Origin of the sequence: Aliivibrio sp. S2TY2 (genome assembly GCF_028765525.1) — a bacterium.
In the GTDB taxonomy this organism is placed as follows: domain Bacteria; phylum Pseudomonadota; class Gammaproteobacteria; order Enterobacterales; family Vibrionaceae; genus Aliivibrio; species Aliivibrio finisterrensis_A.
The window spans coordinates 230,687-288,357 of sequence record NZ_JARACS010000002.1; the positions used below are offsets into that span (position 1 = coordinate 230,687).

The 57,671-nt window shown below is 38.0% G+C and carries 45 protein-coding genes (2 of these 45 running past the window's edge); 19 read left to right on the top strand and 26 right to left on the bottom strand.

Going from position 1 to position 57,671, the window contains the following annotated elements:
- From PVK63_RS04875 to nirB, 4 genes are all read right to left on the bottom strand, one after another.
- Window positions 1-410, bottom strand: the start of a protein-coding gene (locus tag PVK63_RS04875) for a bifunctional protein-serine/threonine kinase/phosphatase (protein ID WP_130086277.1). The gene continues 1,354 nt to the left of window position 1, outside the view; the window shows 410 of its 1,764 coding nt (coding positions 1-410); its start codon is at window positions 408-410; its stop codon lies off the left edge, out of view.
- Between the two features lie 66 nt (window positions 411-476).
- Complete coding sequence (locus PVK63_RS04880) at window positions 477-1,946, bottom strand: NarK family nitrate/nitrite MFS transporter (protein ID WP_130086400.1); 1,470 nt, start codon at window positions 1,944-1,946, stop codon at window positions 477-479.
- Window positions 1,947-1,954: 8 nt separating this feature from the next.
- Window positions 1,955-2,287: a nitrite reductase small subunit NirD gene (nirD, locus tag PVK63_RS04885; protein WP_130086276.1), complete on the bottom strand. Its 333-nt coding sequence runs from the start codon at window positions 2,285-2,287 to the stop codon at window positions 1,955-1,957.
- Between the two features lie 11 nt (window positions 2,288-2,298).
- A complete protein-coding gene (gene nirB, locus PVK63_RS04890; RefSeq protein ID WP_130086275.1) occupies window positions 2,299-4,833 on the bottom strand; it encodes a nitrite reductase large subunit NirB in 2,535 nt (844 codons plus the stop codon).
- 384 nt (window positions 4,834-5,217) lie between these two features.
- Between nirB and PVK63_RS04895 the strand changes: the two genes are divergently transcribed.
- On the top strand, window positions 5,218-7,707 hold the full coding sequence (locus tag PVK63_RS04895; protein WP_130086274.1) for a molybdopterin oxidoreductase family protein: 2,490 nt from the start codon (window positions 5,218-5,220) through the stop codon (window positions 7,705-7,707).
- 103 nt (window positions 7,708-7,810) lie between these two features.
- On the opposite strand, the gene astB is transcribed toward PVK63_RS04895, so the two are convergent.
- A complete protein-coding gene (gene astB / locus PVK63_RS04900; RefSeq protein WP_130086273.1) occupies window positions 7,811-9,145 on the bottom strand; it encodes an N-succinylarginine dihydrolase in 1,335 nt (444 codons plus the stop codon).
- Window positions 9,146-9,479: 334 nt separating this feature from the next.
- On the opposite strand from astB, the gene PVK63_RS04905 reads away from it, so the two are divergent.
- Window positions 9,480-10,682 carry a putative manganese transporter gene (locus tag PVK63_RS04905; RefSeq protein WP_130086272.1) on the top strand — a complete coding sequence of 401 codons (1,203 nt, stop codon included), beginning with the start codon at window positions 9,480-9,482 and terminating at the stop codon, window positions 10,680-10,682.
- Between the two features lie 120 nt (window positions 10,683-10,802).
- On the opposite strand, the gene yghU is transcribed toward PVK63_RS04905, so the two are convergent.
- Window positions 10,803-11,663, bottom strand: a complete 861-nt coding sequence (gene yghU, locus PVK63_RS04910; protein WP_130086271.1) for a glutathione-dependent disulfide-bond oxidoreductase — start codon at window positions 11,661-11,663, stop codon at window positions 10,803-10,805.
- A gap of 44 nt (window positions 11,664-11,707) precedes the next feature.
- Window positions 11,708-12,328, bottom strand: a complete 621-nt coding sequence (locus PVK63_RS04915) for a DsbA family protein (protein ID WP_130086270.1) — start codon at window positions 12,326-12,328, stop codon at window positions 11,708-11,710.
- 140 nt (window positions 12,329-12,468) lie between these two features.
- Here PVK63_RS04915 and PVK63_RS04920 point away from each other — a divergent pair, with 140 nt between their 5' ends.
- Entirely contained in the window at window positions 12,469-13,320 is an 852-nt protein-coding gene (locus PVK63_RS04920; RefSeq protein ID WP_130086269.1) for an EamA family transporter, read from the top strand.
- On the opposite strand, the gene PVK63_RS04925 is transcribed toward PVK63_RS04920, so the two are convergent.
- Window positions 13,307-14,176, bottom strand: coding sequence for an AraC family transcriptional regulator (locus PVK63_RS04925; protein ID WP_130086268.1), 870 nt, complete (start codon window positions 14,174-14,176; stop codon window positions 13,307-13,309). The genes PVK63_RS04920 and PVK63_RS04925 overlap by 14 nt on opposite strands.
- Window positions 14,177-14,289: 113 nt before the next feature.
- Here PVK63_RS04925 and PVK63_RS04930 point away from each other — a divergent pair, with 113 nt between their 5' ends.
- Complete coding sequence (locus PVK63_RS04930; protein WP_274439923.1) at window positions 14,290-15,444, top strand: aminotransferase-like domain-containing protein; 1,155 nt, start codon at window positions 14,290-14,292, stop codon at window positions 15,442-15,444.
- A 56-nt stretch (window positions 15,445-15,500) separates the two neighbouring features.
- Window positions 15,501-16,625, top strand: coding sequence for a M14 family metallopeptidase (locus PVK63_RS04935; RefSeq protein ID WP_130086267.1), 1,125 nt, complete (start codon window positions 15,501-15,503; stop codon window positions 16,623-16,625).
- Window positions 16,626-16,691: 66 nt separating this feature from the next.
- Here the strand turns inward: PVK63_RS04935 and PVK63_RS04940 are convergent, their stop codons facing one another.
- Window positions 16,692-17,354, bottom strand: coding sequence for a hypothetical protein (locus PVK63_RS04940; RefSeq protein ID WP_207215648.1), 663 nt, complete (start codon window positions 17,352-17,354; stop codon window positions 16,692-16,694).
- A 74-nt stretch (window positions 17,355-17,428) separates the two neighbouring features.
- Entirely contained in the window at window positions 17,429-17,734 is a 306-nt protein-coding gene (locus PVK63_RS04945; protein WP_242504726.1) for a hypothetical protein, read from the bottom strand.
- Window positions 17,735-18,040: 306 nt separating this feature from the next.
- On the opposite strand from PVK63_RS04945, the gene PVK63_RS04950 reads away from it, so the two are divergent.
- Both PVK63_RS04950 and arsB read left to right on the top strand, forming a co-directional pair.
- Window positions 18,041-18,382: an ArsR/SmtB family transcription factor gene (locus PVK63_RS04950; RefSeq protein ID WP_130043774.1), complete on the top strand. Its 342-nt coding sequence runs from the start codon at window positions 18,041-18,043 to the stop codon at window positions 18,380-18,382.
- A gap of 174 nt (window positions 18,383-18,556) precedes the next feature.
- Window positions 18,557-19,600 (top strand): ACR3 family arsenite efflux transporter, encoded by a 1,044-nt coding sequence (gene arsB, locus PVK63_RS04955; RefSeq protein ID WP_130086266.1) that lies wholly within the window; start codon window positions 18,557-18,559, stop codon window positions 19,598-19,600.
- Between the two features lie 81 nt (window positions 19,601-19,681).
- On the opposite strand, the gene PVK63_RS04960 is transcribed toward arsB, so the two are convergent.
- Window positions 19,682-22,174 (bottom strand): bifunctional diguanylate cyclase/phosphodiesterase, encoded by a 2,493-nt coding sequence (locus PVK63_RS04960; RefSeq protein WP_130086265.1) that lies wholly within the window; start codon window positions 22,172-22,174, stop codon window positions 19,682-19,684.
- A 246-nt stretch (window positions 22,175-22,420) separates the two neighbouring features.
- On the opposite strand from PVK63_RS04960, the gene norR reads away from it, so the two are divergent.
- From norR to PVK63_RS04975, 3 genes are all read left to right on the top strand, one after another.
- A complete protein-coding gene (norR, locus tag PVK63_RS04965) occupies window positions 22,421-23,959 on the top strand; it encodes a nitric oxide reductase transcriptional regulator NorR (protein ID WP_274439924.1) in 1,539 nt (512 codons plus the stop codon).
- Window positions 23,960-24,199: 240 nt separating this feature from the next.
- Window positions 24,200-25,861 (top strand): hydroxylamine reductase, encoded by a 1,662-nt coding sequence (hcp, locus tag PVK63_RS04970; protein WP_274439925.1) that lies wholly within the window; start codon window positions 24,200-24,202, stop codon window positions 25,859-25,861.
- A 105-nt stretch (window positions 25,862-25,966) separates the two neighbouring features.
- Window positions 25,967-26,998: a hybrid-cluster NAD(P)-dependent oxidoreductase gene (locus tag PVK63_RS04975; RefSeq protein ID WP_274439926.1), complete on the top strand. Its 1,032-nt coding sequence runs from the start codon at window positions 25,967-25,969 to the stop codon at window positions 26,996-26,998.
- A gap of 91 nt (window positions 26,999-27,089) precedes the next feature.
- Here PVK63_RS04975 and PVK63_RS04980 read toward each other — a convergent pair whose 3' ends face one another.
- Genes PVK63_RS04980 through PVK63_RS05005 form a run of 6 tightly spaced genes read right to left on the bottom strand, consistent with a single transcriptional unit; the run spans window position 27,090 to window position 37,925 of the window.
- Window positions 27,090-30,854 carry a cellulose synthase subunit BcsC-related outer membrane protein gene (locus tag PVK63_RS04980; protein ID WP_274439927.1) on the bottom strand — a complete coding sequence of 1,255 codons (3,765 nt, stop codon included), beginning with the start codon at window positions 30,852-30,854 and terminating at the stop codon, window positions 27,090-27,092.
- Window positions 30,845-32,023 carry a cellulose synthase complex periplasmic endoglucanase BcsZ gene (gene bcsZ, locus PVK63_RS04985; RefSeq protein WP_274439928.1) on the bottom strand — a complete coding sequence of 393 codons (1,179 nt, stop codon included), beginning with the start codon at window positions 32,021-32,023 and terminating at the stop codon, window positions 30,845-30,847. Before bcsZ ends, PVK63_RS04980 begins: the two co-directional genes overlap by 10 nt.
- Window positions 32,020-34,320: a cellulose biosynthesis cyclic di-GMP-binding regulatory protein BcsB gene (gene bcsB, locus PVK63_RS04990; protein ID WP_443111679.1), complete on the bottom strand. Its 2,301-nt coding sequence runs from the start codon at window positions 34,318-34,320 to the stop codon at window positions 32,020-32,022. The genes bcsZ and bcsB overlap by 4 nt, the downstream gene beginning before the upstream one ends.
- Window positions 34,317-36,938 carry a UDP-forming cellulose synthase catalytic subunit gene (gene bcsA / locus PVK63_RS04995; RefSeq protein WP_274439930.1) on the bottom strand — a complete coding sequence of 874 codons (2,622 nt, stop codon included), beginning with the start codon at window positions 36,936-36,938 and terminating at the stop codon, window positions 34,317-34,319. The genes bcsB and bcsA overlap by 4 nt, the downstream gene beginning before the upstream one ends.
- Before the next feature lie 4 nt (window positions 36,939-36,942).
- Window positions 36,943-37,713, bottom strand: coding sequence for a cellulose biosynthesis protein BcsQ (gene bcsQ / locus PVK63_RS05000; RefSeq protein ID WP_274439932.1), 771 nt, complete (start codon window positions 37,711-37,713; stop codon window positions 36,943-36,945).
- On the bottom strand, window positions 37,710-37,925 hold the full coding sequence (locus PVK63_RS05005; RefSeq protein ID WP_274439933.1) for a hypothetical protein: 216 nt from the start codon (window positions 37,923-37,925) through the stop codon (window positions 37,710-37,712). The genes bcsQ and PVK63_RS05005 overlap by 4 nt, the downstream gene beginning before the upstream one ends.
- 274 nt (window positions 37,926-38,199) lie before the next feature.
- On the opposite strand from PVK63_RS05005, the gene bcsE reads away from it, so the two are divergent.
- Window positions 38,200-39,747 (top strand): cellulose biosynthesis protein BcsE, encoded by a 1,548-nt coding sequence (gene bcsE / locus PVK63_RS05010; protein WP_274439934.1) that lies wholly within the window; start codon window positions 38,200-38,202, stop codon window positions 39,745-39,747.
- A gap of 177 nt (window positions 39,748-39,924) precedes the next feature.
- Entirely contained in the window at window positions 39,925-41,550 is a 1,626-nt protein-coding gene (bcsG, locus tag PVK63_RS05015; protein ID WP_274439935.1) for a cellulose biosynthesis protein BcsG, read from the top strand.
- 73 nt (window positions 41,551-41,623) lie between these two features.
- Here bcsG and PVK63_RS05020 read toward each other — a convergent pair whose 3' ends face one another.
- Window positions 41,624-42,094 (bottom strand): YhcH/YjgK/YiaL family protein, encoded by a 471-nt coding sequence (locus tag PVK63_RS05020; RefSeq protein WP_274439936.1) that lies wholly within the window; start codon window positions 42,092-42,094, stop codon window positions 41,624-41,626.
- A gap of 104 nt (window positions 42,095-42,198) precedes the next feature.
- Between PVK63_RS05020 and PVK63_RS05025 the strand changes: the two genes are divergently transcribed.
- From PVK63_RS05025 to PVK63_RS05035, 3 genes are all read left to right on the top strand, one after another.
- On the top strand, window positions 42,199-43,209 hold the full coding sequence (locus PVK63_RS05025) for an AraC family transcriptional regulator (RefSeq protein ID WP_274439937.1): 1,011 nt from the start codon (window positions 42,199-42,201) through the stop codon (window positions 43,207-43,209).
- Between the two features lie 128 nt (window positions 43,210-43,337).
- Window positions 43,338-43,715 carry an MFS transporter gene (locus PVK63_RS05030; protein WP_274439938.1) on the top strand — a complete coding sequence of 126 codons (378 nt, stop codon included), beginning with the start codon at window positions 43,338-43,340 and terminating at the stop codon, window positions 43,713-43,715.
- Window positions 43,708-44,931, top strand: a complete 1,224-nt coding sequence (locus tag PVK63_RS05035; protein ID WP_274439939.1) for an HlyD family secretion protein — start codon at window positions 43,708-43,710, stop codon at window positions 44,929-44,931. The genes PVK63_RS05030 and PVK63_RS05035 overlap by 8 nt, the downstream gene beginning before the upstream one ends.
- Before the next feature lie 101 nt (window positions 44,932-45,032).
- Here PVK63_RS05035 and PVK63_RS05040 read toward each other — a convergent pair whose 3' ends face one another.
- Window positions 45,033-45,827 carry a RecX family transcriptional regulator gene (locus PVK63_RS05040; protein WP_274439940.1) on the bottom strand — a complete coding sequence of 265 codons (795 nt, stop codon included), beginning with the start codon at window positions 45,825-45,827 and terminating at the stop codon, window positions 45,033-45,035.
- Window positions 45,828-46,044: 217 nt separating this feature from the next.
- Between PVK63_RS05040 and PVK63_RS05045 the strand changes: the two genes are divergently transcribed.
- Both PVK63_RS05045 and PVK63_RS05050 read left to right on the top strand, forming a co-directional pair.
- Window positions 46,045-46,761, top strand: a complete 717-nt coding sequence (locus PVK63_RS05045; protein WP_274439941.1) for an ABC transporter ATP-binding protein — start codon at window positions 46,045-46,047, stop codon at window positions 46,759-46,761.
- Window positions 46,761-47,633, top strand: a complete 873-nt coding sequence (locus PVK63_RS05050) for a hypothetical protein (protein WP_274439942.1) — start codon at window positions 46,761-46,763, stop codon at window positions 47,631-47,633. Before PVK63_RS05045 ends, PVK63_RS05050 begins: the two co-directional genes overlap by 1 nt.
- 52 nt (window positions 47,634-47,685) lie before the next feature.
- Here PVK63_RS05050 and PVK63_RS05055 read toward each other — a convergent pair whose 3' ends face one another.
- From PVK63_RS05055 to PVK63_RS05080, 6 genes are all read right to left on the bottom strand, one after another.
- Window positions 47,686-49,119, bottom strand: coding sequence for an EAL domain-containing protein (locus tag PVK63_RS05055; RefSeq protein WP_274439943.1), 1,434 nt, complete (start codon window positions 49,117-49,119; stop codon window positions 47,686-47,688).
- Window positions 49,120-50,442 (bottom strand): GGDEF domain-containing protein, encoded by a 1,323-nt coding sequence (locus tag PVK63_RS05060; protein ID WP_274439944.1) that lies wholly within the window; start codon window positions 50,440-50,442, stop codon window positions 49,120-49,122.
- The gene (locus tag PVK63_RS05065) at window positions 50,435-51,766 is read right to left on the bottom strand and encodes a GGDEF domain-containing protein (RefSeq protein ID WP_274439945.1); all 1,332 of its coding nucleotides are present in this window, start codon (window positions 51,764-51,766) and stop codon (window positions 50,435-50,437) included. The genes PVK63_RS05060 and PVK63_RS05065 overlap by 8 nt, the downstream gene beginning before the upstream one ends.
- A gap of 213 nt (window positions 51,767-51,979) precedes the next feature.
- Window positions 51,980-53,260: a hemolysin family protein gene (locus PVK63_RS05070; RefSeq protein ID WP_274439946.1), complete on the bottom strand. Its 1,281-nt coding sequence runs from the start codon at window positions 53,258-53,260 to the stop codon at window positions 51,980-51,982.
- Window positions 53,261-53,452: 192 nt separating this feature from the next.
- Entirely contained in the window at window positions 53,453-54,004 is a 552-nt protein-coding gene (locus PVK63_RS05075) for a sugar O-acetyltransferase (protein WP_274439947.1), read from the bottom strand.
- Between the two features lie 108 nt (window positions 54,005-54,112).
- Window positions 54,113-55,483 (bottom strand): MATE family efflux transporter, encoded by a 1,371-nt coding sequence (locus PVK63_RS05080; protein ID WP_274439948.1) that lies wholly within the window; start codon window positions 55,481-55,483, stop codon window positions 54,113-54,115.
- A 204-nt stretch (window positions 55,484-55,687) separates the two neighbouring features.
- On the opposite strand from PVK63_RS05080, the gene PVK63_RS05085 reads away from it, so the two are divergent.
- A complete protein-coding gene (locus PVK63_RS05085) occupies window positions 55,688-56,131 on the top strand; it encodes a dCMP deaminase family protein (protein WP_130043573.1) in 444 nt (147 codons plus the stop codon).
- Window positions 56,132-56,195: 64 nt separating this feature from the next.
- On the opposite strand, the gene PVK63_RS05090 is transcribed toward PVK63_RS05085, so the two are convergent.
- On the bottom strand, window positions 56,196-56,777 hold the full coding sequence (locus tag PVK63_RS05090) for an acyl-homoserine-lactone synthase (protein ID WP_274439950.1): 582 nt from the start codon (window positions 56,775-56,777) through the stop codon (window positions 56,196-56,198).
- A 235-nt stretch (window positions 56,778-57,012) separates the two neighbouring features.
- Between PVK63_RS05090 and PVK63_RS05095 the strand changes: the two genes are divergently transcribed.
- Window positions 57,013-57,671 carry the 5' portion of a helix-turn-helix transcriptional regulator gene (locus tag PVK63_RS05095; RefSeq protein ID WP_151653776.1) on the top strand. It continues 85 nt past the right edge of the window, so 659 of the gene's 744 nt are visible here — the first part of the coding sequence; the start codon lies at window positions 57,013-57,015; the stop codon falls past the right edge of the window.

Consider the following 57,671-nt stretch of genomic DNA (forward strand, 5'->3'; position numbering starts at 1 on the left):
ATACGGCTGTCTCCAACATGAAAAACATGCGCCGTATTAGATTTAATCACCACCGCTGAAAATGTGGTTAGCCAACCATTATGATGAAGTTCATTGTCTTTTTGTTGCTGATACAACCATGAATTTATCGAGAGTAATACCTTGGTTGCCGATTGCTTTACACTCCAACTATCAGGCGTTGAAAAGTAATCATCTACAAACTGAGTCACGCAAGTATGACTCGCTTGTTGGCCTTTATCACTGCAACTGACGCCATCTGCAATACAAACCACATCACCTTTAAATGGTTGCTCAGAAACAGAGGCGTGTTTAACGATAAATGCATCTTGATTAACCTCCCTCTTTCCCTGAGTCGAGTAGCCACCAATACGTAAATGTAACTCATGCTGAGAGAGTATTTGATGCGACATGAAGCACGCCTCCTTGCTGTTATCCATCAAGAAATCACCTTCAAAGATGGTTACCTAAAGCTTCGTTTAATGAGAGACATCGATGAGCGTAATGCTGCCGTCATCATTCACTTCGGTGATCTTTCCTTTTGGCTCTTCCATCAAGAGTAACGTTGCAAAGCCAAGCACTGCCGTTGCGGCTATCACCAAGAAAAAGGTTTGATACTCAACAAAGGAAAGTATGGTTAGATAAACCACCGCACCTACATTGCCATACGCCCCTGTCATCCCCGCGATTTGCCCTGTCATACGACGTTTAATTAATGGAACCGTAGCAAAGACGGCACCTTCACCCGCTTGAACAAAGAAAGAACACGCCATAGCAGCCACCACAGCAAGCCATAGTGGCCACTCACTATCAACTTGCCCCATGACAAAATAACCGACGGCCAACCCTGCCGTTAAGATCATTAATGTCGGCTTTCGACCACATCGATCTGATATCCATCCGCCTCCGGGACGCGACATTAAGTTCATGAACGCATACGCCGAGGCCACCATTCCTGCCATAACAGGGCTCAGCTCAAACGTATCTAAAAAGAACAATGGCAGCATAGAGACAACAGCCAACTCTGATCCAAAGGTTGCAAAATACAACACGTTTAATACCGCGACTTGCTTAAATTTGTATTGGTGATGTGGCGCAACATCATTGGTAAAGATGTCTTTATTCACTTTCCAAACTTGTGATACTTCATAAAAATAAATCACAATTAACGCAATATAAATTGTATTAACCATCACGCTTGAAAGCATATCAATGCCCGATGGTGACAATTTCCAAGTCAACAACGCTAATGCGGCATACATTGGAATTTTCATAATCAAAAGCAGATAGAAGTCACTGATAGACGTCACTTCCATTGCCGTTAAATGGGCAGGTTTAAAATACGTCGCGCCTTTTGGTGTGTCAGTAACATTCGCATAAAATACAAAAGCAAACAGTAAGCTCATGACTCCGGTGATCGCAACCGCATAACGCCAACCTTCATCACCACCAAACCATAGGGCAACCGTTGGCAATGTAAATGCGGCGGCGGCAGAGCCAAAGTTACCCCAGCCCCCATAAATCCCTTCGGCAGTACCTAGCTCATGGTGAGGAAACCATTCTGAAACTAAACGAATACCGACGACAAAGCCAGCCCCGATGAACCCGAGTAAAAAGCGGGCAATGGCTGCTTGCATAAACGAATCAGAAAAAGCGAACATAAAGCAAGGAAAAGAACAGACCGCAAGTAAGGCAGAATAGACCACTCTCGGTCCATATTTATCCGTTAGCATTCCGACAATAACTCGTGCAGGGATCGTCAAAGCGACGTTCAGAATTAATAAGGTTTTTATCTGCTCAGAGCTTAATCCAAGCGTTTCTTTAACGACATTAAGTAACGGAGCAAAGTTAAACCACACCATGAATGTAATAAAAAAAGCCATCCAACTTAAATGCAGTACTTTCATCTTTCCTGAAAATGAAAACAGTGAAAATTTATCGGTCATCATTGAGTCCTTTAATGAGTTAGACATATTTGTACATGGTGATCTATCACACGCACAGGGTAAGTCGTTAACGATATATCCGGCTGCTCTATGCACGCCCCAGTTTCTAAATGAAAATGATGCTTATAAAGCGGTGAAGATAGGTAAGGTTCACCTTCTAATGACCCCATCATTCCTCGTGAGATCACGTTCGCTTGGCCTATCGGGTCGTAATTTGATAATGCATACAGACGCTCACTTCGCTTACAGTAAAATAGCGCAATTTGCTTATCCTCGACTTTGGCACACGCCCCTAATTGTGGCGTTAACTCTTTAATTTTACAGATGGTAATCCAATTACTCATGATGTTATTCCTTATTCAACTAATGTAATTTCAATAGCAGAGCTGTCGCTTTTATCTTTGGGGGATTTTTGCTCGCGAACTTTTACAAACTTAACCCCTTCATCTACATCATTACTATTGATGTAGTGTTGGAATCGTTTCAGTTTCTCAGGATTTTCAATCGTGGTTTTCCATTCACATTGATAATTTCCAATGTTATGTGCCATTTCTTCCTCTAGCGTTTCAGCTAAATGGAGTGAATCGTCGATAATGACGGTTCTCAAATATTCCAATCCACCCTCAAGGTTTTCGAGCCAGACAGAGGTGCGTTGCAGACGATCGGCGGTACGAATATAAAACATTAAGATCCGGTCGATATAAGCAATTAACGTATCTTCATCTAAATCAGTAACGAACAAGTCCCCATGACGTGGGCGCATTCCACCATTTCCACACACATATAAGTTCCAGCCTTTATCTGTCGCGATAACGCCAATGTCTTTTGACTGCGCTTCTGCACACTCGCGAGTACAACCAGAAACCGCAAATTTTATCTTATGAGGAGAGCGCAACCCTTTGTATCGGTTCTCTAATTTAATCGCTAAACCAACGCTGTCATTAACACCATAACGACACCATGTACTACCAACACACGACTTAACGGTTCGCACTGATTTACCATAGGCATGACCCGTCTCAAATCCGGCATCAATCAGTTTTTTCCAAATAACAGGCAGTTCACTAAGATGCGCACCAAACAGATCCACGCGTTGCCCACCCGTGATCTTGGTATATAAATCAAACTCTTTTGCTACCTCTCCCAATACAATCAATTTATCAGGAGTGATCTCTCCACCAGCAATACGTGGGACAACTGAATAAGTACCATCTTTTTGCATATTGCCAAGATAAATATCATTAGTGTCTTGCAACTCTGCGTGATGGTTTTCAAGAACGTATTCATTCCAATAAGAAGCCAAAATTGACCCAATCGCAGGTTTACACGTAATGCAGCCTAAACCAGAACCGTGGCTGTTTAACAGCTCATCAAAGGTGTTAATGTTATTGATACGAATAATGTCCGCTAGTTCTTGTCGAGAGTAAGAAAAGTGTTCACATAAATGGTTATTAACCTCGACACCTAATTGACTTAACTCACTGTCTAATACTTGCTTTGCTAGGGCAGAACAACCACCACACCCAGTCGAGGCATTTGTGGTTTCTTTTAGCATCGACATACTGGTGCAGCCAACACTTACCGCTTGCTTTATATCTCCTTTGGTTACATCAAAACACGAACAAATTACCGCGGTATCAGGCAGGGCTTCAACGCCCATTGCTGATGAATTATCTTCTTTTACATTGGGTAAAATTAAGACGGAAGGTTGCTCTGGCAATGGCATGTTATTTTGCTTTAATTGCAGTAGCGTACCATAGGCATCAGCATCGCCAACAAGTACTGCCCCCACAATTTTCTTACCATCTTTTGAAATAATAAGTCGTTTATACACTTGCTCTATTTCATCATGATAAGTATAAGATTGCGCGCCCTCTGTTTTACCATGAACCTCTCCAATACTAGCGACATCTACGCCTAATAGCTTTAACTTGGTACTCATATCCGCACCAGAAAACTCGGCACTTTCGCCTAAAATATGGCTGACTGCTACTTTAGCCATTTGATAACCAGGGGCTACTAGGCCAAAGATCTGCTGTTGCCATAACGCACATTCACCAATAGCGTATACGTTATCAATCGAGGTTTGGCACTGATCATTAACCGCAATCCCACCTCGCTCTCCCAGTTGAATTTCAGTCCCTTTTGCTAATGTATCTTGTGGTCGAATGCCCGCCGAAAAAACGATCATATCGGTTTCTAAATGAGAGCCATCCGCAAAGTTCATTCGATAACGAGACGTCTCCCCTGCAATAATTTCGGTGGTCGCTTTTTCGGTATGAACTGACACCCCTAAGTCTTCAATTTTACGACGTAATAAAGCACCCCCACCTTCATCGAGTTGCACTGCCATTAATCGAGGCGCAAACTCAACAACATGAGTATTCAAACCAAGGTTTTGAACCGCATTAGCCGCCTCTAACCCTAGTAAGCCTCCCCCAATAACCACCCCTGTTTTACTCTCTTTACTTGAGGCTTCAATGGCATCTAAATCTTCCAATGTTCGATACACATGGCAATGCTCTTGATCATTTCCGGGGATCGGCGGAACAAAAGGATAAGACCCAGTTGCAAGTATCAATTTATCGTAGCTTTCAATTCGACCTTTATTGGTCAATATTTGATTTTTAGCACAATCAAGACGGATCACCTTTTCATTAATAACGAATTTAACCCCATTTCGTTGATAATAATCATCCGTTGTCAGTGCTAAATCATCGGCTGTTTTACCTGTTAAATAAGACGTTAATTGCACGCGGTCATACGCCAATCTCGGCTCTTCTGAAAAGGTGATAATTTCCATTTCTTTTTGTGATGAGGCCAAGAGGGTTTCGATAAATTTATGCCCTACCATGCCATTACCAACCACAACAATCCTTTGCTTACTCATATGGCTATCCTTTTTAAAAAATGTATAAACACATTGAGCAAAGAGAGTGCCACCCTCAATAAAATAAGGTAAACAAATTTAAATTATCAATTATTTTCAATAAGTTAAAAAATAAACCCTCTAGTAACATCAGGAAAAACAAAACATAAAGACATTTAAAATAACTAAAAATGCTCACTTGTAGTGCATTTTTATCTAAAACAGTGCAATTATTAAATTCAAGTTATCACTCTAGGATAAGAAGTAATCTAAAACGTCATCACGAAAACAATAACCAACTGAATAATAACAATAATATGTTAATATCCACTCATTTTAAAATAGAAAAATAATGGCTCAAACTTTGCTCTATCTTTATTAATAGCATTTTAATAAGGAATAAAGATGAGTGATGATAAATGGATAAAAACCACCTGTGCCTATTGTGGTGTTGGCTGTGGCGTCGAAGCTATTCCTAATTCTGACGGGTCATTAACCATCAGAGGAGATAAAGAGCATCCTTCCAATTATGGCCGTTTATGCACAAAAGGAGCCGCATTAGGTGAGACAGTAAAGAGTGATAATCGCCTACTTCATCCTATGTTAAGAGCTAAAAAAGATCATAGTCTATCGGCGAGTCATTGGCCTGAAGTGACTCAACACATTGCAGAGCAATTTCAGCAAACCATACAAGAATACGGTCCTGATTCTGTCGCCTTTTATGTTTCAGGACAGCTGTTAACTGAGGATTATTATGTCGCAAATAAGCTAATGAAGGGATTTATCGGCAGTGCTAATATCGACAGTAACTCACGGCTTTGTATGGCTTCTAGCGTGGTTGGACATAAACGTGCATTTGGCAGTGATACGGTTCCCATCTGTTATGACGATCTTGAGCACACCGAGTTAGTTGTTATTACCGGCTCAAACTTGGCTTGGTGTCATCCTGTTTTATTTCAACGCTTACGAACAGCAAAACAGGATAATCCAAATCTAAAAATTGTCGTTATTGACCCTCGTAAAACAGAGACCTGTGACATTGCTGACCTCCACCTTCCTATTCAATCAGGCTCAGATGTGGCTTTATTCAATGGCTTACTTAACTACCTGGCTAAGCATAATAAACTTGATCATGATTACATAAAAAAGCACACTAACGGCTTCGATAATGCGATTAACAGCATCGAAAGTGATGACATCACAGAAGAAATAACCAATGTTGACTATTGTAGAACTGAGCAATTTTATCAATGGTTTTCCCAATATAACAAAGTAATGACCATTTACTCTCAAGGTGTAAACCAATCATCACAGGGATCAGATAAAGTAAATAGTATTCTTAATTGTCATTTAGCTACGGGGAAAATCGGTTATCAAGGCTGTGGTCCTTTCTCTATTACCGGTCAGCCAAATGCAATGGGAGGCCGTGAAGTCGGCGGCTTAGCCAACACCCTTGCTGCCCATATGGAATTTGAGAACCCAACACACCATCAATTGATCTCTGACTTTTGGCAAACTGACTCTCTTGCAACAAAAGAAGGGATAAAAGCGATTGATCTGTTTGATGCAATGGATAACGGAAAGATAAAAGCACTTTGGATCATGGCCACTAACCCTGTGGTGAGCTTACCTGATACTCAAAAAGTCATCTCCGCTTTAAGCAAATGTCCTTTTGTTGTGGTTTCTGATTGCATCAATAATACCGATACCATGGAATTTGCCGATGTTGTGCTTCCTGCTCAAGGCTGGAGTGAAAAATCAGGTACAGTGACGAATTCAGAACGAAGGATCTCACGTCAACGCCGTATCTTACCCAGCCCTGAACAAGCCAAACCTGATTGGTGGATAATCTCTCAAGTTGCACAACAAATGGGCTTTAAAAAGCAATTTAATTATCGACATGAGGGTGATGTATTTAAAGAATACGCACAGATGACCACATTAGGGCAGAAAGATAACCCAAGAGATCTTAATTTAATTGGCTTAACAACGTTAGATGATCAAGGCTACAGTGAATTATCGCCTCAGCAATGGCCCGTATTAGAATTACAAACTAAAATTGAGCATCAGCGTTTATTTTCTGATGGGCAATTTTACACTGCAGATAAAAAAGCACGTTTCATTGCAGTCAGCTATCAGCCTCCTCAACAAGACACAACCGCTACTTTTCCTTTGCTACTAAATACGGGAAGAACACGAGATCACTGGCACACCATGAGCCGAACGGGATTATCAGAAACATTAGCCTCTCACTCTCCTGAGCCTTTTGTGCAAATTCATCCTAATACGGCAAAGGCATATCAACTCGAAAACGACCATATAGCGACGATTTACAATGTAAACAGTGAAATTCAAGCACGAGTAAAAATCACCGACGACATTGCGGAGTCCTCCCTATTTATGCCAATTCATTGGAACAGTTCAACGGCTAAAAACAGCAAGCCTTGCCTATTAATTCACTCATACGCAGATGAGATATCAGGCCAACCGGAATTCAAACACACACCTGTTAATATCAAAGCATGGCAACACAAGAGCGAAGCCTTATTTATCACTAGAACTAAAATAAACACCGGAAACTTTGATTATTGGGTGGTAGAGAAAATACCAAATGGCTATTTATATCGCATTGCTAGCACACTGAACACAATAGAATTAATAATCCTATTAAGTAATTTGTTAGATAATAAAAACAATAAGATTAATAAGAAACTAATACTAGAGCCAAAAGGAGAATATCGTCAAATCGTGCTGACTAATGCTCACTTACAGGCTGCATTTATTGTGAGTCATAAAATAGAAAGCAACCAGAAGGAGTGGTTATTGGCACTCAACCAACACCAAGATTATAAAGCGTTAGAATCTCATTTTTTTTATACCAGTCACAGTAAGTAAGTGATCAGAAACAGCGCAGGAAAAAATGGCTCTATAATCAAATTTAAACTTAGCATACGACTTAATTCGCTTAAGCATTATCTGATATAAAGCCATTTATCAGTTATCTTTGGAAAGGATACACAGAACCAAGCTGCATGATTTGTGTTAACTCATCCAACGCTGCTCGTGATTCTAATAATAACTGTGGATCCGCAAGATCTTTGTCTTCAATACGATCACGATAGTGCTTATCAGCCCACAGATTTAACGTTGTAAACAGATGATCGTTCATCAAGGTATGTTGATTGACGGCTTTTTGCTCTGCTTCATTTAATACAACACGTAGACGTAAACACGCTGGCCCACCGCCATTTTGCATACTCTGTTTTAAATCAAAGGTATGCAACTCATCAATACCGCGTTTTTGTTCTACTAGCTCATTTAGATACGCCCATACTCTTGGATTCTCACGACAATGTTGTGGAAGAATGATCAAGGTAGTCCCATCCGACTTAGTGATTAGCTGACTGTTAAACAGGTAAGTTTCGACTGCATCTTGCACCGACACTTTATCTGTTGTAACCTCAATAACATTAAAGCCAGAACCATAAGAAGCACTTAGATCTGATTTCACTTGTTCTTGATTCAAAAATGCTTGTTGATGGCAAAATAAGGTGTTCTTATTACCGACAGCAATAACATCATTATGGAATACCCCTTGGTCAATAACATCAGGGTTCTGTTGTGCAAACACCGTAAATTGCTCGCGTAAACCATGCGTTCGTGCAATCGCTTCACTGGCTTCTAACGTCTGGCGTGCTGGGTATTTTTTCGGAGCAAGGTAGCTCTCATCAAACGCACTTTTACCAAAAACAAAGAATTCAACGCCTTGTTCGCCATATTCATTACAAAAACGAGTGTGGTTTGCTGCACCTTCATCACCAAAGTAATCACTGTGTGGCAACGCTTCATGGTGAGCAAAGTGTTTTTCATCTGCAAACGTGGCTTTTAAAATATTGCCAGTGACTTCATCTTCAATTGAGCGGTGAAACTTATTAATTAAGTTAGCAGGAGTAAAATGGACTTTGCCATCAGAGGTATCGGCACTTGGAGAAACCGTACCTGCGTTTGCTGTCCACATACTTGACGCTGAGCTACATGCAGCAAGCAATTGAGGTGAATATTGATGAGATTTCTGTAGCACCTCAGCATCTGAACCGGAAAAACCTAAACGGCGTAGAGTATGAATATCTGGACGCTCTTGTGGTGCTAATACCCCTTGAACAAAGCCCATATCATGCAGAGCTTTCATCTTTTCTAAGCCTTGCTTTACGGCTTGTTTTGGGTTCGATGCACCAGATTTATTATTTTTAGAGGCAATATTCCCTACCGATAAACCACTGTAGTTATGCGTTGGCCCAACAAGACCATCAAAATTCGCTTCAACTGCTTTCATATATTCCCTCATGACTGTATCACTTTTAACTGTATAAAAGTTATTGCTTAGTAAGCTCTCTGGCCCACTCTAGTAGCCGATACTATCAAATTTCTTGATTTCGTCAGCATTTGATCTCACCAAACAAGCGCACAATCACAACTTTTATTTAACATTTTACAGCTTTTAATTAACTATTCTCTGTTATCAAATAACTATGCAGACTTTTATGCTAATCAATCTATATCCATAAAATTAATTTATCCATCGGTAAAAACTATTGAAATGATAGTTGATAATAATTCTCATCTGCATATACTGATAATCATTCGCATTTACTGATGGCTTTATTATTATGATAACTACTCATAAATTTTCACAATCACTCTCGCTTTCGCAGTTTTCACTGCAACACAAGCGCCTATTATTGCCTATCACTTTATTGGCCTTAGTCGGGGCAGAAACGACAAGAGAAATTACCGTCACAACGTTATCTGATGCCTTTTGGGCGGTATCTACCTACGTAGCTTTCACATTGGTTATTTATCATTACCTATCGAATATAATGGGTAAAACCAACCGTATTACTGCGCTTTATAATAAATCTCGTACCAACCAAGTCGTCTTCTCTTCATTACTTGGTGCCTTACCGGGTTGTGGCGGTGCAATAGTGGTGACCACTCAATACATCAGCGGTAAAGTCGGTTTTGGCTCAGTCGTCGCAGTATTAACCGCGACCATGGGGGATGCGGCGTTCTTATTAATTGCAGCACAACCTAAAGTAGGATTTGGCGTAATGGCACTCGGTGTTGTGGTTGGTGCAATCTCAGGCATGGTTGTCAATGCATTACATAAAGACGATTTTTTACGTCCTGAAACTCAAGATAAACAACAAGATCAGACAGTTGAAAATTCAGAGAAAAACACGTCATGCTTACAAGTAAAGGCGATCAACTTACAGGGTGTATTTTGGAAATGGGTATTAATTCCTGCAACAGTGATTGCCCTACTCGGTTCGTTCCAAGTAGATATCAATCAACTGTTTCATTTACCACAACACACGATTGAATGGATTGGCGCAATATTAGCGATTGGCAGCATGATGTTATGGTCGTTAACCAAAGAGATCAGTGATTATCAATCAACGGTTTCAGAAGATAATAAGTGTGTAAGTTCTCATCCAATGCAAAAGGCGGCGCAAGACACCAATTTTGTCTCTGCTTGGGTAATTGTCGCTTTCTTAATTTTTGAGCTATCAACCTACTTCTCTGGCATCGATTTACACACGGTATTTTTAGGTTATGGAATGTGGATGCCACTGATTGGCTTAGCAATTGGTTTACTTCCGGGTTGTGGTCCTCAGATTTTAGTGACTAGCCTGTATTTATCCGGGGCGATGCCAATGTCAGCACAGCTTTCAAATGCAATTTCAAATGATGGTGACGCACTATTTCCAGCAATTGCATTAGCACCAAAAGCGGCAATGCTAGCGACCTTCTACTCAGCCGTTCCTGCCTTTGTAGTTGGCTATGGTTATTACTTCTTGTTTGAGATGTAACTTGTTGCTAGATCGTAACAATAACCAAACCAAAATAAGTTAATGATCAGATAAATGCGAATAAAAAAGGCGACAGTATTATGCTGTCGCCTTTGTTTGATCTGCATTACGTAACAGTGATTATTTTGGTTTCTTGCTTAATACCATATCAATATCCGCGGCACTATGGCGCTCTGGTACTTGCTCCCACTCTTCGCCCCACCCACGATTGACAATTTTACCGCGCTGCACTGCTTCTCTGGCTTCAAGCATTTTTGCCCAGCGCACTACGTTGGTGTAAGAGTCTACTTGCAAAAACTCCGCAGCATCATACAAATTACCTAACACCAAGTTGCCATACCACGGCCAAATCGCCATATCAGCAATACTGTATTCTTCACCGGCAACATAAGTATTTTTAGCAAGTTGCTTATCAAGTACGTCTAATTGGCGTTTTGCTTCCATAGAAAAGCGGTTAATTGGGTATTCTTGTTTTTCATCAGCATACGCATAAAAGTGACCAAAACCACCACCTAAAAATGGGGCTGAGCCTTGCGCCCAAAATAGCCAATTAAAGGTTTGGGTTCTCGCACTGCCTTCTTTTGGTAAAAACTGACCAAATTTCTCAGCCAAATGAACCAAAATAGAAGCCGACTCAAAAACATGAACTTCAGGATCGACAGAGTGATCAACCAAAGCAGGGATTTTTGAATTTGGATTAACATCCACAAAGCCTGATGAGAATTGATCGCTCTCACCAATATTGATTAAGTAGGCATCGTATTCAGCCTCTTTAATGCCTAGCGCCAATAACTCTTCCAATAGAATCGTCACTTTTTGGCCATTAGGCGTCGCAAGTGAATACAGTTGCAAAGCGTGCTCGCCAATCGGAAGCTCTCTCTCATACCTTGCACCAGATTCAGGACTGTTAATGTTCGCCCATTTATTACCGCCATCAGTGTCATTAACCCAAATTTTTGGTGGTGTGTATTCAACTGTCATTGATAGATCCTTATCCATTCGGAGTAAAATGCATTAATTACTTATTAATATAGACGACTTTTTAACAGTGCAACGGTCCCTTCTGATTTTTCGTAATCAATAGGGAACTCAATCAACTCATCCTCTGTTTTAAAAAATAAAGAGGGGAAACCGCTTCGACCAATTGAGCGAGAAAATGCAATTTCATCTAACAATGCTTGGTGCGTCTCTGGAGATAATAAATCCAACTCAAATTTCACCATATCTAAACCAATGTCTCTCGCACAGCCGAGCAATACGTCATTGTCACTCGGGTTCATCGCTTTTAAATAATAAGCGGTTTGAATTGCCTCAAGCATTGCTAATTCAGCACCTTGAGCTCGTGCAGCAAGAATGGCACGGCAAGAAGGATATGTTGAGCGACGAGGGGTATTCTTCTCCCAAAAGTCGTGATTAAAAGAAGTACCTAAGTAGTTTTCTATTTTTTGCCAATATGATGCGATTTGGGTCTGCATCTCTTGCGACATAGGCTCTTCGGAGTCAGGAGCTAACCCACCAAGAACATAGACAATATCGACGTCGCTAGAAACGGCTTGTTTAACCTTATTCCATACTGGTTTATAGCCCCAACACCATGAGCACATTGGGTCGTAAACGTAATAAAGTATCGCTTTTTCCTCTGACATAATTTAATTCCTTTTAAATAATTACTTTCATCATATGGGATGCATTACTTAATAGCAAAACATCAAAGAAGGGCATAGAATCGACACCATTCAGATAGCGCACTACTGTCGTGTTGATGTAGATTATTAAAAGGTTCGTTATGTATACATTTTTTGGGGCTTTGGCTTTTATTATATGGGGATTAGTTCCTGTTTACTTCCATCAACTGGAAGGCTTCAGCCCTGCATTAATTTTATCTAATCGTATCTTTTGGTCGGCGGTGATTCTAATTGCTGTTTTTTGCTTTAAGCCCAACTTAATAAACAAAAAACAATGTACGGCTAGAAATATCTCTATTGCGTTTATGGCAGGGATCATGATGAATTTATCGTGGTTAGGATTTGTATACGCAACCATCACCAATAACATCATGGCGGCATCATTAGCGTTTTATATTACGCCTGTTTTTGTGTTTTTTATGGGCTTTGTCTTTTTTAAAGAAGAGCTAAAATCACCACAAAAAATTGCCCTATTTCTGATGGTATTAGCCATTGTGAGTTATGTGTATTTAGACCAACAATTGCCTGTGTTAAGTTTGGCTATTTCACTCTCATTTGCGAGCTATATTGCCATTAAAAAACTGATTAAATTAAATACCTTTGGTGCTGTTTTCTTTGAGCACATTCTTTTTGCACCTATCGCTTTGTGGTACATCATGACTCACTCTGATGGCCTTTCTGCACTTAACTGGGCGACCTTAATGGGAGCTGCACCATTGCAACTTATCCCTATTTTATTATTGAGTATTTCCATTCTCAAAACACCATTAAGCAAGATAAGCTTACTCCAATATATTGAGCCAACGTTGCATCTTGCTTTAGCTATATGGGTTTATCATGAGCCTATTTCTAGCGGTCAAAAGTACGCATTGATATTGGTCATTATCTCTATCATGGTTGCTAACATAAAAATGAAAAAGACAAATAAACCGAACCTTGCTAATAAAAGCTAATTGGCAAATAAAAATCCAATTCAAATTCTTCAGATTCATTTAAAAAATGATTTTTGTGGTAACGCACATACGCCGGTGTCGATCTTAATTTAAAGCCTGACGCCGGCAACCATTTCTCTAATACCGTACTGATTTGTGGCAGTAATTGCCCATAAACACCATGCAACCGAAACACCGCATGTAATCCACCAGGGATCACCATTTGATTTACCACACCACGGTATTTCAATGGTTTATCAATCGCAATACACGCTACATAACGACACTTATTAAGCTCAACCCATGCAGGATTTGAATGGTGTAAGCCAAATTGAGTAGAGAAATCTCGATTCTCGGTATTTGCCCACGCTTTTAATACCAACCACGCATTTCGAATCGAGCGGTTATAGCCATCATGCCTCACATAAGCCGCCAACAGCTCTGGTACCTCTGTAATTTTTGGTTGAGGCAACACTCTATCAGCCACACTTAAATACCCTGCCGCAACTTCAGGGTCTTTCAAATACGGTTTATCAGATATCTGTAAATCGTGCTTTCGCCATTCACCCGGAGACATATCAAAAGTCGCCTTAAATGCACGACTAAAAGAAGAGAGCGAACTAAAGCCGCAGGTATTGGCAATATCTAAAACGGTCGACTTAGTATCAAACATAAGCTGATTCGCAGCATACTCCATACGAGTTCGACGAATATACTGATGAATCGACTCTCCCACCACTTGTTTAAAAATACGATGAAAATGCTGCTCTGAATACGCCGCCACCTCAGAAAGCTCTTTTGCCGTAAGTTCTTTGCTGATGTCTTTATGTATATAAAACAGAACATCATTGATTCTTGATATGTGTTGTTGGCTCATAAACTCAAAATAGCATAAATGGACATATTTATAAGCATAAACGGACAAACATAGTTGTGCAACGCCTTGTACTATCAAAGGATAAAATAAATAAGATAATGATGGGAACACATATGGAAATAGCTCACTCACTGCAACAGATCCAATCTTCTTATATCAGAGAGATCTTAGCGGCAGCAACGGACAAGAATGTTATCTCTCTCGCAGGTGGATTACCTGATGAGAAAACGTTCCCAATTGATTTAATGAAGCCAACATTAGAAAGCCTGTCTGATATGCCAGAAGTCTTTCAATACGGTGCAACCGCAGGTTACGGCCCTCTGTTAGAGCTACTGACAGAAATGTACCAATTACCAGAAACCCACATGCCAATGATCTGTACCGGCTCTCAACAAGGGTTAGATCTGATTGCACGAGCTTACATTAACCCAAATGATACCGTGGTTATGGAAGCACCGAGCTACCTTGGTGCTATGCAAGTTTTTGGTTTAGTTCAAGCCAATATCGCAACCGTATCTCAAACAGATTTTGGTCCTAATCTTGAAGAGTTAGAGCAATGCTTTATTCAAGATTCACCAAAAATGTTCTATGCCGTGCCTGATTTCCATAACCCAACGGGCGTATGCTGGTCATTAGAAACACGAAAAAAAGTGGCTGAGTTGTGCATTAAATACAAAGTCGCTTTCATTGAAGATGCGCCATATCGTGAACTACGCTTTACCGGCGAAGCGCTGCCAATGGTTTCCACTTTTTGTCCTGACGATTCTATTGTACTGCGTTCATTCTCAAAAATTGCCTCTCCGGGTTTACGTATCGGTGCAGTAACGGGCAAGAAAAGCTATTTAGAGCCTCTGATTAAAGTAAAACAAGGTGCTGATTTACACTCAAGTGTACCAATGCAAGCTCTATTGGTTGGCTTATTAAAGCACGCTGACTTTTGTCTGCACATGGAACAAATTCAAGCGTTATACAAAACGCGTTATGATGTGTTATTCGCAGAACTGAAAAAACAATTACCTGAAACTTGCGTGCTAAACCCTGTTGATGGCGGCATGTTCATTTGGTTATCTCTACCTGATTGCGACACTTTCGCTCTGGCTAAAACGTTAATTGCTAACGGTGTTGCTGTAGTACCAAGCCCTGTATTTTATCCAAAACCAGAAGGCGCCCCCTCTGCACTGCGTTTAAACTTTACTAATGCAAACCCAGAAGAGTTAGTTGAAGCCGTTGGTCGTCTAACGAAAGTATTGAATGAAGCGTTAAGCTAATTCTGTAAAGCGATAACGATAATCATCATAAAATTTATAATTTAAGTGGTATATAAATGAAAATATTCAGTAATTTTGAAAGTGGTAACATCCATGTCGTTGCAGCGAATACGCCTGATGATATTCAGTTAACTATTCCTGCAGATAACCAAACTGAGATCGCTCAATGGTTTCACTTTCGTTTAGAAAGCCAACCTCAACAGCAGCATTCATTTAAAATTTTAGGGTTGGCTAAATCTGCTTATCCTGAAGGTTGGCAAGATTACGATGTGGTTGCTTCTTATGACCGTGAAGAGTGGTTCCGTATTCCAACTGAATTTGATGGCGATACGCTTAGCTTTAATGTAATACCAGAGTACCGTTCAATGTATTTCGCGTACTTTGCACCTTACTCGTACGACCGTCACCAAGATCTACTTCACGGTGCACAAACGCACCACAGCTGCCAGTTAGAAACGCTTGGTGTGACATTAGATAACAATGACATCAGTATTCTAACGATTGGTGAGCCAGCCGAAGGTAAAAAAAATATCTGGATCACAGGTCGTCAGCATCCGGGGGAGACAATGGCGGAATGGTTCATTGAAGGCTTATTATTACGCCTATTAGATGAAACCGACACGGTTGGCCGTGCCCTACTTGATACCGCTGTTTTCCATATTGTCCCTAACATGAACCCTGATGGCAGTATCCGTGGTCACTTACGTACCAATGCGATTGGCGTGAACTTAAACCGTGAATGGCAAACACCATCAATGGAAAGATCCCCTGAAGTATTCCTTGTTCGTGAGCGTATGCTAGCAACCGGCGTTGATATGTTCTTAGACATTCACGGCGATGAGGCTATTCCATACAACTTCGTTGCCGGTGGTGAAGGTATTCCCTCTTACAATGAGCGTATTGCTGCTTTAGAGAACACCTTTAAACAAGCGCTACTAACGATTACTCCTGAATTTCAAGACGAGATTGGCTACGACAAAGATGAACCAGGTACGGCAAACTTAACCGTTGGTTCTAACTGGGTTGGTGAGCAATTTAAATGTCTGTCTTATACTGTTGAGATGCCATTTAAAGATCACATTAGCCACGCTGATGAGCTGTATGGTTGGTCTCCAGAGCGAAGCATCGCCTTTGGTCAAGACACCCTATCTGCAATCTGGGCTACCGTTGGTAAGCTGTAGTCTCTTTTGATAAAAACTAAAAAACGCCGTAGATAATACTCTACGGCGTTTTTATTTAAGGTAATACTACTGCTGAACTTTAGATTGAATCTCTGTTCCCGCTTCTCTCAATAAATTAAACGGCGACATTATTACCCCTTTTACGGCTCCTTGAGTCGCTTGCTGAGAAAGATCTTCTGTCTTATCGATAATTTGATCGGCTTTTGCCATGATTGGTGGCACTTCTTTTCGCAATCTCTCTGACTCTTTAATCACAGCAGGAATGGTTGTTACTCGGTACCCTTTACTTTCAACAAAAGCTTTAGGGAAAACTTGTTGACGATAATTCTTCAATTCAACCAAAGTATTAGGCACAGTTTCTTTATTAACCGCATTCATGACTGTGATCACTTCAGGTAATGATTCTGTACGAATGGACTTAACTTCATCAAGAATAAGTGGAATTTTATTATCAACAGAAGCAACGGTCTGATTTACATCCTTTACCGTATCTTTCACTTCACTGACTAAGGTTAAAATTTGAGGAGTGAGATCTTCAATGTGCTGAGCCAATAATAGCCATTGATCAATTTCCAATTTATCAGCCGTTTTATTTACCTCAGTCATTAATTCAGGATACCTATCAACAATGGTATTTACTGAGTTAGTAAACGAGTAAATAGTGTACCCCAAATAAAAAATTGAGATTGCTAATATCGCCTGTATTGCTATTCCTAATCGAGCCAACATAATCATACCTATTGTATATTTTCTTAACGATAACCTAAGTTTAGGTAAGAATACACAATAACGAGAATAGATTATCAAACCAGAGCCAATAACACCCCACCTACAGTTAATGCTGCTGACAAGTATTGCCCAGCGGAATAAGAAGAGTCATTTTCTTCTTCGATTTTATCTGGATGATCCATCCCTAAAGCACCATGAGCAAAAGACTCAACGTCGTCCCCCATGTCTTTGTTTAAATCACGGTTTAGTTGGCTTTCTTTTTCTATATCTTGAAGCGCATACAATAAGGCCTTTCCTTCACTTGATAAGCTGACTTGGTTATCACTTACCGATATCGTATTTCCCATTGAAGATACCTTCACACTTGGGTTAGCAGTCATGACAGTAGAAGGCACAGCTTTACTGTATGTCATTGCATTTTGATATGAAGAAACACCACTTATCATTGCTCTTTCCTTTGATGAATAATTAACCGCCTATAAATTATATCGGTCACTAAGTAGAAAACTTGTGAATGTTTATTGTCTATTGATTTGGTTTTTTGATGCGCTTCACTCTTTTTTGCTGCTTTTACTTATTGTTTATTTTCCATAAGTCAAATTCAGGGCTTGATCTCTTTCTTATCTCCGCCTATAGTTAATCGCAATTCGACGATTAACTTTCAGAGCAGTAAAAAAGGTAAGATAATAACGATGACTTGTAATGTTAATGATACTTCAACTTTTCGCTCTACAGCGCAAGATCTTCAAAAAGAGAAAGAATTTGCACTATTAGCAAAAGCCCTTTCACATCCTGCACGTGTGCGAATTTTACATATTCTATCTGCTCTAGAAAAAGCAGGTGGCTGCCTAAACAGCGATCTAGTCTCTGAATTAGGCTTGGCACAATCAACCGTTTCTGAGCATTTACGTATTTTGAAACAAGCAGGATTTATCACTGCCGAGTCAATACCACCCAAAATGTGCTATCGCATAAACCGAGAGTGCATTCGTCAATTTGAAAATCTGACGCAACGTATTTTAGATTAATACTAACGCGATTATTAGCGATACACTGTCACGAATGCTTAATGACCTAACTGTTAAATGAACTGGTCACTTTAAACTTTGTAATAAAGAAGCTTCGTGATAATTCTTAATTATTTCAATCGAATTTCGACGATTTACGATTAATGAATTTACAACCTAAACTAAGGCGAGATTATGCAACCTAAACTAGGATTTCTAGATAGATATTTAACACTATGGATTTTTATCGCTATGGCTATTGGTGTATTACTTGGGGTTCAGCTCCCTCAAGTGGCACAATGGAATGAATCCATGTCGGTCGGTACAACCAATATTTCTTTGGCTATTGGTCTGATCTTAATGATGTATCCACCATTAGCAAAAGTGAATTACAACTTACTTGGCACGGTCGTAAAAGACAAACAAGCCATTACCCTTTCTCTAATTATGAACTGGATTGTCGGCCCAATTCTTATGTTTATTCTGGCCTTGACCTTTTTAGGTGATCACCCAGGTTACATGGTTGGAATTATCTTAATCGGTTTAGCCCGCTGTATTGCCATGGTATTAGTTTGGAATGATATTGGTGGAGGAAATAAAGAATATGGTGCCGCTTTAGTTGCGATTAACTCTGCGTTTCAAATCGTAACGTACAGCTTTATGGCGTGGTTATTCATTAGTGTGCTACCACCGGTATTTGGTTATGAAAGCATGGTGGTTGATATCTCTATGATGGATATTGCTGAAAGTGTTCTGATTTACCTTGGTATCCCATTCTTAGCTGGATTTTTAAGCCGTAAAATCTTGGTCTCTAAAAAAGGCGAAGAGTGGTATAACACGGTTTTCATCCCTAAGATCTCACCAATCACCTTGATTGCGCTGCTAGGTACGATTGTACTTATGTTTAGCTTAAAAGGAGAGATGATCCTTGAGCTTCCAATGGACGTGGTTCGCATTGCTATTCCACTGGCTATTTATTTTGTCTTAATGTTCTTCACTAGTTTCTTTATCGGCAAGAAAATGGGGATTCCTTATGACAAGAACGCCTCTATCGCTTTTACAGCAACGGGAAATAACTTTGAACTAGCGATTGCGGTTTCTATCGCGGTATTTGGTTTGAACTCTGACCAAGCTTTTGCCGGTGTTATTGGGCCTCTGATCGAAGTACCTGTTTTAATCGCTTTAGTTAATGTTGCTTTAAGAATGAAAGGAAAAGAAAAGGCAAGCTCAATCGCTTAAATGGTAGCCCTTTAAAAATATATAAATGGAGTGTTAATGTTTGAATCATTCAACCCTAACCCTCCATTTTACTTTCACTTATTAACTCACCAATATTTGTTTATCTGCATAACGCTTAATTAAATCATCAATGTTCAAAGGCTTATCAAAGTAATACCCTTGCAGTAAATCGCAGTGGTATTCTTTTAATTTCTCATGCTGCGCTAGGGTTTCAACCCCCTCTGCTACAACCTTCATTTGGCATGAGGACCCGATCGCAATGATCGCTTTCACCAAAGTATCACTTTGCTTATTGTTTAATAGCTTATCAACAAAAGAACGATCTATTTTAATTTCACTAATAGGCAAGTTATTTAAGTAATTTAGTGACGAATATCCCGTACCGAAATCATCTAGAGAAATACCAAACCCTTGTGCCCTGAGTCTTTGTAATACAGGAGAAACCGTCGCAAGATCATCAATAAAAATATTCTCAGTGATCTCCAATGTCACCCTGTCGATATCAATTCCTGATTCTTGCACAATTGTCATCACTCGTTGTTCAAAATCGAGGCGAGCTAATTGCTTAGGTGAGATATTAATAGAAACCCCTATCGCATTTTCCCCATTAGACATTAATGCCAGTGTATCTCTACATGCTAAATGGAATACATAATCACCTATATCGTGAATAACACCAATACGCTCAGCAACAGGAATAAACTCAAGAGGAGACACGATGCCTAATTCGGGATTATGCCAGCGACATAGGGCTTCAACCGACTCTATTTCTTGTGTTTCGGTATTGATTTGTGGCTGGTAAACCACACTGATTTCATTTCTTTTTACTGCTTGATTAAGTTGGTTTTCAAGTAATGTATTATATTGAACCTGCTGATTAATATCTGCGTTATAAAACATTACATCGCCCTTTTGTTCCTCTTTTGATTTATATAAAACAATATCTGCTTTTGATATCAGTTCTTCGGAGTTAGTTCCATGATCAGGGTAGATTGATACCCCAATAGAACATTTTGTAGCAACAGCGGCACCACCCAATAAAAAAGGAGTCATGAATAAGGTTTGAATTTGTCTAACTTTACATTTTGCCCCTTCAAGGTTGTCTAGCATAGAAAAGCAGAATATGAATTCATCTCCACCAAATCGAGAAACACAATCATGATTACCAAGAATACTTTCAAATCGTTGACCGATTTGCTTTAATAATTGATCTCCAGCAGCATGTCCGTATTGATCATTAATGTGTTTAAAATCATCTAAATCAACAAAAACAATCGCGGCTTTCTTATTCTGTAATTTTGATAACGCAATCAATTTTTCTATATTTTCAGTAAGCTGCATACGATTAGGCAAATCGGTTAATTGATCGTATTTCGCCATGTACTGCATTTCATTTCTGCTTAATTTTAATCGCTCAAAATCATCTATAACCTGACCTTCTAACGTCACAAAATGTCGGTATACACGACGACCAACGATCACGGTTAAAAACGTTAAAATGAGACTAAAAGGCAAGGTTAATCCTAGGAGTTTCAGTAGATCTTCATTCCCTTGCGTCACTAACATTTTTTCTTTTTCTTTAATGAACGCTGAGACACGGTTGGTATGAAAACCAGTCCCAATGACCCAATCCCAGCCATCAATAACTCGGAAATAACTGATTTTAGGCCCGAGTAAATTCGCCCCTTCAACTAATTTGTTATTATAGAGTAGAAAGCCTTTTTTCTCAGTCGCATTAAATAATAACTTACCAAGCTCATCATTCACTTTATAAACGTCGATAGAATGGTCTGTAATTACTTTTTGATTAATTAGCTTTGCATCACCTTCTAAATCAAACACAAAGATGTAGCCATCATCATCCATGTTAATACTAGAGAGCATTCCTAATACTTGCTGCTGAACCCCTTCTTCAATATCCAAAACATATTCACCAGAACCAATATACCAATTAAATGCGCCTAACTTTCGATCAAAGCTGACCTTAGCGAACTCCTCGCCTCCATTGCCTGGTTTGATATACCAATAATGGTTAAACGCCTCTCCTTTATTATTTAATTCTTCTTTTTTGTGCTGGATATAATAATTACCACGAGAGTCCATGCGATTAAGTATTGAGGTATTTTCTAACTCAGGACTAATCGGATGCATCACATTCATCCCATCCAACGTCGAAATGTAAAAGTATCCACGCCCGCCATCAAAGCGAATAGGACGTAATGCATCAATAATAAGCTGTTTCACTTCTGCTATCGGCTTATCTTGGTTTTCAAGCAACAATCCATTGGCGATGCTAATTGCCGTATCAACACGAAAGCGAAGTTTTTCTCTGGCAATCTGCTCTACCAGCATCTTTTCATGATTTATTTGTTGATATAACTGATCAATATTCGACTTTATTTTTTGCTTTTGAGTGCCAATAACATCTGTTCGTACCGACTCCACCAAAATATTTACTTTGACTTTGTTGTCTTTCACAATAAAAAAGTTCAGCACTACGGTAAATATAAGAATGATCGCAATAGGGAGATATTGCAGCACTCTTAGTAATTTTCGGTTACTCAATAATTTCATGACAGGCAAACTCAATATGGATAAAAAAACACCAAGATTCTGCCTTAAAAATTACAGAACATCAAACCATAAAAAGAAAAAGTAGATACTTTACCTACAAAGAGTTAAACAAACGGACTATCCAGCTCTGTTGTAAGATCATTTTATTTATTGATTCGCCTTTTGTTGATCTGGATTAAGCTATTGATGATGTATTTTTAACATCAACTGATACCCTAGTCTCTCTGCTTTCTATCGGTGTATGCAATGAAACCTTCTATCGAAAAAGTCTTACTTCAAATCGCATTGGATCTTAGTTCTAATTTATCAAGTGATTTACATTACCAACGTTTGATCTCTTCTATTCATCAAGTATTTCCCTGTGATGCCAGTGCATTGTTTGTATTAGACCATGATGGGATCTTAAAACCCGTTGCTGTTCAAGGCTTATCTGCCGCTGTGTTAGGCCGTAGCTTTCCACCAAAAATACATCCGAGATTACAAGCAATTCTAGAGAGTAAACACCCTGTTCGATTCGAATCAAACTCAGACTTACCAGACCCCTTTGATGGCTTATTATTGGTTGATGAACATGTCAATATTGAAGTACATGACTGCTTAGGGTGTAGTTTATATGTCGAAGATACTTTAGTGGGTTTACTAACCCTAGATGCATTAGAGGTTGGTGCCTTTAAAAAGATAGATAACATAACCATTGAAACTTTCGCAGCATTAGCGGCAGCAACCTTACATAATAAAGCTTTAATTGAGACACTAAAAAACAGTAACCAACAACAGAAATCGATAAACCAAGCCTTAATCCAACAAGCCCGAAATCAAAAAGGTGAATTGATTGGGATTAGTCCTCAAATTGAACGATTACGTAATAATATCAAGATGGTGGCACATTCTAATTATGCAGTACTAATCAGTGGTGAAACGGGTTCGGGTAAGGAATTAGTTGCGCACTCAGTCCATGAGCAATCTTCTCGGAGTGACCAAGCAATGATTTATGTAAACTGTGCAGCATTACCAGAGTCTCTCGCAGAAAGTGAATTATTTGGCCATGTCAAAGGCGCGTTTACTGGTGCAAATAACCATCGAGCGGGCAAGTTTGAATTAGCGGATAACGGTACGATCTTCTTAGATGAAATCGGTGAATTACCTTTATTAATTCAAGCCAAATTATTACGTGTTATTCAACAAGGTGAAGTTCAGCGTGTTGGCTCCGATAAAAACGTAATGGTGAATGTGCGTATCATCGCCGCAACTAACCGAAATTTAGAGCAAGAAGTAGAAGCAGGACGCTTTAGAGCTGACTTATTTCATCGTTTAAATGTATTCCCTATAAATGTGCCTCCATTGCGTGATCGTGACGGGGATATTTCTGTTTTAGCGGGCTATTTATTAGATAAAGTTCGTACCCAATTTAACGTGCCTAACCTTCATATTCATCCACGTACATTAACTCATTTAGAGAATAGTCCGTGGTTAGGTAATGTACGAGAACTTGAACATACATTAATGCGAGCAGGGCTTCGTGCAATACAAGAAAACGATACGAGCATTACTCTAGCTCACTTTTTAGGAGATGTTGAACACTCTGACGATGTAAAAACGACAACAACCTTGCTACCCAAAGAAAGCAAACCAATGCGTGAGTTGGTAGAAAGCTATCAAAAACAGTTAATTGAGCACGCTTTAGCTGAATCGAACGGAACTTGGTCAAAAGCCGCCGAATTTTTACAAATGGACAGAGGTAATCTGTATCGAATGGGTAAAAAATTAGGGATCACTAATTCATAAAATCGAACCCACCGATGTGTTTATTACAACAAACTCGATGTAATAAATACATCAAACTGCTTTTCAACCCAAAGTAAAGCCAATAAAATCAACAAGTTAAAATTGGCACACCCTGTGCAGTAAGGAACTCATCAATGTCGATTCAAATCGAGATGAGTTCAGCAATCTATTCCACAAGGGTAGAACGCACTGAACTGACGTGATTTGAACAATATGTATTCAATGACTGGAGTTCCAACTATGTTCTGTATCCAATGTGAACAAACAATTCAAACACCAACAACGAAAGGCTGTTCTTTTGCACAAGGTATGTGTGGTAAAACAGCTGAAGTATCTGACTTACAAGATATTTTAGTTTACGCATTACAAGGTGTTTCTTTCTGGGCAGAGCAAGGCCGTAAAGTAAACGTTGTGATTGATGAGATCGATCAATGGGCCCCAAAGGCCTTCTTCGCAACACTAACTAACGTTAACTTCGACCCTGAGCGTGTTATCGAATTCGCATTGCAAGCACACGCGTACAAAAAACTGTTAGAAGAACAAGTTCGCGCCGCGGCTCTTCTTAGCAATACCGAATTATCTGAGCTATCTCCTGCCGCCTTATTTGATTTACCAACCAATGCAGAAGAGCTTATCGCATTAGCACCACAAGCTGCGGTTAACCGTGGTCACGAATCCCAACATGAAGATGTTATTGGCCTACGTTTACTTTGTCTTTACGGCTTAAAAGGCGCAGCCGCTTACATGGAGCACGCTCGAGTTCTTGGTCAAACTGACGATGCTGTATTTGCTGAATATCATGAGATCATGGCGTGGTTAGGTACTGACCCTACCGATCTTAGTGAGTTATTAGATTGTTCAATGAAGATTGGTCTAATGAACTACCGTATCATGGAAATGTTAGATACAGGTGAAACAAAAACATTTGGTCATCCAGAGCCTTCACAAGTAAACGTAAAAACTATCGAAGGTAAATGTATTCTGGTTTCTGGCCACGATTTACATGACTTAGAAAAAATCCTTCAACAAACGGAAGGCAAAGGCATCAACGTTTATACTAACGGTGAAATGCTTCCTGCTCACTCTTACCCTGAGCTTAAAAAATACCCTCACCTTGTAGGTAACTACGGCAGCGCATGGCAGAATCAACAAAAAGAATTTGCTAACTTCCCTGGTGCTATCGTAATGACATCAAACTGTCTATTAAACCCAAATGTAGGTCAATACGCAGACCGTCTATTTACTCGTAGCATCGTAGGCTGGCCTGGTGTTGCTCATTTAGAAGGTGATGATTTCACAGCAGTTGTGGATTGTGCACTAGCGCAAGAAGGTTTTAAACATAACGAAATCGAACAAATGATCACGGTTGGATTTGGTCGTAACGCATTAATGGCTGCGGCGCCTGCCGTTGTTGAGCAAGTGAAAGAAGGTAACATCAGCCATTTCTTCCTTGTTGGTGGTTGTGATGGTGACAAATCAGAACGCAGCTACTACACAGATTTCACAGCTCAAGCACCTGAAGATTCTGTCATCTTAACGCTTGCATGTGGTAAATACCGTTTCAACAAAAACCAATTTGGCGATATTAATGGTATCCCGCGTTTATTGGATGTTGGTCAATGTAACGATGCTTACTCAGCTATTCAACTCGCACTTGCACTAGCAAAAGAGTTTGATTGTGGCATTAACGAACTTCCATTAACGCTGGTACTTTCTTGGTTTGAGCAAAAAGCAATTGTTATCCTGTTAACTCTATTCGCTCTTGGTGTTAAAGGCATTTATACAGGCCCGACAGCGCCTGCGTTCTTAACTGATAACCTGCTTGCTATCATTCAAGATAAGTTTGATATGCGTAGTATCACGACAGTTAAAGAAGATCTAAAAACGATCTTAGCTGCGTAATCAACGTTTATTAGTCTTAATCTATGCCTCAGTTTATCTGGGGCATTTTTCGCTATAAAACGAAATATCATTTGACCAATAACTTCTAAGTAATAGAGAACAAACATGACACAATTTATTTGGCCAACAACCCCAGTTCAACTTCGTTGTGATAAGAAATGGTTTGAGACCACTGATACCATTAGCTTACAACTAATAAGCCAAAACCAAGAAAGCTTTGATTTTAAACCGGGTCAATTTATTAGTGTCGGTATTGAAATTAAAGGAAAGATGGAATACCGCGCCTACTCTATCAGCTCAATGCCAAATCAAGATTTTCTACAATTAACCATTAAACGTGTTGAAGGTGGCAAAATATCAAACTACCTAATTGATCAACTAAGTGAAGGGGACGAGGTTGCTGTTTTAGCCCCGACAGGTCCATTCAACTCAATCGATTGCAAGCCAAGAAAAAAAGTCGCGTTATTAAGTGCTGGCTGTGGCATTACCCCGGTTATGTCGATGGCGAAAACTTGGATAGCTCAAAATATTGAGATCGATATTACCTTTATCCATATGGCAAAAAACAAAGAACAGACCATCTTTTTTGAAGAATTAGAATTGTTGCATGAAACTCACGCCAACTTTCATTTAAAGCTGTTATTAAAAGATAATGCAGAGACGAGTTACCCGCAAGGGCGTCTAGATCAAGAATGGCTAAACACCCTGTGCCCCGACTTAACAGAGCGCACTGTTTATTTATGTGGTCCTAACTTATTTATGCAAGATATGAAAGCCAATGTAGAAAACCTTGGTTTAGATATGGCGCACTTCTTCCAAGAAAGCTTTACCCCGATTGAAGCCGAAGTAACAGAAACGGCAGGAAAGACTGGCGTTGTACAATTTGAAGTCCCTGCTTTTGGTGTATCAAAAGAGATTGATAAAGGCGTAACCCTTGCTGACGTTTTAGAAGAAAGTGGTGTTCCTATTATTATCGCTTGTCGTAGCGGAATGTGTGGCTCATGTAAATGTAAAGTAGAGAAAGGCGAAGTAAGCCGAACCAGTACTGAAACCCTGAGCGAAGAAGATATTGCCCAAGGGTATACGCTGGCATGTTCAAGCCAAGTTCAAAGTGATGTGGAAGTGAGTTTAATCTAACTCACAACTTTTACAAAAAAATGAAAAGCCGATGACATATTAATTCATCGGCTTTTTAAGTATGTGGTTCTTATGATGAGATTAACCAGTTCTAATCAAAATCACCATACAAAGTTAATGGGTCAACAGGCATTGATACCGGTTGCCAACGGTCGGTAAACGTATATTTCGCATAAAAGAGTAAGTGGTTTGGTTCATAGAAATCAGACCGTTGAATATCAACCGCTGCACCTAAATACCAGCGTTTACTAATGCGTTGCTCTGCTGCTGCTTCTAAAGAGAACCCAAAGCCACCACCTTTGCTACTTGAACCATTAGGAGAGCCATCAATATAAGGTCTATCTTCTTTCGTCCAAGAGTTAGACACTGAACCACTGACTAAATAAGAAAATCCATCATTTAAGCGCTCATAATAATTCACAGGGATAGAAACTGAGAAATATTGTTGTGGGCTGTAATAACCTCCATTCCCATAAGCATATTCACTCAGGTTCTTATCATAGTTTAGATACATTAAGTTTAAACCAAGACTTAAACGTCGATTCTCTTCATTGAAAATTTTCCAATACGTACCACCAAGTAAGCCTAAGCGAGTATTATCTTCTACGCCCGTTCCTGTCATTGTGTGGAACTGCGCACTTGCCCAATAACCGACAGATCCGCCAAGGTCATAACTGCCACCGAGATTAACACCAGTTTTCATCACTCCCCCCCATTCTTCACCTTGATGTTCTTTTACCCCATTAGGCACTGTCATACCGGCATAAGAAAGAGTACTGCTGGTTTCTGCACGTCGAGATAACGTTGCTTTCCAGCCCACATCACCTAAATCTCCAGAAAGGTTCAAACCACCAACAATATTTTGTTGATCGAATCCCAATGGCGTAGTGCCTATATCCGCACTCCACGAATCTGCAAGCCAACCAATGCCAAAAGCAGATCCAGTGTGCTGTTCATTCATGACCTCCGAAGAATCATAATAATCAATATCACCAGAATTAAGATGTACGATATCAGCACGGAGTTGTAAATGCCCATCGTACTCTGGCATTGGAATAATAGCTTCAATCGGCACTTGTACTGATTTATTCGCACCGTCCCTTGCACTGTAATCTATCCCAAAAGAGACGTAGCCTTGATCACGAGCCTGAATACTATCTAAATCAGATTTCACATTTCGAGTAAGCCAGTTGTCATCCGCATTATTGTATAACTCACGCAAATTTTCTTCTTTTGGATCCTCGCTTGGTTTAAGTTCAAGGTCCAATGCATCGTCATCAGTAAATTCAGCGATAGTGGCATCGTTTTGAGGGTTAATTGCATCTTCTATTAATGCATAATGTGCCATGCTTGTCGCAAGGTTCCACTCTTTACCTTCCATCGCAACCGCCATTCCATCACGAAAATCAATGGCATCACTGTCTTGCTTTTGTTTCAGCATTTCAACTAAAGTAATAGCTTCTGATTGATAACCATACGCCATCAAAATTAGAGCTAATTCCATACTCTGACGGCTACTTAACGCTTGTTTTTCTGAATATAAATACAGTGCTAATTTTTGTGCATCATCGTCTTCACCAAGTGCTTGTTGAGTTTTAAGTAGCCCAAGTAAAGCACCATACTGATATTCTGTATTGAGTTGACTTGCCGATGAATAGTATATTTTAGCGTCTGCATACTCTTCATTTCGAAATGCATATTCTGCAAAAAGTAAATCGCGACGGATCTTTTGATCAAACGAAATAACAGTATATTCACTGTTACTTTCTAAATGATTTTTCCATTCTTTAAATTTTTCATTTTCTTCAAATGTATACAATAATCCGCCATAACGTAACTGCGTTTCCATGTTCCATTTATCTGTCGGTTTAATGCTCTGTAGTTTAATAATTGCTTGTTTTGTAAACCCAAGCTGAAACTGAACATCAATTAACGATAACATTGCATCAGGGTCTGAATTATATTCGATTTCTAATCGTCTAATCTCTTTCTTTGCAGCTTCTGGATCATTTTTAGCAAGAATAAATAATGCACTAAACATTTGATTTTGTTCTAAGCGATTTAAGTTTGAGTTCATTGCTTCACTACGATCACTTTCAGCTACTGCCGTCAATTGGGCAATAGCTTCAACCGTTTGACCGTAGCGAGCCAAATACAAAGCATACGCAAATGACATCTCCGGCGTTCCATTTTTTGACCAAGCCGACATCAATTTATCAGCACGTTGAGTTTGCCCGGTTAATCGTAAAGAATCGGCTACCTCACTACGCTGCCAAGGAGAGACTGGAGGATCTATAACAAGCTTATCCAAGATCGTTTTAGCGTGTTCAATATCCCCTTTATTAATCGCGACAGTAAGCTCGGTCATTAATAAAGAGATTTCAACTTCATGGAATCGTTCTGCTAAAATACGCTGTTGACGTGAAGATAATTTACGACCTTTCTCTAACGCTTTCTCGCCCCCATAAAAAGAGATCTGCAAATTAAACCAACCTCGTAATGCCGTTTCATCTAACCGATTTTTGCTTAACGCGGTAGTGTAATAATCTAAAGCTTGCTTTTCATCCTTTTGAGCTAAAGCTAATTCAGCAAGATAATTATATGCATATGGGTCATCTGGCTCATATTTTATTGCTTGATGGTACTTTCGATTTGCACCATCAAAATTCCCTCTTTGCATCATTTTCTCACCGCGTTCAAGGTAAGCCCAATAACTTGAAGAGTTGATATAACCATTCCATCTATCGACATTTCGAAGATCTTTATCGTATTTTTTTGCTTTTTTAAAATAAGATAAAGCCACTTCTTGTTGGCCTAGTCGTAGATAAACCATACCTAACCCGCCTAAAATCTCAGGATCATTAGGTCGAGCTTCTAATGCTGCCAATAATTGTTGTCGAGCATTTAGAATATGCCCTGATTCAAGTTCTTTTAATCCGGTTAACTTAGCTAGGTATTTAGGATCTTTTCTCAACTCTGTTTCTTTTTCAAAGCGCTTATTCGCATCAAGTAATGCTTTTCTGTAGGTTACATTTGAAGGGTAATAACTGGAAAGTATCGCGTATTGCTGAACAACCTCTTTTGTTATGTAACTGTCATTTAAACGAGAGATCCATAATGACGCCGCACTGCCTGACACTGACGACTCTAAAGAAAGACGCTGTAACAGCTTCATGGCAATAGGGTTTGATGGATCACCTTTTGAGATATGCTCTGCATAAGCAAGCTGAAAATCAGGTACTCCGGGATATTCTGCATTGAGCTTTTTAAGTCCAATCAACACCTTTCTTTCATGCCCTTTAACGCCTGACTCTATATCCAAGTAGGTCAATTGTAATTCGGGCGTCGGCATACCATTAGGAAATAACGCATTTAATGCTTGTAGCGCTTCTTTATTGCGACCAGAACGGGACAATAAAATGATTTTCTGATAGGCCGCTTTATTATCACCATAAATAGATAAGGCATCTCTAAGCTGCTTGGTGGTTACTGAATTAGGTTGAGTCGCTTCTAATTTTTTTAAAATCATCATCGCTTGATCAACCTGCCCCAATTTCGCCAAATGCTGAGCTTGAAAACTCAGTCCTTCGGCATTATTAGGGTCAACCGCAAATAAACGTTTGAGTGTTGTTTCAGTAATATCGGGGCGATGAAGTAATTGTGCATATCTTAACTGCTCCACTAACTGTTTAGTCGAATCAACATTAGATACATCACTCTGAAAAACAATAGGATTCATCATCTGTAATTCTGATTTAGGCGTCGCCGCCATAATCGATGATGAACAAAATACTCCTATCACTGCAATAGGAAGTAAACGAGCTATTTTATTAGCAACAAAGCGTTCTATTGGCATACATGAGTCCAACTAGGAATAACACGACCATCATTACCAAATTGATAAACCCCTTTATGCCAACCTAACCCAAATAAGGTTAGTACGCTGTTGTAATAACGGTCTTTCTCAATAGTTGATAGAGATGCCTCAATACCTTGAGCATACTCATCTGCGATTGATGTTGAATCAACGGCATCTAACAGCGGAAGTATTGAGGCATTAATACCGACTCCGCCTATATTTTTTGTTTTTCCCGTTTGAGTATTAAATATCTCAGGCATTCCTTTACCTTTTTCTAACTCAAGCACGACTGGATGCATTTTATTTAAAATAGCCGCTTTGTTCTTATCACTGTTAGGTAGCATTCCTGCCCATAAGTAAGTACGAATTGCGTTATAACTACCAATGGCTTTGGTTTTTTTGTCGTTTTTGAATTGATCATTTTTCCACTCAACCCAATCAGGACTCGATCCTTTAGGCATGGTATCTTTAATCAATCGCACGCTTGATTGATATAACTCAGCCCATTGATAATTTGGAAACAACGTATCCATGCGAGTAAGTAATTGCAATGGAACATAACTAGGATTTAAACGAACGTGATTATCACCCAGAATAAACCCCTGCTTACCAGGCAATAAGACGGTACCAAGACCTGATACAACCGCGGTTTCTTCTCGCAAAATACGGCTCGCAAGCAAATGGCCTAAAGATTGATAATAGAAGTTATCCCATAAGCGACCCGCCTCCATTAAGCTATATGCAATCCACAAATCCGAATCTGAAGCAGAGTTTGTATCTAGCACACCTTTACTGCCATTTGGTCTTGTTCCCCACAACCACGCGGGGAGTTGAGCCGTAAGATCTCCGCCTGCTAAGTTTTTTTCAGTCCAATTAAGTAACGAACTAAACGTTGCTTGGTCATTCGCTATTAGTGCAAAAAACAACCCATACGACTGCCCTTCTGACGTTGTAATTAAGCGAGGATCGCTAGTATCAATCACTCTTCCATTCTTAATGTAGTTTTGCTTAAAGCTATTCCAAAGTGCCCATTGGCATTGATTTTCTTTTGTCATTACCACTTGCGATTTAACACGAGGTGAAAGACTCACCTCTTGTGCTGTGATCGTCGGTGTTGTTAGTAATGAACCAATAAAAACACTCAATAATGTCAGTCGCGTTTTCATAGTTCATCCTCTTCTGTATTTAAACGACGTTGTGCAATGTGACGAAGTACTCGATATAAAATAATGGTAACCATCACGACCAATAAAGTAGCAAAGAAAGCGATCAATAATGGGTATTTAGAAAAGTGATACCAAATCAATTGTGATATAGGCAGTTCACCCACATAATAATGCTCTCCTACATTAAAGCTGGCGACTTCATCATCACGCAAAGTAATTACTGAACCAAACATAGATGATATTTTGCCACTGTCGTTTAATGCTTCATTAATCAATGCAAACGACTCTGGTGTTTGGGCAAGTAAACTCACCATGGTGCGCTGCGCTGTATAAGGCGATTCAACACTGGTAATTGCGGCAAAATTTCCGGTGGTATTAATACTAATCGAATCGGCAACTTGTTGATTATCGCTCGCTGGGTCTACCCAATTTTTCCCTCGTTGCGATTCATTTTTACTTGGTAAATTAAGTACACGCTCAGAGGAGATTAATTGAATATTCTCAATGTCTTTTTTATCAACAGAGGCTAATTCAGGCATGACTCCAATCGTTAGGATGTCTTTATTTTCTAATGTTTCTTTGTTCCAATTATCGGTAACCGTAACGTTTAGGACTGGGTAGCCTGAGTTTGAACCAAATACGCCCATCATATTCACAAACGTTTGAATTTCTTCATTTGATGGCTTTTGAGGAACAACAACAACGGTATCTGACAAGTCTGCCATTCTTGTAAATGGGTAGCCTGAGTTAGCAAACGCACGCATATTTGGCATTTCGATATAATGTGAAAAACCAGAGAAATCAATGGTAGAGTCCTCACCAATCACCGCATAATTTTTACTTGGTTGCATGGTTTGGCACTGGTCTTTCCCACCCACAGATGATGCAAAACCAAACTCAAACTTCACTTCATTCTTGCTGCCGACTTGAAAAGCAGGGATACGAACTACGTCACCAGCGCCTAATAAGTCATCATCTAACAGAGGTAAGCGTAAGCGCGTATTGTTAGTTGACTCACCTGATGTATTTAAGTTAAACGCTTTTACGAATTGATTGTTCACGCTTAAACTCATGCGAGAACCAGAGTTATCCATCAATGGCGGGGTGTAACGATAATTCAAATCAAATGGAATACCACGACTTTGCCAAGTAAATAAATCTGGCGGTAAACGGAAGTGTACTGAAATAGGCGGAGGAGTCTGCCCCTCTACCTGCAATGACGCGCCTTCTGTCAGTAAATCAGAGAGCGCTACGGCTCTATCTGTATCTATCCAGTTAGGAGCATCATAAGGTTTACGTGGTACAAGTTGCTCTGCCTTGTTGATTTTTGCTGATGGTCCGGTAAATAAATTTTTTCCTAGGGCGAGACCTTTGGCTGCAGTCACTAAATCTTTAGTATCACGGCCAATAACAAGCAATAATTTGACATAAGGATCCGTTGGATGAGAAATCATTTGAATTCTAGGACCATCAACATCCGGAAAGTTCCTTAAAAAATCAGGCTTGTTGTCATTAGTAATAAAAACAATTGCATTACGAGTTGGTAATGCATTATCAATCATTGGAAAATCTGAACCTCGCCATTCAGATAGTGAACCAAAGTATGATGATGCTATGCCTGCGGCTTTGATTTCATTGATATCAAGTTTGTCACCAAACACCATAGGTAGCGTTAAATCGCCCATATCTCTTGAATCAAAAAATGGCGCGGGTAATAAACTTAAATCGTTATTTATTTTTGTTTTTTGAGTTGATAAAGAGATAGTACTCTTTGAACTAATTTCTGCCCAAATACTGCTGTCATTTGGATTACTGCATGACATTGAAGCATTTCCGACTAACTCAAATTTAAGTTGGTTATAATCGGTAAATAAACGAGGGTCTAAATTCAAATCTACAGAAGAAGACTTACCCTGCATCCCATTATCAATCGCAACAACACCCGCAAGCTCATTATTGAAGTACACTTTAATATGGGAAACCAAAGAGAGTAATGCTGGTGATGGAATTAACTCAAAATGCAGTGATGCTTGTGAAACCACTTCATCTAAACGAGAGCCAAAGCCAACATAAGCCGTACTTTCACTGCCTTGTAATTGAATCGAATGGCCATAACCAAGGTCACTAAAACTGAATGTCTTTTTAGTTACAATAGGAGACACGCGCGAAGTGACCATTTCTCCACTGATCACTTGTGTTGAGTTATTACTTTCATTAGCCATAAGCGGCGTTACCGCACTCGCCGTAAAACTGATCAAGCCTATCGCCACCGCTATGGCATTTATTTTAGTTTTCATCCACATAACTTCGCACTCTGAAGGTTAACTTTTATAGGTTTAAACGTGAGCACAAACTCACTTATTATTGTTATAAATTGCGCAATCATTTTGACCCATTTAGGGCTATAAGTGATTGTGTTTCTGTAGCCTCTTGCACCGATCTTAAATACGCTAAGCATGCTCATTAAAGGCTTGTCGCTCTGATAACTGTTTTGCCATTTTGTCCATACGTCAGCACGGGCAAACGTACATTGCACGTAATCAATATTTTGTTGTTTCGTCAGTGGCTCAAGTTGTAAACCTAACGCTTTTCCTCGGCTATAAGTCACTTTTGCAGGGAAGACAAAGTGATGTTCACCGCGCTGCAAAATAATGTTTAAAGAGTGTCCATAAAACAGCTCAACCGAGGTTGGTAGTTCAACTCTCAACCCACCTAATGAAAAATCTTTAATATCGCATCGTATTTTGTGCCCTGATGGCAAATGAATCGACATTGGAATATTAACAACCACTCGGTGATCTTTTCTCACTTGCTTTGATTCTTCGGCAACGGCAACCGCACCACCAAGAATAAGAAGGTTATAAAAAACCCAAAGTAAGTTAACAACCACACTACCAAGTTCGTCATCAGGGCCCCAACCTAAGCGATACAGACCAAAGCCAATGCCCAAAACATTTAAAATCACCAATAACCAATAGGGTTTAGAGATCGTCCAATCGTAATGCGTATCTTCAATCAAGCCGCCTTTTGCTGTGACATTAAACGTTCCTTTATGAGGTGCAAATAAAGCAACGGTTGTAGGCCTTGCGATATACCAAGACAATACCGTTTCATACACTTCTCCCCAAAATGAATAACGATATTCTCCCTGCATACGAGAGTTAGTGATGCTGGCATGCACCATATGCGGCAATACATATAAAATAATCGCTAATGCAGGTGCATAAATAATATACGTATGCATAAGTAAGAAAACTAATGGTGCTAGCAAAAAGATAATGCGTGGAATACCTGATAAAAAGTGCAACATGGCATTGGCATAACACAAGCGTTGTTGCCACTTTAGCCCTTTACCTAATAATGGATTATCAACACGAAATATTTGTGCCATGCCTCGCGCCCAACGAATACGTTGCCCAATATGAGCAGACAGCGTCTCTGTAGCTAAACCTGCTGACAATGGCTTTCTTAAATACGCTGAGCGATAACCTAAACGATGCATTCGCAATGAGGTATGAGCATCTTCTGTTACTGTCTCAACGGCTATTCCACCCACCTCTTCTAACGGTTCACGACGTAAAACAGCACATGAACCACAGAAAAAAGAAGCATCCCATAAGTCATTACCATCTTGAATTAAGCCATAAAATAAGCTGCCTTCATTCGGAACATCCCCAAAATTAGATAAGTTTCTTTCAAATGGATCAGGTGAGAAAAAGTGGTGTGGGGTTTGAATTAATCCCAACTTTTCATCATTTAAAAACCACCCCATTGTCATTTGGAAAAAAGCACGGGTCGGAATATGGTCGCAATCAAAAATGGCAACGTATTCACTGGACGTCTGTTTTAAAGCGTAGTTAATATTACCGGCTTTTGCATGTTCATTAGTTGGACGACGGATATACCCCACGCCAATCTCTTCTGCAAACTCTTTAAATGAATCTCTTTTACCATCATCTAAGATATAAATATTCAACTTTTCTTTTGGCCAATCAATGCCTAACGCAGAATACACCGTCGCTCTTACAACATCTAAGTCTTCATTATAGGTAGGGATCATCATATCAATCGTAGGCCACGTTGATTGATCATCAGGTAAAGAAACGGGTTGTCTATTTAACGGCCAGATATTTTGAAAATACCCTAATATAAGTACGATCCACGCATAGGTTTCAGCCATTAGCAAAACACAGCCAAGAAACAGAGCAAGAGGATCATCCCAATTTAAAGAAGAAGTGTAGCGCCACCAAATATAACGACAAGACACTGTTACAGATAAAGTGATTAATAAAATGGTTGGGAACCGTCCAGGCATACGTCTGAACATCATACCCAGTGACCATAATGCCACAATAAAGAACGCTTGAGCTGTTAAACTAAATGGAATGGTAAAACATAGTACCGCGAGGAGAAAAACAACAGTACCAATAGCTATATTGAGAAAGCGACTCGGTAATGAAGACGCTTTCTTGTTCTTTTGTTTCGAATCAATTGCGTAATGACTTGAACACCCTTCTAACCATACAACAATTGAAGTTAATCCTTTTAATGGAAAATAAAATAAGCGACCAATTTGCTTCCACACTATGTTGATAATTTGGCGAAGAGAAAACCCCTCAGTGAGCCTTCTTGGTTGCACAATAAAGAGGATCCATAATGTTTGGATCAACATTCTGAAAGGGTCAAAAAACTTAAAGCGTGAGAAATCAATTTGTGGGTACCAATAATGAGGTAACTTCCAACTCTCAATCCCTGCTATCTTTGATTTGAAAAAACAAAAACAGACAACAAACCACACAGAAAGGATCAACTGACTGATATAAGAAGGTGATTTATCTTGCGTATAAAAACGCAATTGCTTACGAAATTGAACCATAAGCCTAGGTTGAAAAAATAGCGATAACCAACCAAACATAGTGCTATATGCCTTCCATCGTTTTTGAAGAAAAGTGGGCTAAAAGCCAAAATGCAAGTTCATTCAGTCCTTTAGAAAACTGGCTGTGTGGTGCATATTTAATGACGTTACTTAATTGCGAGCAAGCATCTGGCACTGAGGTGTCATGGTGTAATAGCATAGGTAAGCACTGCTCTGCTAACTCTTGTTTAAATACCAACGAAAGATCTACACTATTTTCACTAAGAGGTTGGTACCGATTAATGAGAAAATAAGGATGGTGGCGCTGGTTAAAGCATTGAAAAGAAGCGTTTTGTTGAGAATAAGTGTAATTTTGAATATCTGCGTTAATCACACATAAAACCATATCTGCACTATCAAGTAATGCTGTATGGCTATCATCAAGCTCATTAATACTCGGCAATAACATCAATTGCCATTCATTCACAACTTCAGGCTGGGTTGGAAATACATTCAGTAAGCCATGAGGTAAAGAAGCCACCTCTTGTTTAATCGTTTTAAGCTCATCGACCGTTAATAGTCCATAAGGCACAAAGGATAAATTACTATTACTTACATAAGCAGCTTTTTTCCATGACTCATCGGATAGTACGCGTTTAGACCAACCATCTTTAACTGAAAAATCTAGTGCTAAATGCAAACTCATGAGATTTTCAGAGCGAATATCGATAGCATGAACACTTTCTTCAAGTTGCGCTAATGCCTGAATTAAATTTGCAGCGATAGTTGTTGATCCAGCACCACCACGTAACCCCGTTATAATTATTCTTTTCATAATTCAGGTTCTTTTTTACTAACAAAGTGTTCACAATTCTGCTCTAACACATTACTTTCATTTATTTTACTTTTAGATAATAGGTCTAATGCATTCCATGATTTTTTAATTTTATTATAACGCTCAACTTCGCTTAACTCGTTGTATGAACGTTCTTTTATATCAAAAGCAGAAAACAAAACCGTTATATCTTGACTAATTTTCCTAGCCATAAAGTAGTAACCTTAATGAGTGATGTAATAGATTTTATGTAAGGGGGCATTCTATTACACATTAGTACTAATATAATACTCAGTGCATGCATCATAAATGAGACTGAGGTTGATATACATATATAATCATTTATATATCAAATGCACATTCAGAAAAAACATATAAACTAGCTTAAGAAATAAAAAAATAGTATCGTTACAAAACAGACTCAACAAGATTACAAATAAGCAACATGAACACTTCTAAAATAATTAATGCCGCTGAGTGATATACATGCCAAAAAATCCATATACGATTGAAAATAAAAGTAAAAAATTAAAATCCAGTGTTTATATAACGACATTCAGCACTAAAACACCGATCGTAAATCACGTATCTGAATTAGTAAAAAATGAGACTATAAATACATTTATATGCTCAACAACACTAAATACATTCACAAAATCATTAAGTGACTCAAATACATTCTCATTAAAAAAGAGTTTACATTCATATTGTCCAAACATATATTTTAATAACCATGATGCATGTAATTCACTTAAGCATTTATATAACGATATAAATAAAACTCAGATAAAAAACAATTCATCAATAATTATAGTTATTCCAGACAATATATTTACCTCAAAACAAATTAAAAGTGAAATAGCATTCTTTGAAAAACTTCAGAACCTAGCTATTAATAAATGCCTTACTATAAATGTATTAATCTACGGCAGAGACATACATTTAATAAAAAAAATGCTCAGCCAACATCCTAACTTATGCGTTGGTTATTCAAGCCTACAAAGCATAGATAAAAAAACCTTTTTATATCATGTTTATTATTGGGGATTGAATACTGGCATGGGAGGAGAGAGTGAAACCTATCTTACTCTTAATGATGATCAATCACTCACACCACAATCAAAAATGGGCAATGCTCAAACCGCTTCTCCTCTGAATATCGATGATGAAAGTACCATCTATATTTCACATACAGCGATTGAAAAAAATCAAAAAACATCAGATTCCATGATCTGTTCACCAAATAATGACAGTTTAGAAAAAAGCCTAACAACAATATCCCGAGCAACAATAGTATTAAGCTGTTCAACGCAAAATGAAGTGCGACTATTAGGGATCTGTATATACACGTTACGAAAAACTTTTGGGCACCATATTAAAATTATAATTAGAGAAATGCAGCCCTGTTTACGCTATTCCGATGAAATGTACTTACTACAATCAGGTATCAATTTGATCATTCATTTCGGAACTCGATTCTCAAGCATGCTTAGTTCGATAGAGATCTTACGTGGCCAAATACTCACCCGAACCCTCCCTAGTAGCACAGAAGAATTGCTTAACTTTTACTCACAGACAGAGAAAATAAAAGGTTATACGACCAATGACCGCTTTATTCATTACGCCAGTGAATCCTTAGTGCATCTAGATATATCCCAAACTGAATTTGCCCTAATAAAATTAGAACTTCTCCCTAACATTAGTCCTGAAGCTTATCTTGATATGTGTCAAATCCAAAGGGAGGGTGATGTGATGACTGTGTGTAGAAGTGCTATTTATCTATTCTTACAAGGTGTTCGCATGACCGATCTTCCTGTGGCATTGCGCAATATTTTTACGCTACCAATTAGGGATATTTTTTCTAGTCAAACCACCTTTACAGCATTAGGAAGTGTAGAGCGTGAACTGCCAAACATTACACAACATGCTGTCATTATTGAGCATAAATCAGTTCCAGAAGAAAGTCTTACTCGCTCTTCTGAGGATTATTCTGCTCCTGTTATTCTCGCAAAACATAAACCATTGGATTTTTAACATTATGAATATTGAAGATTTTATACTTACCGTCTTATTCAGTGGGTTTTCAGGGATAATTATTGGTTACTTTTTACGAGATATTTCCACCGTGGTAGTGCGCCTTTATAACACCTATATCCGTAAACCAAAATACTTAGTTAAATACAGTTTTGAAGATAATGGGAATGCAGATAAATGAAGACAAACACACTACAACACCCTCTGTATGGGCTTGGTTGGTGGAATATTTATTTCATCATTAAGATTGGCCTATTTACTCAGGATATTATTCGTTTTCATCCACTTGAGAACTTTGCCTTTGTTGCTTTTTTATTGTTGCCATTAAAACCAAGGGCCCTCAAAATCATACGACAATGTATTGCTGTACCTATTGGATTATGGCTAATGCATTTCGATTCTTTTTTGCCGCCTCTAAATCGTTTATGGGGCCAAATAGGACAGTTATTACAATTTAACCTTAGCTACCTTATTGAGCTTGCTGGTCGCTTTATTTCTCCACAAGCATTTCTTGCTTTATTTGTGTTAATTTTTGCTTATTACTTTTTAAACCAAGTGTTCCGTATTTCTGTTTTCGTTATACTTGCTCTGGTTTACATCAGCCTGCCTCAAAGCATATTTAACTCTCAAGCAAAAGAAACGGTTATTGCTCAACAACCAACTATCACCCAAACGACAACGCCTTCACAGCAATCTATTGATGAAAGCGGCCCTGTTAACGATGCGGTACTTAACCAAGCAAAAGAGTTATTCTTTAAAAATGAAGCACAACGAAGAGTTACCTTTCCAAGCGTTGCACCATCAACTAAATTTGACCTTCTGTTTTTAAGTATTTGTTCTGTCGCATGGGATGACATTGAAATTGCAGGCTTAGAAAATCATCCTCTGTTTAAAGAATTTGATGTTATGTTTGATAACTTCAGTGCTGCGACCTCTTATAGTGGCCCTGCGGTTATTCGATTATTAAGAGCGAGTTGCGGGCAAGAAACACACCAAGAATTATTTTCCGCACCATCATCTAAACAATGCTTCTTGTTTGATAATCTAGCTAAACTTGGTTTCCAAGAAAATCTATTATTAAATCACGACGGTAAATTTGATGACTTCCTAGGGTTACTTAAAGAAGACGGTGATTTACAAGCACCATTAATGTCTCAAGCAGGGTTAGAGCAATATCAATCCGCTTTTGATGGCTCACCCATTTATCGAGATAAAGAAGTGCTTACTCGCTGGCTAGGAAATAGAGAAAACGCACAAGACAGCTCTGTTGTCGCTCTTTATAATACGATTTCATTACACGATGGAAATCGCATTATTAGAGCCAGTGGTAAAGTCGGCTTAGTCAGTTATAAGCTGAGGTTGAAAAATTTATTGGACGATTTATATGACTTCTTCCAAACGCTTAAAGCCTCAAAACGTAATGTTGTCGTCATGCTTGTTCCTGAACATGGTGCCGGTATGCGTGGTGATAAAATGCAAATTGCGGGTATGCGTGAAATCCCATCATCTACGATAGTACATACTCCTGTTGGTATGAAGATCTTTGGTGAAAATATCACTCGTACAGGAGATACAGTTCATATTAATGCAGAATCAAGTTACTTAGCCGTCTCAGCATTAGTTAGTCGAATTTTAGCGCAAGATATTTACAGCCAAAAAACGTTTGATCCTAAAGTCCTAACTCAGGGATTACCAAAAACTAAAATGGTTGCCCAAAATTCAGGGACAACAGTAATGGAATATAACAACAAACCCTATGTTTCTCTTGATGGTTCAACATGGTCTGAATACCCAACAAAATAATGCGTTATAAAAAAGCCCACATCCTATATTTAGCATAGGACGTGGGCTTTTTTATGAAAACAGTACTGGTTAACTACACCAACAGCGCACTGTTCACTTTAATAATCAATTTCTTCACTGCTGCTGGCTTATCATCAACCGCAACTAATGGACGATGTGGTTGCTTAGGATTAAAAATAATAAACTCACCAGCCGTTAATGTGACAAATTGCTCATCTTTCACATTGTTGCTAAAAGCAATGTCTTTCTCTGCAAGATAGTCATCTTCAATCGACAGTAACGGATAGTCACTGTATCCAAAAGTTTCTGTACCTTCTAATATCAATTGTACATCAAGGTATTTATGATGAATTTCTGAACGACGATGTTCTTTCAATTCCGTTTTATCATTCACAATAAAATAGACTGACTCATCATAAGATAATGGGTAATTCCCAACCTCTGCATTGTTGGTTGTTTGCTCTTTTACTTTCTGAATAATCTCAATGATAACAGGGTGTAATGCAGCCCCTTGAATATCATCACTCCATTTACCTTTAAACAAAATAGCCTCTCAATGATATCGATTATGAAGTTAAAAATAGTAGCATGAGATATTGATATCAGTAAGATATAATGCTGTTTAAACGTGACTTTTAATGAGGCTTCATGGCTAAACCAAACGCAACTTATCTCGTGCGAGTGCACAGTGCGAAAATGCTGATAGACCATGCGATGAAATATTATGGTTTAACCTATGCCGATTTTGATATGCCTCCTCACTTATTTGATTATCAACTAAAATTGATGCCATTAAGCGATCTCGAAGCTCTACTCTGTAAAATTGAATTATTAACTCAAGATCCAGCTTACACAGCAAAACTAACACAATCAGACAGTTTGAAGCAGTTTGGTCCTTTTGTGCAGTTACTAGCAAGCTCGACCAATTTGGGTATGGCAATTAAGCGTATGAATACCATACATAATGCCCTTCAGTCTGGGGTGCAAGTCAATATGCTACTGAGTGGCTCGATTGCAAAATGGCGAATTTTAACGCCAACAATGCTACCTCAAGCTCGTATCCATGAAAGTATTTTAGCAGCGGGATCGTTTGTTCGATTATTAAAACTATTTCATGGCGATGACTATCAACCCGTCGCCATTCACTTATCAGGTAACATGATTGGTAAAGTAGGAGAAATCGAGGCTATCTTTAACTGCCCTATCGTGTGGAACAGCCCTAATACCCAAGTCTGGTTTCCTGTTAAAGACATCACTTGCCCTCGTCGCTTTAAGCTACCAACATCACAAGTGAAGGCATTTACCGTAGAGCAAGCGATGAGTTATATGCTTATTCCACAGCCTCAAGATACGTTAAAAGTGGTATTTGAACTCACTAAATATGCCTTGTTTTTTGGTTATCCTACGCTTGAGTTTGTCGCTCAAAAAATGGGAATGAAGCCACTTACTCTTCAACGTCGCTTACAAGATCAAAGTATTGCTTTTACCGATATAGTTCATCACAGCATTTGTGATGAGGCTATCACATTAATGGGAAGTGAGTTATCCATGAAAGAAATTGCACACCGAGTTGGCTATAAAACTACGGCTTCATTTTCTGTTGCGTTTAAACGTATGTACGGTGTAACTCCTGTTCAATACAGAAAGACATTGCTTTAACAACCCAATATAAAGATTCAAATACATCAATTTAAGTCACAGTTTGATATATACAAATACATTTAATCGACATATGACTCTGTTACCCTTCATGCTTACTGCTCATTATTATTTAAGGTAAATCATTTATGAGTTTAGTCAGCATGCCCTTCGTTGGATCAGGTCAGGATCTTGGGCTGCATATTGCTGCGAGCGTCGTCATGATAGGAAGTATTATCGCCCTCGCGTATGGTTTCTGGAAACTTCATGAACTACCAATCAACAAAGCACACAGTAAGCAACACCAGCAAATAGGGCTTATTACCGCCCTCACTTGGATAGGGTTTGTTTGGCATTGGGTCTGGGTTTTAGCCGTGATTTGTGCTTTTGTTGATGCAGAAAAAGCATTAATTAAAATTCGTGATATTTGGCATCAACCTACTTCACCATTACAGACACAAGCGCAAGCGCCAATAACAGAAACTGGCACAACAGCATCAACTCAAGAGGATAACCACAATGCTTGAGGGATTAGCGGTATGGGCTCTGTTTATTTATCTTCTTCGTCTGGTTGGAATGCCTTGGAATAAGTTTACTCAAGGGTTTGCTTATATTGGTGGCGGATCTTGGCTGTTATTTGTATGGGCTGGGTTATTAAATTTCACGCCAATGGATCTTTCTGGTGGCTCTGTGGTGCAATCTCCACATATTCAACTTCGCCCTGCGAGTACGCAAATTAAAGGTGTCGTCACCAAGATTTATGTTGAACCAAATCAAGAAGTGACTAAAGGCCAACTGGTTTATGAAATTGATGATGAGATTTACCAAATTGCGCTAAACAAAGCGATAGTCTCACAAGAAGCGAGCGCTGTTGGGCTTGAAGTTGCAAATCAAAACGTGAAACTGGCGCGCCAAGCCATTACTGCTTCAGAAAGTGATATTGTGGTTAGCCAAAAACAAATTGAAGCAAAGAACCAAGATCTAAAATATAAGAAACTCACACTACAACGTTATGTTGAACAAAACCGTAAAGTAAAAAATACCATTACACAAAGTGCATTAGATGAACAAGGAACACTTGTATCTATTGGGGAAATCGATGTTGCCAGTGCTGTTGCTCAATTAGATAAAGCCAAACTTGCTAATGAAAAAGCATTGCTAGATCTAGATAATGCAAAATTAGGAGTAAAAGCCAAAGAAAGTGAGCTAGCGAGCGCAAAAGAAGGCGTCACTCAAGCACAATGGAATGTAGACAACACTAAAGTCTACGCCCCTACTGATGGCTATGTGACAAACTTTATTCTGCGTGAAGGTCAATATATTGGTGCAGTTCCACGTATGCAGATGTATACCAATGAGAAGTACGTATTAATGCGCGTTAACCACCAAGCAATACGTAATGTGACGGTTGGTCGCCCTGCTGAGTTTTCTAGCGCAGTTTATCCTGGAAAAGTCTTTGTGGCTGAAGTAGAAGGCATTGTTGAAGCAACAGGGGAAGCACAAGGTAATTTACTAGGTAGAGAAACGAATGTTCGTCAAACGACAGGATTAAACGTTAATAATAAACACCACTTTGTGCGTTTAAAACTTGAAGAGGGTGAAGGCTATGATATTCCTGTTGGCTCGGTTGGCTTAGCGTGGATATCTGGTGAGAAACCCGTTGGCTTTATGGCTTTCTTAGATGTAATTCGTGGCATTATTATTCGTATGAAATCACAAATTTACTTCTTCTATTCATTGTAACAATTTAGATGTTTTGGCCCTATAGTTCACTCTCTCGAACTATGGGGCTTTTTTATATTTCTACTTTTTGTCGTCGTCAACTAATCCGAAACTCGCTGTAATTAATTCAATGTTTCTTTAATTTCATCAGAGCTAAAACCATGGGAATACAGATACGCATAGGCTTTGCTTTTGTCTTTTGAATTGCTTAAATCAAAGCGTTTTTTGTCTAATCGTAATTGGCAGTTCTCATAAAAATCGATTGAACCATCCATCTCTAATTTTTCAATTTCTTCATCAAAAGTAGAAATATCGATCAGTTTTTGTTTTAGCTCCCGCTTGATAACAGACTTACCTTTTAGTTTACGGGCAAGCTTCTCAATTTCTTTAACGAGATCCACTTTATCGGCTTTGATTTGCATTTTAGAAGGTAGTGTAGAGGCAATAGAGTGAGACTTAATGGCTTCACGAACATCGGACGATTTAAAGCCATATTTAGTCAAGGTTGTATAAAGTTTATCGCTAGATAATCCCTCAAAATTTATTTGTTCTAATCGACGATTTAATAAACTAAATTCACAGATCTCATCACGGTGGGTAATATATTCGATCGCTTCACTGATCACTGTGGCGCTAATCCCCTTCTCTTTTAACTTCGTAATTATAAATTGACTGCCTTTTTCTGCACTAAATGCTCTTTCTACAAAGTTGATTGCAAAATCTTTGTCTGGTTTTAAATAACCACGTTCAATTAAGTCATTTAGAACCGTATCAATCCACTCTTGGTTATCTGTCTTAGCAATTAGCTTCTTTCTTAACTCATCGATAGTTCTGTCTTTAGCTTCAAGGTGATAAAAAGCACTGCCGTATACATTATCAATGGTTTTTGCGGGCTTTACTGGGCGTTGGCTGAACATGATAACCTCTGATTTTATTGATCTAACAAAAGCTGAATCTAACGTATCTCAGTCTAAGACGCAAAACTAATTCGAATGCTGTATTTATATTAACCTGAAGTATAAGAGATCAAGTCAGGGAAAACACAAATGAACCTCATCCATTTCTTTCCTTATGGAACTTATCATGATATTTCTACTCAATAGTACCAAGCAATTCAATAATGTAAGGCACAAAATGACTTCTCTTGTTAATGTAAGAAATGTCTCAAAACACTATTCAGACTCAAATAAAAACCAACAAGCATTAAGTGATATCAGTTTTGATTTAAAAGCAGGACAAGTTCTCGGCTTACTCGGGCATAATGGCGCGGGAAAATCGACACTGATTAATGCCTTATTGGGAGCCCACCGTTATGAGGGTGATATAAGTATTAATGGTCTGCATCCTATCGATCAGCACGCCGAATTAATGCAGCATTTAGCGTACATTTCAGATGTAAATGTGTTACCTGAATGGATGAGTGTAAAACAACTTTTAAAATATACCTCAGGAGTCCACCCTAGCTTTGATATTAATAAAGCGACTTCGGTATTAAGTAACACCAATATCAAATTAAATAGTAAAATAAGCTCGCTATCAAAAGGCATGAAGGTACAAGTTCATTTAGCTATTGTAATTGCAACCGATACTAAAGTTCTGATCTTAGATGAGCCTACCTTAGGATTAGATTTATTATATCGCGACACCTTTTATCAGCACTTAACAACTTGGTTTAATGCGGGAGAGCGTTGTTTAATTATTGCGAGTCATGAAGTGGCTGAAATTGAGCATCTATTGACAGATATATTGATCTTAAAACAAGGTAAATGCGTGAATAAAGAGACCATGGATAACATTCCTCAAGGTACATTAGCTGAACTCTTTATTGCCCTTCAAAAGGAATCTATTTAATGCGCCCATCATTATATATGCTTGAAAAAGAGCTTATTGAACACAAAACGATTACTCGTGTCCCTCTATTTATTCTGCTTTGCGGTGCGGTACTTTTTATTAGCTTAATGATGAACACTAGCCTACAAGATAATTTATTTATTTCAGTCGAGACTCAAGGTAACTTTACCCCGTTTAGCTCTGAGTTTTCAAACGATCTACAACTCGCATTAAGCTTTGTGGTTGGTATTTTATCATTAGCTCTCACAACGACTTACCTTTCAAAAACATTACGTAAAGAGCGTAATGAAGGCAGCTCTGCATTTTGGCGCAGCATGCCAATCTCTAGCCAATATACGCACGCGATAAAACTGGCTTTTGGTTTAATTGTAATACCATTGATTTTTTCCACATTAGTACTTATCGCCAATCTATCTTTTTGGGTAATTAGTTTATCAAGCGACACTGTATTAGTGATGCTTCATGAACACATCTCGTTTATGTCAGTGATTAGCAATTGGCTGCAATTTATGGGAAGAATGCTACTGGTTAGCGTGGTTATGTTACCTATTGCAGGATTAGTTTTAGCAGTATCTCAAGTCAGTAATTCACCTTTAATCATATTATTATTAGGTGGTTATGCATTGAAACTGCTGTCAACTTGGGTGCTAAACTGGGATGGTATTGCCGTATTTCTCACTCATATGTATAAGATCCCAACTACGATCTTGCTCTCTTCAGAGCCTTTGATGAGTTTTTCACAAGCTGGGATTGGATTCTTAAGCTTGTATAGTTTACTCGGCGCTATTTCATTGTTCGCTAGTATCTCTTTGTATCGAACTACTGAGATCTCTTGGCAATCATTAAACCCACGTTGGTTGTTTAATAAGTAAATAAAAAGGGAGAGGCACATAGAATAGAGCTCTCCCTTATTTTTGTTAGCTACTACTTACCTTTAACTACTATGTTAAAGTCTTTAAGCGGCATTGGCTTAAAGTACAAGAAACCTTGATGTGATGAGATCTGTAACTCATTCAATATCTGTTGTTGGTTCTTATTCTCTACCCCTTCAGCAACCAATTTAATATCCAGATTATTTGCCAATAAAATAATATTTTCCAGTATCTTAAGTGACTGTGAATTGGTTTCAATATCATCAATGAATGATTTATCAATCTTAATAAAGTCAAATTGATAATAATTTAAATACCGTAAAGAAGAATAACCAGTACCATAATCATCCAAGGCAAACTTTACGCCAATCGCTCGAAATTTTTGCATATAACTTGTGATTTTTTCTCTATTTTCAAACTCGGTTGATTCTGTAAATTCTAATACTAACGTAAGCTTTTTAGATAACTGCTCACATAATGTATAAATTTCTTCATCATATAGACAACTTTCAGTTAGATTTACACTTATTCTTAAATCATTATGAATCGAATTTTGATAACCATCACTAAGTTGACGTAGTATCGATTTTGTCATTTCACCAATAAGTCCAAATTTCTCCATTTTAGGGATGAATTCCAGAGGTGAAATGATGGTACCGCAAGGTTTGATCCATCGAGCTAATACCTCACCCCCAACAACTTCTTCTTTGGCACTGACTATCGGCTGAACATACGGTGTTATCTGATTGTTTCTAATTGCATTTCTTAATTTATAAAAATCCAAATTAAACCGCGTACTTGTGCTCGACAAAATGCGTAATAACACTAACATTAATAATGAAATAACAATAACTTGTCGATTATCAATCACATATGATTTAATAGAGCGCCATCTATCGTATTTAAATAATAGATGAAAATCATATCTTTCTGATGAATATACTTTCTCGTCAGTTGGAGCATGAGAGCTAAATATATTCCCTTTTGATATTACATATTGTGAATTTGATAACGAAATCTGCCCAAGTCTAGTATCCTCTAGCTCTACCGGTATTTCTTTCATGAAAAATTGAATACCATTATCATCATCATAGCGATAATAGTATGAAATACTCGGTTGACCTGTTAACAGATTCTTTTCTTTTATGTATATCTCTTTTTCAGGTACGTTTTTTTTCGATATATTACTACCAACAATCGAACTACAAAAATACTGACCATCTTGGATCACTGAGATACTATTAATTGATGGGCAACGTGCCACTTTTTTTTGTAACGGTAGCATCATCTCTTGGCACGTTTTACCTTTAAGATAAGCAAGTTCACCCACTGATTCTTTTGCTTTATCGAACTTAAACTCGATATTTTTCATCGTATTTTTTATATTTGATTCAACATATCGCTGATAATCTGCACGTATAGCAGATTCAAATAAGATAAATATAACAATAACGCCAACCATATATTTATTGATAATAAATTTCATTTAGATTACGTCTTCTAATACAGTGACTCTGTTTCTACCAGAGTTTTTTGATTGATATAATGCAGTATCTGCCAGTTTAAATGCTTTTTTAAACGACATATTTTTACCAGCTGTTGCACCAACAGAAACTGACACACAAATCTCCGCTATAGGCTCTGCGTAGATAGATCTTCGAATAGCCTCTGCTCTCTTTAGTAACTCACTATTCGATATATGATTAATAACAATAATAAACTCTTCACCACCCCAGCGGATGGCCATATCATCTCTTCTCATATGCTGCTTTATTCGATGGCATACCTCTTTTATCACTACATCACCTTGTTGGTGCCCATACTGATCATTAATACGTTTAAACTCATCGATATCAATCACGATAACAGCTCTCCCAAACGTTAAGTTCAGTTTTAACTCATAAAAATCACGACGATATAAACCAGTCATATGATCTAACCGACAATATGATAGAAATCGATATAGCGACCTATTAATTGAGAATAATAAAAATGTTATCACCAATGCAATTCCTGAGCTCAGCACAAACAAATCAACCATATTTATAGATAGATTTAGTTTATTACTTACCGGTGTACAAGGGATCTCAATAAAATCACTTGATAAAGATAATGCATGATCACCACCATAATTAAGAAAACTATATCTCTTTTTATTAAAATCGTTTAACCAATTTAAAAATACACTTGCTTTCATATCTAAAATAAACATTGCTCTTAACTGCTTATTTTCATAAATAGGATAGAATATACTTCTAACATTTTTACCAGTAAGCGGTTCTACATAAGGCTCTGTTAATTTAAGATCACACCGAGCAAATGCTTGATAACTCTTTGACATTTTTTCGTTATCTACAATCCGGTCAATCCAACTTGAGTTTGATGCTTCCTTAGAGTTCAATTTCTCATGCACTTCATGTAATGGTTTAAAATGACCGATATTAACATTAGATTCTAACTTTTCTAGAATAGCTATACTCCAATAATCATCATTTATATAATTTGTTAACTCTTCTTCTAATAAATTAATGCCACAAGACAAATTTTTAACCTGGCTATCCTCATCAACCATAATTGAAACATCATCACGTTCATGAGTACCCTTACTCAGCACTACTGTTGTTGTATTTAAATAAAAAGGCGTAATTTTTCTAACCGTATCATATAACTTTGTTATTTTTTCATGAAATTCCATTCTAAATGAATTAGCTTCTAACTTGTTATATTGATATAACATATAAAAAGACAATAGGAACAAGAATAAGAATGTCTTTAAATATTTATTCTTAATACTAATTATTTCACGCATTATCTTCATTCTTATCTAAAGTTACACGGTTACGCCCCGTATTTTTTGATTGATAAAGAGCCATATCCGCCCTTTTTATCGCATCAAAAGCCAATTCAGAGTATTGTTGTTTAGAGCCTCCAATAGAAATGGTAATATGCATATTTTCTATTCTCTCACTTTCTATTCTTTCTCGAATCATTTCTGCTTTCTGATGAAAAAAATCATGCTTCATATGATAGAAAACAATAACAAATTCCTCTCCCCCCCAACGGATCGCAATATCATTTTCTCTAATACTTTCTTTTATACGTTGAGTTACCACTTGGATAACTCGATCACCTACATCATGGCCATGGTTATCATTTACTTGCTTAAAATGGTCTATATCAATGATAAGAAAGGAAGCGCCTTCAACCCGATTCAGTTTACTTTCAATAAAATCTCGACGAAAAAAACCAGTCATCCGATCATTGCATCTAATATTGTTAATTTTTAGATATAAACAATACAAAAATATCGAGAATAAATAGATTGCAGAAGAAGTATAAAAGCTAACACTTAACATTTTAAATATATCAATGCTAACCGTTAATGGCGGGGAATTTAATGTATATGGTACTTTTATATTAAATGTAGCCCAGTCAAACCCTTTATCTCTCGTAATAAACACCCATCTTTTATCACTAAAGTCAGTGACTAATGATTCATTCCAACCTTCTTTAATATCAACAATGATAACTGATACTAATTTTGACTTTAAATAAATAGGATATATAACAGAATGTACTCTTTCATTTGATGAATCTTCTGTATACACCTCTGTGATTCTTATATCATCATTATGAAAGCCTTTATAAGTTTTATCTAACCCCTCTAGTTTAACGATTCGGTCTAACATTAATGAGTCATGCAGTGTCTTATCATTAAATTTGATATAGATATCTCTTAAAGGTAAAAAATAGGAATTCCCTGTATTCTTGTCATGTAGCTTTTCAATAACTGCAATAGTCCATATATACTTTTTATCAATAGCTTTTAAAAGGCTTTGTGAAAGCAAATTTATCGCTGGTGATAAAACTTTGACTTCCCCTGTTTTATTAACAATGATTCCAACATTATTAAAGTTGTGGATACCCTCTTCAATTGTTACTGTATTAGAATTAATGTAATAACCATGAAATCGTTTTGTTATATCCACAATGTCTTGATATTTTATATTAATTTTCTTTTCTAAAATCCCAATAGATAACACATTGTAATAAAACAATGATGAGTATATTCCTAAAAATAAAACAGAAAATAAACAGGGTTTAAGAAACCATAATTTTTTTATATCATTCATAGCGCTTAATTATATATCACTAGTCATAAATAACTAAAAATGCACCATTAATTACCTAATATGATGCACTACAAGTGAAAGCACTTATGCGATCCTTCATCGCTTTCAAAATATCCTTGATTTTTTAATAAATCCTCAGTAAACAGCATGATCAAAAAATTACTGCGATATATTAATCGCAGTAATTCTTTTGATACTGGATCTATTCTATTTTTAAATAAGAGTAACTCTTACTTTACTTGCTCTATTATTATCAATTGATAGTACTTCAAAATTCCAACCTTGATGCTGAACAGAGTCACCTACCGCTGGAACATTACTCGTTAGCCACATGAACATACCCGTTAGTGTTTGATAATCACCTTCTTTTTCTTCAGGTAAACTTCCTAAATTCAACGTGCCTTTCAATACAGTAGTTGGAATAGAACCATCTAAAATCCATTCTGTTTCTGATACTTGATCAGTCCATGCATCATTTGGATTTTCAGATTTAAACTCACCAGCTAATGCTTCTAGTAGATTCTTTTGCGTAACAATCCCTTGTGCGTCGCCATATTCATCAACAACCAAAGCGATTTCTTCGCCTGTTGTTTTCAATAACTCCAATAATTCACTGCCGTACTTGTTCTCTAAGAGAGTCAAACAAGGTAATAAGTTACGCATCAACCATTTGGTTCGGTGCTCTTGATGCGCTGCTTTTAGCAAAAATCGTGACGTAGTAAAACCAAGTACATTGTCCATACCGCCACGCGTTACTGGGTAAATAGAGTATTCTGAGCGCAGTAACTTAGGTAAGTTTTCATCCCATGATTGTTCCGTATCGAAATAAACTAATTCATTTCTTGGGATCATTAAAGAAGCGACTCGTCGATCATCTAATTGGAGAATATTACGTACCATGCTGTGTTCATTTTTTTCAATAACACCTTGCTCAGATCCCTCAGAAAGTAACGCATGAATATCATCTTCTGTAATTGAAGCTTCATCACTATTTGAGCGCCCAAGTAGACGCAAAAGCGCATCGGTTGAAATAGACAGTAAGAATACAAATGGTCGAGAAATAGAGGCCAGTAAACTGATCAACGGTGCAATTAACGTTGCTATACGCTCGGCGTGAAATTGGGCAATACGTTTTGGAACCAACTCACCAACAACGATTGAGACATAAGTGATAATCACAACAGTCGACATCGTAGAAATGGTTGATGCTAAGCTCGCAGATAGTCCAAATGACATGATAAAGTTTGAGATAGGGCCAGAGAACGCGGCCTCACCTAAAATACCATTTAAGATACCAATACCAGTAATACCAATTTGTACGGTAGATAGGAATTGAGTAGGTTCTTCACCTAATTTTATCGCTTTAGCGGCTGACTTACTGCCTTCTGAAGCCAGTTTTTGTAATCGACTCTTTTTTGCTGTCATGAGTGCAATCTCAGACATAGCAAACACACCATTAATCACAATCAGAAAAAGTAATATGGCAATATCCAATGTAAACCTCGAATTAATAAAATAATGAAAATCAACATAACGTATGCTGAAATTTTCTATTCTTATATTCCTGATTTACAAGAAGGTCAATCATTATATTGAACTATTTTTAAACAAGAATCTTAATACATATACATAGAAACAATCTGAAATAATTCATAACCAATGGTTCATTACTTTATATATTAATTGCTATTTTTGATTTAATATTTTAATAAATTTAGCAGGAGAACCACCATATAAGCAGTCTGGTGGTACATCATGATTAACCACTGAGTTTGCAGCAATTACAGAACGAGCACCAATAGTTACGCCTTGATTAATAACCACACTTCCTCCTATCCATACATCATCTTTAATGACGATAGGCTTACAGAAGGTTTCCCAACGGCGGCGGCTTTTGTAGTCTAATGAATGGGAAGCTGTATAAAACTGAGCATTTGGGCCAATTAATACATGATTTCCAATGGTAATTTCAGCACCATCAAGCATGGTTACATTCATATTAATAAAGGTATCGTTACCTATTGAAATTGTCTTTCCAAATTCACAAAAGAAAGGCGCTTGAATAAAACTGTTTCCAAATTCCTTAAATACATTAGGCAAAATGGCTAGCTTGTCTTCTGTTTCAACACTTTGATTAAATTTTTGGAGGTGTTGTTGCGTTTGATTACGGATAGCATCGATCTCAGGATCGGCGCCATTAAATTCTTGTCCACTTTTCATTTTTTCAAATTCTGTCATCGTAATCCCCTAGAAGCACAAATCGAATAGACCAAGTAAAGTCTATTCGATTGAATTTATAAAAAAAGAGTAAACCTTCGTCTAAAAAACTTCCTATTTTAACGAGGTTTAATGACTCATTACTGATGACGATGCTACCGGTAGTGGTTTAATCAACTTCTGAGCTTTCAAATGTTTCCACACCATTGGTGCAATGCAGATAATCAGAGCAATATTAGAGATAGGCATCGCTAACCAAACTCCATCAATTCCAAACCATTTTGGAAGTATCAGCAAGAAAGGTAGTTGTATAATAATATTACTCATTGAGATCACCATTGCTTTTTTGCCTTCATTCACCGATAAGAAGTAGATAGTAACAAGAACAATAATCCCATCTAAGAACATAGCAAACAGGTGATAGCGGATACCAACAATGGTTTCAGCTATTAATGACTGATCGCCATTAGTAAATAAAGCAGTTGTAAGCTCTGGTGAAATATTTAAAATTGTCACCCAAGCCACCCCTGTAATGGTTACCCATTTAAGTGCCAATTTAAAGATTTGGTATACCTTCTTATTTTCTTTTGCTCCGAAATAGTAGCTAATTGGTGGTTGAGCGCCTTCCGCAATACCCTGTGCAAGAAGGTAATACAGCATGAATAGATAACCAACAATGGCATAAGCCCCCACAGTGGTTGCTGATCCATAATGCATCATTAACGCATTATGCATTGCCACAACAAAGCTACCATATAAATACATTACTAATGCTGATGAGCCCAAAGCTAAAGACTGCTTAGCTTTATTTAACGAGAATACAACATCTTTTAATATTATCTGAATACTTGAGCGCTTAGTAAAGAAGTAACCTATACCAAAGACTGTGACAAATGACTGAGCGATCAATGTCGCCAATGCTGCACCAGAAAGGCCCAGTCCCATCACACCAATAAATACATAATCTAAGACAATATTAACTAATGCACCGATCACTAATAAGAACGTCGCTACATTTGGTGATTCATCATTTCTAACCAACATAGGTAATGCTGTTGCACAGGCAGTAAAAAAGCCACCAAACATTAATACATTAATGTAATCCATTGCATAAGCAAAGTTTTGTCCTTCAGCCCCCTGCGCTGACAAAATATCTTTAGCAAATAAAACAATAAAGAAGATAGCTATCGCACTTAGAATGGCTAATAGCCAAAAACCCGTAGTCAGTGTTACTTTTGTTTTTTCTAACTTATTTTCACCACGATAAATAGACATTACACTGCCTGTGCCCATGCCTATCATTACGCCTATTGCGCCTAACACACAAATAGCAGGCCATGCCATATTTATGCCCGCAAGGCCTTCAAAACCGATGTAGTGACCAACAAAGATCCCATCGATAATCTGATACAGTCCACTCACCACCATTGCTGCAATAGAAGGGATAGCATAACGCCAAAAAGTACGAGTGATGGATGAATCTGCATGAAATGTTGTCATATTTTACCTCAGTAACAACAAAGAATTTCGCGAGTATATGGCAGAAATAATGATTGAAGAAGTTAGTATCCATCCGATTTTAAGATAGTTAATAAGTTATTATTGCGGATTGCTGCTTTAGACTTATTGACACCTAAAAACTATGTTATAAGCTTATGAAATAGATAAAATTATTCTTTTGAATAAAGAAAAAAAGGGCAAATGATGGTTTCTAAATGGGCAAAACGATTTTTCCAAATGGCTGAGCTGGTCGGTTCCTGGAGTAAAGATCCATCAACTCAAGTAGGAGCGGTGATCACCAAACACAACCGTATTGTTTCTGTCGGTTTTAATGGTTATCCACATGGCGTATCAGACAGTGCTGATACGGATGAGCGTGAACTGAAATATTTAAAAACCTTACATGCCGAAGAAAATGCTATTTTATTTGCTAAACGTGATTTAGAAGACTGCGATATATGGGTAACTCATTTTCCTTGCCCTAACTGCGCAGCAAAAATCATTCAAACGGGTATTTCAAAGGTATATTGCCCAGAACAGACCGACGATTTTTTATCTCGTTGGGGAGAGAAGATCCAGATCAGTCAAGATATGTTTTCTCAAGCTGGTGTAGAGGTGACATGGTTGCCATTGGACGCACTGAAATAAAAACACCGGATAAGCGTATTACTTATCCGGTGTTTTTATATAGCCAACTTACGTTATTATATTATTAATTTAAAACTGCTTTTTTAAATTCTTCATTAATAGGCATTATTATAACTACTGACTTTGTTTCTCCTAGCAAATGAACTTGTTCGTCGCCTATACGATAATAAGGGACTTTGATTCTCTTTAAAAAGCGCTCTATAGCCGTAGATGTTACTGTTACGTACTCGGTAATACCATGATTTATAGCATGTATATAGATTGCTTCAAAAAGCTTCATCGTTATTTCACTTGCTGATTCATTCATTTTAGAGCTGTGCTTTCCAACTGCAAAACGACTTAATTCTACAATACTAGATGCATTTGGAGCGACTTGCTCACCAAGTAATTCAGGGAATACTGTTTTTAACATGTAGTCACCTGTTGTTGGCAATAAACGCCAGCATCCATTTACCTTTTCAGTATCATCACACGCGTATATATACGCTGCTTCTGAGTTATCAAACTGATCATATTCAAGGTCATTATCTGAAAGTAAATCCCACTGTAATCGTTGCTTAAATACTTGATAACGTAAACTCAATATTCCCATGTATTCATGGTTAGGTATGGTAGTAAATTCAGATTTTTTTATCCTTATTGTCATCCTGACTCCCCCTTATCTTTTGCGCAACTATAGCAAGCAAGTTTAATTCTTAAAACCTGTACAATCCTACAGGATAGATAATTAACTCAGAGGCTCAAGATCACAATTAATGTGTGAAGGCTGCCCGATTTATAATGAAATTTCCTCACAGATTATTCTGATTAATGCTATATAACTCATTAATATCTAATGAGTAAATAATCGCTGTTATACCGTAGGAGATAAGGAAGGAAAATTGAATACCAAGAAACTAAACACAACATTAGAACTCATCAATAGCATCCAACTGTCTCAAACAAAAAATAACATAAGATCATGCCTAGAAGAATTAACTAAATCACTTAATTGTGAGTATTATTTATTCGCTATTATTAACCCTAAGTCCATGATCAAATCTGATGTCAAAATTTTAGATAATTACCCATTATATTGGCGAAACTATTACGACGAAGCAAATCTTATCACAGATGATCCTATTGTTGATTATAGCTCTTCTCATCACTCTCCCATTAATTGGAGCATTTTTGAAAAACAAACCAAAAAAAATACTAAAGTAAATGTTATTGAAGAGGCTAAAATCTCTGGGTTGTACTCTGGATTTAGCTTCCCTATTCATACCCACAATGGGGGATTTGGTATGATCAGTTTTGCCAACTCTGAAAAAGACAAGCATATAGACAAACTTTTTCTTAATGCTTGCATGAATGTCCCTTTAATTCTTCCTTCGCTACTCGATAGCAATAAACGAATAACTGAAGACAATCAGCAAGAAAATATCAACTTAACAAAGCGAGAGAAGGAATGTTTAATTTGGAGTTGTGAAGGGAAAAGTACATGGGAGATTTCAAAAATATTAAACTGTTCAGAGCGAACAGTTACCTTTCACCTAACGAA

Coding starts and splice junctions, on each gene's coding strand:
- PVK63_RS05050 (WP_274439942.1), top strand. CDS start 46,761: ATGCGCCCATCATTATATATGCTTGAAAAAGAGCTTATTGAACACAAA.
- PVK63_RS04940 (WP_207215648.1), bottom strand. CDS start 17,354: ATGTTGGCTCGATTAGGAATAGCAATACAGGCGATATTAGCAATCTCA.
- PVK63_RS05090 (WP_274439950.1), bottom strand. CDS start 56,777: ATGACAATAAGGATAAAAAAATCTGAATTTACTACCATACCTAACCAT.
- bcsA (WP_274439930.1), bottom strand. CDS start 36,938: ATGTTTGGTTGGTTATCGCTATTTTTTCAACCTAGGCTTATGGTTCAA.
- PVK63_RS05045 (WP_274439941.1), top strand. CDS start 46,045: ATGACTTCTCTTGTTAATGTAAGAAATGTCTCAAAACACTATTCAGAC.
- PVK63_RS04945 (WP_242504726.1), bottom strand. CDS start 17,734: ATGACTGCTAACCCAAGTGTGAAGGTATCTTCAATGGGAAATACGATA.
- PVK63_RS04925 (WP_130086268.1), bottom strand. CDS start 14,176: ATGAGCCAACAACACATATCAAGAATCAATGATGTTCTGTTTTATATA.
- PVK63_RS04915 (WP_130086270.1), bottom strand. CDS start 12,328: ATGTCAGAGGAAAAAGCGATACTTTATTACGTTTACGACCCAATGTGC.
- PVK63_RS05080 (WP_274439948.1), bottom strand. CDS start 55,483: ATGACAACATTTCATGCAGATTCATCCATCACTCGTACTTTTTGGCGT.
- PVK63_RS05065 (WP_274439945.1), bottom strand. CDS start 51,766: ATGAATGATATAAAAAAATTATGGTTTCTTAAACCCTGTTTATTTTCT.
- nirB (WP_130086275.1), bottom strand. CDS start 4,833: ATGAGTAAGCAAAGGATTGTTGTGGTTGGTAATGGCATGGTAGGGCAT.
- PVK63_RS04895 (WP_130086274.1), top strand. CDS start 5,218: ATGAGTGATGATAAATGGATAAAAACCACCTGTGCCTATTGTGGTGTT.
- bcsB (WP_443111679.1), bottom strand. CDS start 34,320: ATGAAAACTAAAATAAATGCCATAGCGGTGGCGATAGGCTTGATCAGT.
- yghU (WP_130086271.1), bottom strand. CDS start 11,663: ATGACAGTTGAATACACACCACCAAAAATTTGGGTTAATGACACTGAT.
- PVK63_RS04930 (WP_274439923.1), top strand. CDS start 14,290: ATGGAAATAGCTCACTCACTGCAACAGATCCAATCTTCTTATATCAGA.
- nirD (WP_130086276.1), bottom strand. CDS start 2,287: ATGAGTAATTGGATTACCATCTGTAAAATTAAAGAGTTAACGCCACAA.
- PVK63_RS04975 (WP_274439926.1), top strand. CDS start 25,967: ATGACACAATTTATTTGGCCAACAACCCCAGTTCAACTTCGTTGTGAT.
- PVK63_RS05005 (WP_274439933.1), bottom strand. CDS start 37,925: ATGGCTAGGAAAATTAGTCAAGATATAACGGTTTTGTTTTCTGCTTTT.
- PVK63_RS04960 (WP_130086265.1), bottom strand. CDS start 22,174: ATGAAATTATTGAGTAACCGAAAATTACTAAGAGTGCTGCAATATCTC.
- bcsZ (WP_274439928.1), bottom strand. CDS start 32,023: ATGAAAACGCGACTGACATTATTGAGTGTTTTTATTGGTTCATTACTA.
- PVK63_RS05055 (WP_274439943.1), bottom strand. CDS start 49,119: ATGAAATTTATTATCAATAAATATATGGTTGGCGTTATTGTTATATTT.
- PVK63_RS05040 (WP_274439940.1), bottom strand. CDS start 45,827: ATGTTCAGCCAACGCCCAGTAAAGCCCGCAAAAACCATTGATAATGTA.
- PVK63_RS05030 (WP_274439938.1), top strand. CDS start 43,338: ATGAGTTTAGTCAGCATGCCCTTCGTTGGATCAGGTCAGGATCTTGGG.
- PVK63_RS04920 (WP_130086269.1), top strand. CDS start 12,469: ATGTATACATTTTTTGGGGCTTTGGCTTTTATTATATGGGGATTAGTT.
- PVK63_RS04905 (WP_130086272.1), top strand. CDS start 9,480: ATGATAACTACTCATAAATTTTCACAATCACTCTCGCTTTCGCAGTTT.
- PVK63_RS04935 (WP_130086267.1), top strand. CDS start 15,501: ATGAAAATATTCAGTAATTTTGAAAGTGGTAACATCCATGTCGTTGCA.
- PVK63_RS04980 (WP_274439927.1), bottom strand. CDS start 30,854: ATGCCAATAGAACGCTTTGTTGCTAATAAAATAGCTCGTTTACTTCCT.
- norR (WP_274439924.1), top strand. CDS start 22,421: ATGAAACCTTCTATCGAAAAAGTCTTACTTCAAATCGCATTGGATCTT.
- hcp (WP_274439925.1), top strand. CDS start 24,200: ATGTTCTGTATCCAATGTGAACAAACAATTCAAACACCAACAACGAAA.
- PVK63_RS05035 (WP_274439939.1), top strand. CDS start 43,708: ATGCTTGAGGGATTAGCGGTATGGGCTCTGTTTATTTATCTTCTTCGT.
- arsB (WP_130086266.1), top strand. CDS start 18,557: ATGCAACCTAAACTAGGATTTCTAGATAGATATTTAACACTATGGATT.
- bcsG (WP_274439935.1), top strand. CDS start 39,925: ATGAAGACAAACACACTACAACACCCTCTGTATGGGCTTGGTTGGTGG.
- bcsQ (WP_274439932.1), bottom strand. CDS start 37,713: ATGAAAAGAATAATTATAACGGGGTTACGTGGTGGTGCTGGATCAACA.
- PVK63_RS05025 (WP_274439937.1), top strand. CDS start 42,199: ATGGCTAAACCAAACGCAACTTATCTCGTGCGAGTGCACAGTGCGAAA.
- PVK63_RS05075 (WP_274439947.1), bottom strand. CDS start 54,004: ATGACAGAATTTGAAAAAATGAAAAGTGGACAAGAATTTAATGGCGCC.
- PVK63_RS05060 (WP_274439944.1), bottom strand. CDS start 50,442: ATGCGTGAAATAATTAGTATTAAGAATAAATATTTAAAGACATTCTTA.
- PVK63_RS05085 (WP_130043573.1), top strand. CDS start 55,688: ATGGTTTCTAAATGGGCAAAACGATTTTTCCAAATGGCTGAGCTGGTC.
- PVK63_RS04880 (WP_130086400.1), bottom strand. CDS start 1,946: ATGATGACCGATAAATTTTCACTGTTTTCATTTTCAGGAAAGATGAAA.
- astB (WP_130086273.1), bottom strand. CDS start 9,145: ATGAAAGCAGTTGAAGCGAATTTTGATGGTCTTGTTGGGCCAACGCAT.
- bcsE (WP_274439934.1), top strand. CDS start 38,200: ATGCCAAAAAATCCATATACGATTGAAAATAAAAGTAAAAAATTAAAA.